This is a genomic window from Chelativorans sp. AA-79, from assembly GCF_029457495.1.
Taxonomy (GTDB): domain Bacteria; phylum Pseudomonadota; class Alphaproteobacteria; order Rhizobiales; family Rhizobiaceae; genus Chelativorans.
Genome location: NZ_CP120361.1, coordinates 4,142,291 through 4,199,080, shown reverse-complemented (window position 1 = coordinate 4,199,080; position 56,790 = coordinate 4,142,291). Strand labels below are relative to the sequence as shown.

52 protein-coding genes and 1 pseudogene (1 of these 53 running past the window's edge) are annotated in these 56,790 nt (G+C 64.9%); 39 read left to right on the top strand and 14 right to left on the bottom strand.

Annotated features, from left to right (window positions below; genetic code table 11):
- Both ileS and PVE73_RS20510 read left to right on the top strand, forming a co-directional pair.
- Positions 1–1,306, top strand: partial view of an isoleucine--tRNA ligase gene (ileS, locus tag PVE73_RS20515; protein WP_277364018.1) — the final stretch only. Its footprint begins 1,610 nt before the window's first position; the window shows 1,306 of its 2,916 coding nt (coding positions 1,611–2,916); its start codon lies off the left edge, out of view; it ends in the stop codon at positions 1,304–1,306.
- Positions 1,307–1,433: 127 nt separating this feature from the next.
- Positions 1,434–2,141 (top strand): hypothetical protein, encoded by a 708-nt coding sequence (locus tag PVE73_RS20510; protein ID WP_277364017.1) that lies wholly within the window; start codon positions 1,434–1,436, stop codon positions 2,139–2,141.
- Between the two features lie 23 nt (positions 2,142–2,164).
- Here the strand turns inward: PVE73_RS20510 and PVE73_RS20505 are convergent, their stop codons facing one another.
- Positions 2,165–2,596: a nucleoside deaminase gene (locus PVE73_RS20505; protein WP_277367531.1), complete on the bottom strand. Its 432-nt coding sequence runs from the start codon at positions 2,594–2,596 to the stop codon at positions 2,165–2,167.
- Between the two features lie 231 nt (positions 2,597–2,827).
- On the opposite strand from PVE73_RS20505, the pseudogene PVE73_RS20500 reads away from it, so the two are divergent.
- The 5 genes and pseudogenes from PVE73_RS20500 to PVE73_RS20480 all read left to right on the top strand — a co-directional run.
- A pseudogene (locus PVE73_RS20500) lies at positions 2,828–4,129 on the top strand (pseudouridine synthase); the annotation flags it as partial.
- A gap of 9 nt (positions 4,130–4,138) precedes the next feature.
- Positions 4,139–4,699 (top strand): 16S rRNA (guanine(966)-N(2))-methyltransferase RsmD, encoded by a 561-nt coding sequence (rsmD, locus tag PVE73_RS20495; RefSeq protein WP_277364016.1) that lies wholly within the window; start codon positions 4,139–4,141, stop codon positions 4,697–4,699.
- Positions 4,700–4,795: 96 nt separating this feature from the next.
- Positions 4,796–6,154, top strand: a complete 1,359-nt coding sequence (locus PVE73_RS20490) for a pitrilysin family protein (RefSeq protein WP_277364015.1) — start codon at positions 4,796–4,798, stop codon at positions 6,152–6,154.
- The gene (locus PVE73_RS20485; protein ID WP_277364014.1) at positions 6,151–7,506 is read left to right on the top strand and encodes a pitrilysin family protein; all 1,356 of its coding nucleotides are present in this window, start codon (positions 6,151–6,153) and stop codon (positions 7,504–7,506) included. Before PVE73_RS20490 ends, PVE73_RS20485 begins: the two co-directional genes overlap by 4 nt.
- 122 nt (positions 7,507–7,628) lie before the next feature.
- The gene (locus PVE73_RS20480; protein WP_277364013.1) at positions 7,629–8,510 is read left to right on the top strand and encodes a patatin-like phospholipase family protein; all 882 of its coding nucleotides are present in this window, start codon (positions 7,629–7,631) and stop codon (positions 8,508–8,510) included.
- A 29-nt stretch (positions 8,511–8,539) separates the two neighbouring features.
- Here PVE73_RS20480 and PVE73_RS20475 read toward each other — a convergent pair whose 3' ends face one another.
- A complete protein-coding gene (locus PVE73_RS20475; protein WP_277364012.1) occupies positions 8,540–10,339 on the bottom strand; it encodes a monovalent cation:proton antiporter-2 (CPA2) family protein in 1,800 nt (599 codons plus the stop codon).
- Between the two features lie 176 nt (positions 10,340–10,515).
- Between PVE73_RS20475 and PVE73_RS20470 the strand changes: the two genes are divergently transcribed.
- From PVE73_RS20470 to lpxK, 6 genes are all read left to right on the top strand, one after another.
- A complete protein-coding gene (locus PVE73_RS20470) occupies positions 10,516–11,853 on the top strand; it encodes a TldD/PmbA family protein (protein ID WP_277364011.1) in 1,338 nt (445 codons plus the stop codon).
- Positions 11,846–12,640 (top strand): 3'(2'),5'-bisphosphate nucleotidase CysQ, encoded by a 795-nt coding sequence (locus PVE73_RS20465; RefSeq protein WP_277364010.1) that lies wholly within the window; start codon positions 11,846–11,848, stop codon positions 12,638–12,640. Before PVE73_RS20470 ends, PVE73_RS20465 begins: the two co-directional genes overlap by 8 nt.
- 125 nt (positions 12,641–12,765) lie before the next feature.
- Entirely contained in the window at positions 12,766–13,017 is a 252-nt protein-coding gene (locus PVE73_RS20460) for a DUF4170 domain-containing protein (RefSeq protein ID WP_277364009.1), read from the top strand.
- A gap of 4 nt (positions 13,018–13,021) precedes the next feature.
- The gene (locus tag PVE73_RS20455) at positions 13,022–13,825 is read left to right on the top strand and encodes a lysophospholipid acyltransferase family protein (protein WP_277364008.1); all 804 of its coding nucleotides are present in this window, start codon (positions 13,022–13,024) and stop codon (positions 13,823–13,825) included.
- Positions 13,822–15,141, top strand: a complete 1,320-nt coding sequence (waaA, locus tag PVE73_RS20450) for a lipid IV(A) 3-deoxy-D-manno-octulosonic acid transferase (RefSeq protein ID WP_277364007.1) — start codon at positions 13,822–13,824, stop codon at positions 15,139–15,141. Before PVE73_RS20455 ends, waaA begins: the two co-directional genes overlap by 4 nt.
- A gap of 1 nt (position 15,142) precedes the next feature.
- Positions 15,143–16,174: a tetraacyldisaccharide 4'-kinase gene (gene lpxK / locus PVE73_RS20445; RefSeq protein ID WP_277364006.1), complete on the top strand. Its 1,032-nt coding sequence runs from the start codon at positions 15,143–15,145 to the stop codon at positions 16,172–16,174.
- Between the two features lie 28 nt (positions 16,175–16,202).
- Here the strand turns inward: lpxK and PVE73_RS20440 are convergent, their stop codons facing one another.
- From PVE73_RS20440 to queF, 4 genes are all read right to left on the bottom strand, one after another.
- A complete protein-coding gene (locus tag PVE73_RS20440) occupies positions 16,203–17,369 on the bottom strand; it encodes a GGDEF domain-containing protein (RefSeq protein WP_277364005.1) in 1,167 nt (388 codons plus the stop codon).
- A gap of 203 nt (positions 17,370–17,572) precedes the next feature.
- Positions 17,573–17,800, bottom strand: a complete 228-nt coding sequence (locus tag PVE73_RS20435; protein WP_277364004.1) for a DUF2093 domain-containing protein — start codon at positions 17,798–17,800, stop codon at positions 17,573–17,575.
- A gap of 65 nt (positions 17,801–17,865) precedes the next feature.
- Positions 17,866–19,737 carry a DNA mismatch repair endonuclease MutL gene (gene mutL / locus PVE73_RS20430; protein ID WP_277364003.1) on the bottom strand — a complete coding sequence of 624 codons (1,872 nt, stop codon included), beginning with the start codon at positions 19,735–19,737 and terminating at the stop codon, positions 17,866–17,868.
- 58 nt (positions 19,738–19,795) lie between these two features.
- Positions 19,796–20,257, bottom strand: a complete 462-nt coding sequence (gene queF / locus PVE73_RS20425; RefSeq protein ID WP_277364002.1) for a preQ(1) synthase — start codon at positions 20,255–20,257, stop codon at positions 19,796–19,798.
- A 170-nt stretch (positions 20,258–20,427) separates the two neighbouring features.
- Here queF and PVE73_RS20420 point away from each other — a divergent pair, with 170 nt between their 5' ends.
- Genes PVE73_RS20420 through PVE73_RS20410 form a run of 3 tightly spaced genes read left to right on the top strand, consistent with a single transcriptional unit; the run spans position 20,428 to position 23,238 of the window.
- Positions 20,428–21,615, top strand: a complete 1,188-nt coding sequence (locus PVE73_RS20420) for a glycine C-acetyltransferase (RefSeq protein ID WP_277364001.1) — start codon at positions 20,428–20,430, stop codon at positions 21,613–21,615.
- 20 nt (positions 21,616–21,635) lie between these two features.
- On the top strand, positions 21,636–22,670 hold the full coding sequence (gene tdh, locus PVE73_RS20415) for an L-threonine 3-dehydrogenase (protein ID WP_277364000.1): 1,035 nt from the start codon (positions 21,636–21,638) through the stop codon (positions 22,668–22,670).
- A gap of 22 nt (positions 22,671–22,692) precedes the next feature.
- A complete protein-coding gene (locus tag PVE73_RS20410) occupies positions 22,693–23,238 on the top strand; it encodes a DinB family protein (RefSeq protein ID WP_277363999.1) in 546 nt (181 codons plus the stop codon).
- A 2-nt stretch (positions 23,239–23,240) separates the two neighbouring features.
- Here the strand turns inward: PVE73_RS20410 and PVE73_RS20405 are convergent, their stop codons facing one another.
- Together PVE73_RS20405 and pcaD are read right to left on the bottom strand one after the other, a co-directional pair.
- Positions 23,241–23,576, bottom strand: a complete 336-nt coding sequence (locus PVE73_RS20405; RefSeq protein WP_277363998.1) for a TIGR01244 family sulfur transferase — start codon at positions 23,574–23,576, stop codon at positions 23,241–23,243.
- A gap of 42 nt (positions 23,577–23,618) precedes the next feature.
- Positions 23,619–24,407: a 3-oxoadipate enol-lactonase gene (gene pcaD, locus PVE73_RS20400; RefSeq protein ID WP_277363997.1), complete on the bottom strand. Its 789-nt coding sequence runs from the start codon at positions 24,405–24,407 to the stop codon at positions 23,619–23,621.
- Positions 24,408–24,735: 328 nt separating this feature from the next.
- Here pcaD and PVE73_RS20395 point away from each other — a divergent pair, with 328 nt between their 5' ends.
- From PVE73_RS20395 to PVE73_RS20345, 11 genes are all read left to right on the top strand, one after another.
- Positions 24,736–25,968 carry an ABC transporter substrate-binding protein gene (locus PVE73_RS20395; RefSeq protein WP_277363996.1) on the top strand — a complete coding sequence of 411 codons (1,233 nt, stop codon included), beginning with the start codon at positions 24,736–24,738 and terminating at the stop codon, positions 25,966–25,968.
- A gap of 83 nt (positions 25,969–26,051) precedes the next feature.
- Positions 26,052–26,948: a sugar ABC transporter permease gene (locus PVE73_RS20390; RefSeq protein WP_277363995.1), complete on the top strand. Its 897-nt coding sequence runs from the start codon at positions 26,052–26,054 to the stop codon at positions 26,946–26,948.
- A complete protein-coding gene (locus PVE73_RS20385) occupies positions 26,941–27,882 on the top strand; it encodes a carbohydrate ABC transporter permease (protein ID WP_277363994.1) in 942 nt (313 codons plus the stop codon). Before PVE73_RS20390 ends, PVE73_RS20385 begins: the two co-directional genes overlap by 8 nt.
- Before the next feature lie 3 nt (positions 27,883–27,885).
- Positions 27,886–28,974: an ABC transporter ATP-binding protein gene (locus PVE73_RS20380; protein WP_277363993.1), complete on the top strand. Its 1,089-nt coding sequence runs from the start codon at positions 27,886–27,888 to the stop codon at positions 28,972–28,974.
- Between the two features lie 107 nt (positions 28,975–29,081).
- Positions 29,082–29,831, top strand: coding sequence for a sugar phosphate isomerase/epimerase (locus PVE73_RS20375; RefSeq protein WP_277363992.1), 750 nt, complete (start codon positions 29,082–29,084; stop codon positions 29,829–29,831).
- Between the two features lie 10 nt (positions 29,832–29,841).
- Positions 29,842–30,990 (top strand): Gfo/Idh/MocA family oxidoreductase, encoded by a 1,149-nt coding sequence (locus PVE73_RS20370; RefSeq protein WP_277363991.1) that lies wholly within the window; start codon positions 29,842–29,844, stop codon positions 30,988–30,990.
- A complete protein-coding gene (mgrA, locus tag PVE73_RS20365) occupies positions 30,987–32,033 on the top strand; it encodes an L-glyceraldehyde 3-phosphate reductase (protein WP_277363990.1) in 1,047 nt (348 codons plus the stop codon). The genes PVE73_RS20370 and mgrA overlap by 4 nt, the downstream gene beginning before the upstream one ends.
- A complete protein-coding gene (locus PVE73_RS20360; protein ID WP_277363989.1) occupies positions 32,030–33,637 on the top strand; it encodes a glycoside hydrolase family 43 protein in 1,608 nt (535 codons plus the stop codon). Before mgrA ends, PVE73_RS20360 begins: the two co-directional genes overlap by 4 nt.
- A 131-nt stretch (positions 33,638–33,768) precedes the next feature.
- Entirely contained in the window at positions 33,769–34,827 is a 1,059-nt protein-coding gene (locus tag PVE73_RS20355) for a sugar phosphate isomerase/epimerase (protein ID WP_277363988.1), read from the top strand.
- Between the two features lie 10 nt (positions 34,828–34,837).
- Positions 34,838–36,028, top strand: a complete 1,191-nt coding sequence (locus PVE73_RS20350) for a Gfo/Idh/MocA family oxidoreductase (RefSeq protein ID WP_277363987.1) — start codon at positions 34,838–34,840, stop codon at positions 36,026–36,028.
- A 117-nt stretch (positions 36,029–36,145) separates the two neighbouring features.
- Positions 36,146–37,153 carry an aldose epimerase family protein gene (locus PVE73_RS20345; protein ID WP_277363986.1) on the top strand — a complete coding sequence of 336 codons (1,008 nt, stop codon included), beginning with the start codon at positions 36,146–36,148 and terminating at the stop codon, positions 37,151–37,153.
- 11 nt (positions 37,154–37,164) lie between these two features.
- On the opposite strand, the gene purU is transcribed toward PVE73_RS20345, so the two are convergent.
- From purU to PVE73_RS20320, 5 genes are read right to left on the bottom strand one after another with little or no spacing between them, the layout of a single operon-like run.
- On the bottom strand, positions 37,165–38,025 hold the full coding sequence (gene purU / locus PVE73_RS20340; RefSeq protein WP_277363985.1) for a formyltetrahydrofolate deformylase: 861 nt from the start codon (positions 38,023–38,025) through the stop codon (positions 37,165–37,167).
- Between the two features lie 60 nt (positions 38,026–38,085).
- Positions 38,086–38,898 (bottom strand): 3-methyl-2-oxobutanoate hydroxymethyltransferase, encoded by an 813-nt coding sequence (locus PVE73_RS20335; protein WP_277363984.1) that lies wholly within the window; start codon positions 38,896–38,898, stop codon positions 38,086–38,088.
- Entirely contained in the window at positions 38,895–40,100 is a 1,206-nt protein-coding gene (locus PVE73_RS20330; RefSeq protein ID WP_277363983.1) for an FAD-dependent oxidoreductase, read from the bottom strand. The genes PVE73_RS20335 and PVE73_RS20330 overlap by 4 nt, the downstream gene beginning before the upstream one ends.
- Positions 40,097–40,411 carry a MocE family 2Fe-2S type ferredoxin gene (locus PVE73_RS20325; RefSeq protein WP_277363982.1) on the bottom strand — a complete coding sequence of 105 codons (315 nt, stop codon included), beginning with the start codon at positions 40,409–40,411 and terminating at the stop codon, positions 40,097–40,099. Before PVE73_RS20325 ends, PVE73_RS20330 begins: the two co-directional genes overlap by 4 nt.
- A gap of 24 nt (positions 40,412–40,435) precedes the next feature.
- Complete coding sequence (locus tag PVE73_RS20320; RefSeq protein ID WP_277363981.1) at positions 40,436–41,521, bottom strand: fatty acid desaturase family protein; 1,086 nt, start codon at positions 41,519–41,521, stop codon at positions 40,436–40,438.
- Between the two features lie 134 nt (positions 41,522–41,655).
- Between PVE73_RS20320 and PVE73_RS20315 the strand changes: the two genes are divergently transcribed.
- The 6 genes from PVE73_RS20315 (at position 41,656) to iolG (ending at position 47,809) form a co-directional block, all read left to right on the top strand.
- Positions 41,656–42,687, top strand: coding sequence for a LacI family DNA-binding transcriptional regulator (locus tag PVE73_RS20315; RefSeq protein WP_277363980.1), 1,032 nt, complete (start codon positions 41,656–41,658; stop codon positions 42,685–42,687).
- 128 nt (positions 42,688–42,815) lie between these two features.
- Positions 42,816–43,649 carry a TIM barrel protein gene (locus PVE73_RS20310; protein ID WP_277363979.1) on the top strand — a complete coding sequence of 278 codons (834 nt, stop codon included), beginning with the start codon at positions 42,816–42,818 and terminating at the stop codon, positions 43,647–43,649.
- Positions 43,650–43,855: 206 nt separating this feature from the next.
- Entirely contained in the window at positions 43,856–44,794 is a 939-nt protein-coding gene (locus PVE73_RS20305; RefSeq protein ID WP_277363978.1) for a sugar ABC transporter substrate-binding protein, read from the top strand.
- 151 nt (positions 44,795–44,945) lie between these two features.
- Complete coding sequence (locus tag PVE73_RS20300) at positions 44,946–45,962, top strand: ABC transporter permease (protein WP_277363977.1); 1,017 nt, start codon at positions 44,946–44,948, stop codon at positions 45,960–45,962.
- Between the two features lie 16 nt (positions 45,963–45,978).
- Positions 45,979–46,761, top strand: a complete 783-nt coding sequence (locus tag PVE73_RS20295; RefSeq protein ID WP_277363976.1) for an ATP-binding cassette domain-containing protein — start codon at positions 45,979–45,981, stop codon at positions 46,759–46,761.
- 43 nt (positions 46,762–46,804) lie between these two features.
- The gene (gene iolG / locus PVE73_RS20290) at positions 46,805–47,809 is read left to right on the top strand and encodes an inositol 2-dehydrogenase (protein ID WP_277363975.1); all 1,005 of its coding nucleotides are present in this window, start codon (positions 46,805–46,807) and stop codon (positions 47,807–47,809) included.
- Between the two features lie 774 nt (positions 47,810–48,583).
- On the opposite strand, the gene PVE73_RS20285 is transcribed toward iolG, so the two are convergent.
- Complete coding sequence (locus PVE73_RS20285) at positions 48,584–49,705, bottom strand: Gfo/Idh/MocA family oxidoreductase (RefSeq protein ID WP_277363974.1); 1,122 nt, start codon at positions 49,703–49,705, stop codon at positions 48,584–48,586.
- A 91-nt stretch (positions 49,706–49,796) separates the two neighbouring features.
- Between PVE73_RS20285 and PVE73_RS20280 the strand changes: the two genes are divergently transcribed.
- The 6 genes from PVE73_RS20280 (at position 49,797) to iolB (ending at position 56,697) form a co-directional block, all read left to right on the top strand.
- Entirely contained in the window at positions 49,797–50,630 is an 834-nt protein-coding gene (locus PVE73_RS20280) for a MurR/RpiR family transcriptional regulator (RefSeq protein WP_277363973.1), read from the top strand.
- Positions 50,631–50,783: 153 nt separating this feature from the next.
- The gene (gene iolC, locus PVE73_RS20275) at positions 50,784–52,703 is read left to right on the top strand and encodes a 5-dehydro-2-deoxygluconokinase (protein ID WP_277363972.1); all 1,920 of its coding nucleotides are present in this window, start codon (positions 50,784–50,786) and stop codon (positions 52,701–52,703) included.
- Positions 52,700–54,523: a 3D-(3,5/4)-trihydroxycyclohexane-1,2-dione acylhydrolase (decyclizing) gene (gene iolD, locus PVE73_RS20270; protein WP_277363971.1), complete on the top strand. Its 1,824-nt coding sequence runs from the start codon at positions 52,700–52,702 to the stop codon at positions 54,521–54,523. Before iolC ends, iolD begins: the two co-directional genes overlap by 4 nt.
- Before the next feature lie 215 nt (positions 54,524–54,738).
- A complete protein-coding gene (iolE, locus tag PVE73_RS20265; protein ID WP_277363970.1) occupies positions 54,739–55,638 on the top strand; it encodes a myo-inosose-2 dehydratase in 900 nt (299 codons plus the stop codon).
- A gap of 29 nt (positions 55,639–55,667) precedes the next feature.
- Positions 55,668–55,871 carry a DUF3329 domain-containing protein gene (locus PVE73_RS20260; protein ID WP_277367530.1) on the top strand — a complete coding sequence of 68 codons (204 nt, stop codon included), beginning with the start codon at positions 55,668–55,670 and terminating at the stop codon, positions 55,869–55,871.
- A 10-nt stretch (positions 55,872–55,881) separates the two neighbouring features.
- Positions 55,882–56,697, top strand: a complete 816-nt coding sequence (gene iolB / locus PVE73_RS20255; RefSeq protein ID WP_277363969.1) for a 5-deoxy-glucuronate isomerase — start codon at positions 55,882–55,884, stop codon at positions 56,695–56,697.
- The last annotated feature ends 93 nt before the right edge of the window (positions 56,698–56,790 follow it).

Sequence of the window (56,790 nt, the reverse complement as noted above, 5' to 3'; positions counted from 1 at the left end):
GGCTTTCGAGCAGGAAGGAGCTGATGCGTGGTTCGCCGAGGGTGCCAGGGAGCGCTTCCTCGCCGGCCGCAACGACGCGGAACGCTGGACGCAGGTGAAGGACATCCTCGATGTCTGGTTCGATTCCGGCTCCACGCATGCCTTCACGCTGGAGGACCGGCCCGACCTGAAATGGCCCGCGGACGTTTATCTCGAAGGCTCGGACCAGCATCGGGGCTGGTTCCATTCCTCACTCATCGAAAGCTGCGGCACGCGCGGTCGTGCGCCCTACGATGCCGTCATCACCCATGGCTTCACCATGGACGAGGAAGGCCGCAAGATGTCGAAGTCGCTGGGCAACACGGTTGTGCCCCAGGACGTGATGGCGAAATCCGGCGCCGATATCCTGCGGCTCTGGGTGATGACGACCGACTACTGGGAGGACCAGCGGCTCGGGCAGAACATCCTGCAGACCAATATCGATGCCTACCGCAAACTCAGGAACACCATCCGCTGGATGCTGGGAACGCTCGCGCACGATAACGGCGAGACGGTGCCGCTTGCCGAGATGCCGGAACTGGAGCGGCTGATGCTCAACCGGCTTTTCGAGCTCGACCAGATCGTACGCAAGGGCTACGACAATTTCGACTTCAAACGCATCACGCGCGCGCTCATCGATTTCATGGTGGTGGAACTCTCTGCCTTCTATTTCGACGTGCGCAAGGACGCGCTCTACTGCGATGCACCCTCGAGCACCCGCCGAAAGGCCGCGCTCCAAGTGGTGCGCCAGCTTTTCGACTGTCTCGTGACCTGGCTCGCGCCGATGCTGCCCTTCACCACGGAGGAAGCCTGGCTGGAGCGCTATCCGGACGCCAAGTCCGTGCATCTGGCGCAGTTCCCGGACGTGCCGGCGGATTGGCGGGACGAGGCGCTGGCGGAGAAGTGGCGCAAGGTCCGCCAGGTGCGCCGTGTCGTCACCGGAGCGCTGGAGGTCGAGCGCAGGGAGAAGACCATCGGCTCCTCGCTGGAGGCCGCACCCGTGGCCTACATCACCGATCCCGAACTCAGGCAGGCCGTGTCGGATGTGGATATGGCGGAGGTGTGCATCACCAGCGGCATCGAGATCCGCAGCGACCAGGCCCCGGCCGACGCCTTCAGGCTCGATGAGGTGAAGGGCGTCGCCGTCGTCTTCAAGCGCGCGGGCGGGCTGAAATGCGCCCGTTCCTGGCGTTACACTGACGATGTGGGCTCGGATCCGGAGTTCCCGGATGTCTCCGCCCGCGATGCGGCGGCCCTGCGCGAGCTGAAGGCGCTGGGGCGCATTTAGCAGGTGACATTGCGTCACGGCTGGCCGTCCGCTAAAAGCGGCCAGTCGATGCGCCATCATCTCGTCGGATTTTACGGCGAAGAGGCAGGACTCGAAGGGGCGGCAACTGCGCCGAGGAGAGTTTGAGTTGAAGGATATTGACTGCGGCGCACGCCATTGTGGCGGAAAACGGGGCGCGGCCCAACGATTGGCCGGGGTGGCGGCGGCCGTTTCGGTCGCTTTGCTGTCGGCCTGCACGAGCCCGACCTATGGCACCGGCAAGCCGGCCGATCAGCAGCTTCTGGAAGATGTGACCGGTATCCTTTCCGTGGGGCCCAAGGACAAGCAGGCGATAGACTATGGCCCGCGGCCGGGCATCGTGAAACCGCCTTCCACCGCTGTGCTTCCGCCGCCCCAGGAGGATGTGGCGCAGAACAATCCGGCCTGGCCCGAATCGCCCGAGGAGCGCCTGGCGCGTATCCGCGCCGAGGCGACGGCCAATCAGGACAACCCGTTCTACCGCTCGAACGTGGTGCGCGATATGAGCGGGAACGATGGGTCCGGCCCGACGCTGGAGACGACGGGCACTCAGCTCACCCAGGGCGACCGGGTGAAGCCGGAGATCCTGTCTTCGAGGCAGATGCGTGAGCAGCGCCAAGCCTATCTGCAGCGCAGGCAGCAAACCCAGGGCAGCCCCACCACCCGGCGCTATCTGAGCGATCCGCCGGTCGACTATCGCCAGCCTGCGCCCACCGCGCCCGCCGACGAACTGGGTGTGGACGAGGAAAAGAAGGAACGCGCCGCCAAGCGCACGGGCGACGGGTCCGGCGGTCTCCGTAAGCTCTGGCCTTGGTGATATGGGGCAGCGACGGGGTTATGTCACTCCCGCTTCTCGGCAAAGAAGGCCTTGAGCAGTGCTGCCGCCTCGCGCTCGCCTAGCCCCTCGTAAATCTCCGGCGCGTGGTGGCATGTGGGCTGGCTGAAGAAGCGCCCGCCGTGGATCACGCCACCTCCCTTGGGATCGCTCGCTGCAAAATAGAGCCGGCGGATGCGGGCGAATGAGATCGCTCCGGCGCACATGGCACAAGGTTCCAATGTGACGTAGAGATCGGCGCCGGTCAGCCGCTCCGCGCGTCCGGCCTCGCAGGCGGCGCGAATGGCGAGCATCTCGGCATGCGCCGTGGGATCGTTGAGTTCACGCGTGCGGTTTCCCGCCCTGGCAAGAACCTTTCCATCCCGCGCGACCACCGCACCGACCGGCACCTCGCCGCGCGCGGCGGCCGCCCGCGCCTCCTCCAGGGCGGTGTCCATGAAACTCATACGATGCCTTGGCTGTTGCCGTTCCAATCTTTTTGCTCGCAACACGGAAGACGAATTGATACCTAGCCGCCCTGAAAGGCACAGGCCACCATGAACAATAAAAAAGACAAACCGGCACGCCCGCGTTCGGCTGCGCCGCGAGACAAAACGAGGGGCAAGACCCTAGCGAAGGCTGCGGTCCGCTCCGATGCGGGGAGCCGACCGATGGCCGCGCCGCGCGGGGAGGAAGCGGGTGGTGAGCGCATCGCCAAGCGGCTGGCGCGCGCGGGCCTCGCTTCGCGCCGCGATGCGGAGGCGATGGTCGCAGCGGGCCGAGTGAGGGTGAACGGCCGCGTTCTCACGTCTCCCGCAGTCAACGTGCATCCCTCCGACCGGATCGAGGTGGACGGGACGCCCATTCCCGAGGCGGAGCGCACGCGGCTCTTTCTCTTCCACAAGCCCGCGGGCGTTGTCACCACCACGCGCGACCCCGAGGGGCGCAGGACGATCTTCGACATCCTGCCGGAAGGCCTGCCGCGGCTCATCACCATCGGGCGTTTGGACATCAACACGGAAGGCCTCCTGCTCCTCACCAATGACGGCGGGCTCGCACGCGTCCTCGAACTGCCGTCCACCGGATGGCTGCGCCGCTATCGCGTGCGCGTGCACGGAAAGGTCGACCCGATGGCGCTGGCCGAGCTCGAGAACGGCATTGCCGTCGACGGGGTGTTCTACGGCGCCATCACCGCAACGCTCGACCGGCAGCAGGGGACGAACGCCTGGCTCACGCTCGGCCTGCGTGAGGGAAAGAACCGCGAGGTGAAGAACGTGCTGGGGGCGCTGGGGCTGAACGTCACGAGGCTCATCCGCATCTCCTACGGGCCGTTCCAGCTCGGCGAATTGCCCGAAGGCGCCGTCCAGGAGATCAAGGGCCGCATGCTGCGCGACCAACTCGGCGATCGGCTGATCGAAGAGGCCGGCGCCAATTTCGAGGCGCCGATCGCGCGGCCCTTCGCCAACAAGCCAGTGCGGGCGGAGCGGAAGAAGCCCGGCGAGGAGGACGCGCAGAAACCGGCCGAAAGGGCCGAACGACAGGAGCGGAAGCCCATCAACCGCAAGCGGGAGCGGGAGGAGCGGCGCGAAGAGGCGCGCGACCGGCTGCAGACGAAGCGCCCGGCGCGCTTCGAGGGCAAGACCGGCCCCGCCCGCCACGGGAAAGACGAACGGCCGGTGCGTTCGGGAAAGACGGCGCGGCCGGAAGGCTCTTCCAAACCCGAGCGCCCGTCGCGGGGGGCCAGGCTCGAGCGGTCCCCGCGCGATGCAAAACCGGAGCGCATGCCTCTGGAGCGGCGTTCGCGCGCTTCCAATGTCTGGATGGCGCCGGGTGCGCGGCCGGTGGGGAAGAAGCGGGCGGAGGAAATCGCCGGCGACGCCGGGAAGAAGTCGCGTCCCGCAAGGCCGGGCGGCGGCCGATCTGAAAAGCCGGCTGCCGGCGAGCGGCGGCCGCGGGATGGGAAACCCGGGCCGGGCAGGAAGAAGCGGTAAGGAGGCTCGATGCGCATCGTCGGCGGCACGCTGCGCGGCAGACGGCTCGCTTCACCGAAAAGTGATGCGATCCGCCCGACCACGGACCGGGCACGCGAATCGCTCTTCAATGTGCTGGAGCATTCCTATCCCGGATCGGTCGAGGGCGCGCGGGTGCTCGATCTCTTCTCAGGCAGCGGGGCGCTCGGTATCGAAGCCCTGTCGCACGGGGCGAGCCATTGCCTGTTCGTGGAAGAGGACGCATCCGCCCGCGCGCTGGTGCGCGAGAATATCGAAAGCCTTGGATTGCAAGGCCGCACACGCATCTTCCGGCGCGATGCGACGCATCTGGGACCCGTGGGCACGATGCAGCCCTTCGATCTCGTTTTCGCCGATCCGCCCTACGGCAAGGGGCTCGCGGAGAGGGCGATCGCATCGGCGCTGTCGGGCGGCTGGCTGACGCAGGATGCCCTCATCGTGGTGGAGGAGGCGGCCGCCACGCCGTTCCAGCCCCCGGAAGGCGTTGTTCTGCACGACCTGCGAACCTATTCTTCGAGCACGCTCGCTTTTTGCGGGATTGTCAGAGTTTAGCCACAGGATGCGTGGTACACCTCTGGCTCCAAGAGATGAGGCCGGCCGCCAGACCCGTTCCGGCCTTACGGTATTCAGGCTGGACAGGGTATTTGCATGAGATTGTTTTCCCTTTTCACCGCTTTCCTGTTTCTTGCCGCGGCAAGCCTTCAGGCATCGGCGCAGTCCGCTTCCGGCGCGTTCGAGGCGGAGACGTTTTCCCTGGAGAACGGGCTGCAGGTGGTTGTCATTCCGCAGCGTCGCGTGCCGGTGGTAACTCACGTGCTTTTCTATAAAGCGGGTGCGGCGGACGAGGAGCGTGGTCAGTCGGGCATTGCCCACTTCTTCGAGCACCTGATGTTCAAGGCCACCACGACCCATGAGAGCGGGGAGTTCGAGGCCGCCGTCAAGGCCGTGGGTGGAAGCATGAACGCCTTCACCACCAGCGACTTCACCGCCTATTTCGAGCAGGTTCCCCCGAGTGCGCTCGGCGAGATGATGGCCTTCGAGGCAGACCGCATGCGCAACCTCGTCCTGAGCGACGACGCGATCGAGACCGAACGGCGCGTGGTGATGGAGGAGCGCCTCATGCGGGTCGACAACAACCCTTCCGGCATGCTGCGTGAAGCAGTCGGAGCTTCGCTCTTCCACAACCACCCCTATGGCACGCCTGTGATCGGCTGGATGCACGAGATCAAGGACCTGACGAAGCAGCAGCTCCAGGCCTTCTATGACCGCTACTACCGGCCGAACAACGCCGTGCTCGTGGTCGCGGGCGACGTCGACACCGAGACCGTGCGCAAGCTTGCCGAGGAGACATATGGAAAGCTGGAGCGCGGGCCCGACCTGCCGCCGCGCGTGCGCCCGATGGAGCCGGAGCACAAGGTCGAGCAGGCGTCGATCCTGCGCGATGCGCGCGTCACGCTTCCTTCCTTCTCGCGCAACTGGTTCGGCCCCGCGCCGTTCGGCGAGGACCAGGAGGACGTGGATGCACTGCTCGTCCTGAGCACGATCCTGGGAGGAGGGGAGCGCAGCAGGCTCTACCAGGAACTCGTGGTGAAGAAGCAGATCGCTTCCGCCGCCGGAGCCTGGACCTCCACCAGCATGCGCGACTATTCGCAAATCGGCGTCTATGCCTCGCCCATTTCCCCCGACAAGCTGCGCGAGGTGGAGCAGGCGGTCGATGCGGAGATCAAGAAGATGGCGGTCGAGAACGTTTCCGACCACGAGCTCGAAACGGCCAAGAAGGTGCTGGCGAGCCAGCTCATTCTCGGTTGGGAGCGGCAGATGTCGCGTGCGCTGGAGGCGGGCACCACGCTGATGCTCGGCGGAACGCTCGAAGACGTCGCCTCGATCCGCGAGCGTATCGACGCGGTCACGGCGGACAATATCCGTGAAGTGGCGCAGCGTTATCTCTCGATACACCGCAGCGTCGCTGGCTACCTCCTGCCCATGGATGCGGAGGATCCGGCATGAGAAACGAAAGGATCATGATGGCGGTCGCCATGAAAGCGCCTCTCCGGGCCTGTCTGCGGGCTTTCTCGTTTGGCATCGTTCTCTTCGCGCTCGTCCTTCCCGCCCGCGCGAACCTCGACATCGCCGAGGTCACCTCGCCCAAGGGCATCAAGGCCTGGCTGGTGGAGGACCAGAGCGATCCGATCGTCGCCATCTCCTTCGCTTTCCTGGGCGGCAGCAACCAGGATCCCAAGGGCAAGGAAGGCCTGGTGGAACTGATGACCTCGCTGCTCGACAATGGTGCTGGCGATCTGGATTCCGACAGGTTCCAGCAGCGCCTCTACGAGACGGGGGCTGACCTTTCCTTTAGCACGGGGCCGGAATTGGTCTCGGGCCGGCTGCGAATGCTCGCCGGCGAAACGGAGGAACCGCTGGAGCTGCTCTCGCTGGCCGTCACCGCGCCGCGTTTCGACGAAGAGGAATTCACGCGCGAGCGTGCCCTCGCCATCTCCGACGTGAGATCCGACAGCAACGATCCGGACACCCGCGGCCGCAAGGCGCTCATGGCCACCCTCTATGGAGACCATCCGCTCGGCCGGCCTGTGGAGGAGGAAACCCTTGCCGCCGTGGCGCGCGAGGACCTGCCTGCCTTCCACCGGAAGCTATTCGCGCGGTCCAACCTGATCGTGGGTGTGGTGGGTGCGATCGATCCCGCCACGCTGGAGGGCATTCTCGACCAGGTCTTCGGTGACCTTCCGGAGCAGGCGGATTTGGCCGATATCCCGCCGCCGCAGCTCAATTTCGGCGAGGAGGTGCGCGAGGCTTACGATCGCCCGCAGACCTCCATCACGATGGTCTATCCCGGTGTCGCCGCGACGAGCCCTGACGTTTACCCCGCCACGCTGCTGGCGGAGATCCTGGGCGGGAGCGGACTTTCCTCGCGGCTCTTCACCGAACTGCGTGAGAAGCGTGGCCTCACTTACGGCGCGAGTGCGGATCTCGATGCCAATCCCGAGTGGGGCGATCTGGTTATGGACGTGGCCACCGGCAGCGACCGCGCCCAGGAGACGCTGAGCACCGCGCGCGACGTCATTCACCAGATCGTCGAGCAGGGTCCGACGCCGGAGGAACTCGCCAGCGCCAAGAAATACGCGATCGGTTCCTACGCGATCTCGCAGCTGAGCTCGACAAGCCAGATCGCAAGCACGCTGGTGGGCCTGCAGAGGCTCGGCAGGGGCAGGGACTATGTCGAGAAGCGCGTGGAGCTCTTCAACGAAGTCACGCTCGATGACGTGAAGGGAATGGCAGATCGGCTCCTGTCCGTGGAGCCGACGACCCTGATCGTCGGCCCGGGGCCGAGGGCTGAAAATTAGGCGTGGGCCAGCGGTCCGCTTCCCGCGGGCCGCGTTGCCCTGGCGGCATGCCCGGCAGGGATGCTATGTCGTTTTCGGGAACCCAAGAAGCGGAACATGGTTGGCCCGAAGAGGCAAGGGCAATGACTGAGCACAAACCCGCCAAACGGATTGTCGCGTCGCCGGCCCCATCCGGGCCGACATTCGCTGTCGCCTTCGGCGGCGGAGGCGCGCGGGGCCTTGCCCATATCCATGTGATCGAGGCGCTGGACGAGTTGGGCCTCCGCCCGGTCATGATCTCCGGCTCCTCCATCGGCGCGATCATGGGGGCGGGGATGGCGGCCGGCATGCCCGGCAAGGACATCCGCGCTTATGCCGGCCAGGTCCTCGCCCGTCGCTCCGAGGTGGCCGCCCGCATCTGGCGCGCCCGTCCGGCGAAATTCTCCGAGATGATGGAGACGGGCATACGCCTCGGCCAGTTCAATGCGGAGCGCATCCTGAAGGAGTTCCTGCCGCGGGAAATTCCCGACACGTTCGAGGAGCTGTCGATTCCGCTGCGGGTCACCGCAACCGACTATTACGGCCATCATCTCACGGTTTTCGAGGCCGGCGAACTCCGCTCGGCATTGGCCGCCTCGGCGGCGCTGCCGGCGGTCTTCCGCCCGGTCATGCGGGATGGGCGCATGCTCATCGACGGCGGCATCTACAATCCGGTTCCCTTCGATGTCCTGGAGGGTGCGGCCGACATCCTGATAGCGGTGGATGTGGTGGGCGTTCCTGCCGTGCGCTCGGCCAAGATCCCGAATACGATAGAGATGATGTTCGGAGCGACCCAGCTCATGATGCAGTCCATCATCGCCATGAAGCTGGAGAGGAAGCGGCCCGACATCCTGCTCAGACCCTCGATCTCGGGTTTCCGCGTGCTGGATTTCCTGAAGATGGACGCGATCATGGCCGAGACCGCTTCGATCAAGGACGAGCTGAAACGCGCCGTGGAAACGGTCCTCAAACGGAATGCGGCGTGAGCAGCATGCCGATCGGGCACTGACGATCCCTAACCCGGATTCTCCCCCGACACGACATCGAGCCGGCGGGATTCATGGGCGGGTTTGATGAGAGGCTCCGGCGTGACCGGCCGCACATGCATCTTGTCCCCGCCGGCCTGCAGACCTTCCACCGCCTGGATGGCGAGCCGCTCCTCATCGCGCCTCCTCACGTCGTTGACGATTGCCTGGGCAAGCTCCTCGCTCGCGCCGAGTCCTTGAAGGGACCGCTGCCCGAAGAGCAGGGCCGATTCGAATGTTTCGCGGATCTCGTAATCGACGCCCTGCGCCCGCAGCGCCAGCGTATGCGCGCGATCATAGGAGCGCACATAAAGCTTCACATGCGGAAACTCCGACCTGATCATGTTGACGATGGCATCCGTCGTCGTGCGGACATTGGTGCAGACGGCCACGATCTTCGCTTTTCGGATGCCCGCGGCTTCCAGCACTTCCTTGCGTCTTCCATCGCCGAAATAGATGCGGAAGCCGAACTTCTCGACCGCCCGCACGCGCGTGGCCGAATGGTCGATGATGGTCACGTCGCTGCCGCCGGCAAGCAGGATCTGGGAGGCAATCTGCCCGAAACGGGAGAAGCCGATCATGAGGATGTCCGAGCCGGCGCCGTCGAAGGACTCGTCCATCTCCTCACGCTCGTCCTCCCGCGTCAGATAACCGCCCAGGCGCACCGAAAGCGGCGTGAGCGCCATCGAGAGCGTCACCACGGCAATGAGAAGAGAGGCGGTCGAGGAAGAAAAGATCAGCGCGGAAGAGGCGGCCGTGAAGAGGACGAACCCGAACTCGCCGCCCTGCGGAAGAAGTGTGGCCACCCGCACCGCGGCATTGTGGTCGCAGCCGAAGACGCGGCAAACGCCATAGACGAGGATCGCCTTGGCGAGCATCATCAGGGGCACCAGCCCGGCGATCAACAGCCAGTTCTCCACGACCACCTCCAGGTCGAGCGAAAGACCGATGGCCATGAAGAACAGGCCGAGCAGGATGCCGCGGAACGGCTCTACGTCCGCCGTGAGCTCGTGCCGGTAGGAGGAGTCGGCCAGGAGCACGCCGGCGATGAAGGCGCCGAGGCCCATCGACAGGCCGGCGAATTGCAGCAGCGTGGCGGAGCCGAGCACCACCAGGAGGGCAGCGGCGATCATCGCCTCGTGCGCGCCGGTGCTCGCGATCAGCCGGAAGAGCGGATTGAGGAGATACCGGCCCGCCAGGATCAGAGCCGCGACGCAGGCAAGCGCCAGCACGAAACGGCCGAGCGTGATGTCGGCTGCTCCCTCGCCGCCGGGGGAGAGCAGGGGCACGAGGGCCAGCAACGGCGCGATCGCCAGATCCTGCAGGAGCAGGATGGAGATCGCGGTGCGTCCGTATGGCTGGTTGATCGTGCCCTCCGTTTCCATGATCTGCACGCCAAAGGCCGTCGAGGAGAGCGCGAGGCCAAAGCCGATCACGATCGCCGCCGCAGCCGACAGGCCGAACAGGAAGAAGGCGGCGAGCGCCAGCGCGATACCGGTGACCAGAACCTGGGCGAGGCCGAGGCCGAAGATCTCGCGCCGCATGGCCCATAGACGGGAGGGGTTGAGGTCGAGGCCGATGAGGAAGAGCAGGAAGACGACGCCCAGCTCAGCCACGTGCAGGAGCCCTTCCCCATCCACGACGAGCCGCGCGATGGGGCCGATCACGACGCCGGCGGCGAGGTAGCCAAGGATCGTGCCGAGCCCCAGCCGCATGAACAGCGGGGCCGCGATCACGGCTGCGCCGAGGAGGAGGAGTGGCTGATAATAAATTCCGGCGGCCGCTTCCATACATCCTACCTGTTTCTATCTGTTGAGAGGCACACGCGAGGCGTTGCCATTGCGCTGCCCGTTCGGGCACCATAAATGGTTCCTTATGTCCATGTCTTGCCCACTCTTTCACCTCCACCACATAGTCAAAGTGGCGCCGCGCGGCGGCCACGAGAAAACCCGGACCCGGAGCGACCATGTCTCTCGATGAGAAACCCCTGCTCGATCGCGTTGCCAGCCTGGTGGAGGCGGCAAAACGCGCCGGCGCCGACGCGGCGGATGCGGTCGTCATGCGTTCCCGCTCGAGCAGCGTCTCGGTGCGTCTCGGCAAGGTCGAAGGCACCGAATCGGCCGAAAGCGACGACATGTCTCTGCGCGTCTTCGTGGGCCGGCGGGTCGCGAGCGTTTCCGCCACGAGGAGCTCCGATCCGGCAGCACTCGCCGAGAGGGCCGTCGCGATGGCGAAGGTCTCCCCCGAGGATCCCTATCAGAGCCTCGCCGAGCCCGAGAGGCTCGCGCGCGACATCGCCGATCTCGACTTGATCGACAGCATGGAGGTGCCGGCCGAGCGTCTGACGGAGGATGCGCTCGCCGCCGAGGAAGCCGCCCTTGCCGTGCCCGGCGTCACGAACTCCTCCGGCGCCGGAGCGAGCGCGGGCTCCGGCGGCCTCGTGCTCGCCACCTCGCATGGCTTCGTCGGTCAGTATTCGGCAACGCGCTTCGGCCGTTCCGCGAGCGTCATCGCCGGGGAAGGCACGAAGATGGAGCGGGACTACGACTATTCCTCGCGTCTCCACTTCGCAGATCTCGAAACGCCGGAAAAAATCGGTCGCACGGCGGGCGAGCGGGCGGTGAAGCGGCTCAATCCGCGCCGGGTGAAGACCGGCGTCTTCCCGGTCGTCTACGATCCGCGCGTCGCGCGCGGCATCGCCGGCCACATCGCTTCGGCCGTCAACGGCGCCGCCGTCGCGCGCAAGACGAGCTTCCTGCGCGACATGATGGGCAAGCAGGTTGCCTCCTCCGGCGTCACGGTCACCGACGATCCCTTTCGCCGGCGCGGCCAGAATTCCCGCCCCTTCGACGGCGAGGGCGTGGCGGGCAAGCGACTGGCCCCGGTGGAAAAGGGAATTCTCACTGCCTGGTTCCTCTCCACCTCCACCGCGCGCGAACTGGGCCTGGAGACCAACGGGCGTGGCGTCCGCGCATCCTCCTCCGTCAACCCCTCGGCCACCAATTTTGCCATCGAGCCTGGGGAAACGCCGCCCGAGGACATGATCGCCTCGATCAAGAACGGCTTTTACGTGACAGAGCTCTTCGGCCACGGTGTGGATCTCGTGACCGGTGATTACAGCCGCGGCGCATCCGGCTTCTGGATCGAGAACGGCGTGATCGCTTATCCGGTGTCCGAGATCACCATCGCGTCGAACCTGAAGGACATGTTCCTGCGCATGACGCCCGCGAGCGATCTCGACCGGAACTACGGAATCGCCGCGCCGACACTGCTCATCGACGAAATGACGGTTGCCGGTGAGTGAGGCCCTCAACACCGCCGAGCAGGACCTTTCCCTGATCGCCGAGGCGGCGCGCGATGCCGGCCGGATCGCCATGCGGTATTTCCGCCAAGACCCGGAGGTCTGGTGGAAGGAGGGCAAGTCGCCGGTGAGCAAGGCCGATCTCGAGGTGGACAGGTTCCTGCGCGAAACCCTGCTCGCCATGCGGCCGGGTTATGGCTGGCTGTCGGAGGAAACGGCGGACAACAAGGACAGGCTCAACGCACCGCGCACCTTTGTGGTTGACCCGATCGACGGCACGCGCGCCTTCATCGACGGGCGCAGCTTCTGGTGCGTGAGCATCGCGGTGGTCGAGGGGGGGCGCGCCATCGCCGGCGTGCTGGACTGTCCGGCGCGGGGCGAGTTCTTCAGCGCCTTTTCCGGAGGTGGCGCGTTGCGGAATGGCGCCCCCATTGCGGTGAAGCGGCCCGGACACGAGTTTTCCCTCGCCGGCCCGAAGAACATGATGAGGGCGCTTCCGCCTGAAGTTTACGCTCGGGTAACCCCACATCCTTATGTTCCCTCTTTGGCCTATCGCGTCGCGCTGGTGGCGAGCGGCGGGCTGGATGCCACTTTCGTCAAGCCCGCGTCCCACGATTGGGACCTCGCAGCGGCCGATGTGATCCTTGCAGAAGCAGGCGGAAGTGTCGTCGACGACATGCTGCGGCGGCCGCACTATGCAGGTCCGGATCCAAGGCGCGGAGCACTGGCGGCTGGCAGCGGGCGCTTGCTGGAGATCATGGCCGGCGTGGTTGCCGATATCAGGGAGTGATCGGCGGAAACCTGCGGGTAACACATTCTGCATGCAAAGGTTTTCAAAGGATCGGATTTAATCTAGATCAGGCGACTGCTTCGCAGGCTTGCCACAAAAGCTCCCAAAAAAGGGAAGATGAGCCAATGGCTGAGGATCAGGAAAAAAAGCAGCTTCTTCATCTCGTCTTCGGTGGCGAGCTGAAGTCGCTCACAGGTACCGAGTTTCGCGATCTGGATGCGCTGGACATCGTCGGCATCTACGGGGATTACAAGACCGCCGAGACCGCCTGGCGGGCAAAGGCACAGCAAACCGTGGACAATGCCCATATGCGTTATTTCATCGTTCATCTGCACCGCCTGCTCGATCCGGATGCCGGCAGCGTCGAGCGGACGTGAGTTGATGGCGCAAAGGGCGGTCGCCCGGTCGATGGCGGTGAAGAAGAGGCGTCAGGAGCGGCCGTTGAAGTCGCTCTGGCGGCGTATCCGCAAACCGCTGGCCCAATCCCGTTTCGTCAAGAACATGTTGGCCTCGGGCATGGCCATTGCGCTCCGTATAGTGGAGCGCACCAACCCGCGCGTGGAAGGCTCCCAGGACGTGGATGCTAGGTTCGCCGAGATTGGCCCGGCCATCGTGGCGCTCTGGCACGGGCAGCATCTGCTCGCGCCCGCGATCAAGCCGCGCCGGCATCCGCTCGTCGCTCTTTTCTCGAAGAGCGCCGATGCCGAGCTCAACGCGCTCGTGGCAGAGAAGATGGATATCAAGGCCGTTCGCGGCTCCGGCGGGCGTGAAGGCAAGGCAAGGCTGAAGAAGGGGGGCGCCGCTGCGCTGATCCAGTTGAAGCGCGCCATCGAGGCCGGCAGCAACGTGGCGATGATCGCCGATATCCCTCACGGGACGCCGCGAGAGGCGGGGTTGGGGATCGTCACGCTCGCGCGGCTTTCGGGCCGCCCGGTGGTGCCGATGGCGATCGCCACCAGCCGGCGCAAGGTGCTGGAGCGGACCTGGGACAAGACGACGATCAACCTTCCCTTCGGGCGGTGCGCGGTCGTGATGGCCGATCCGATCCTCGTGGCAGCCGACGCCGACGACGAGGAGATGGAAGCGAAGCGCCGCCAGCTCACGGATGCGCTCAACCGCGTGACGCGCGACGCCTATCGGCTCGTCGACGGGCACCCCCCGTACCCTGATCGTGACGGTCGATGAGCGAACGCTGGGCACGCGCCATTCTCACCACTTATCGCTGGGCGGGGGCTGCGGCGTTCCCGCTCATCGGCGGCTATGTCGCCTGGCGCGTCAGCAAGGGTAAAGAGGACCGCAGTCGCCGGCACGAGCGTTACGGCAGGTCCGATATACCGCGTCCGGAAGGGCCGCTGATCTGGGTGCATGCGGCGAGCGTGGGCGAGACGATCGCCGTTTTGGGTGTCATCGATCATCTTCTGGCGAGCGGCATCCATGTGGTTCTCACCACTGGCACGGTGACGTCGGCCAACGTCGCGGCGGAACGCCTGGGCGACCGGGTCATCCACCAATATGTCCCGCTCGATCTCAAGCCCGCGGTGAGCCGCTTTCTCAACCATTGGAAACCGGATCTGGCTGTCATGGCCGAATCGGAGATCTGGCCTATGACGATCCTGGAATTGGGAGCCCGCCGCGTGCCCCAGGTGCTGGTCAACGGCCGCATGTCCGATCGCTCCTTCGCGCGCTGGCAGCGCAGGTCGTCGGTGGCCGAGGCGCTGCTCGAGAATCTCGCCCATGTCGTCGCCCAGTCGGAACTTGACGGCGAGCGCTTCCGCCAGCTCGGCGCGCGGCCGGTCACGGTTTCGGGCAATCTCAAGGTAGACACCCATGTGCCCCCGGTCGAGCAGGGCGCGCTGGCAGCACTGCAGCGCGCGATCAACGGGCGCAAGACCTGGGCAGCCATTTCCACCCATGAAGGCGAGGAGATGGTCGCGGCGGATGTGCACGTCCTGCTGAAGAGGCGGCACCCGGACGTGCTGACCATCGTCGTTCCGCGCCATCCCGAGCGTGCGGCGGACCTGAAGACAGAACTTGAAGCCCGCGGCCTGAAGGTCGCCTTGCGCAGCGGCGGTGAGCCGGTGACGGCCGCGACCGATATCCTGCTCGGCAACACGATTGGCGAGATGGGCCTCTATCTCCGCCTGACGGAGATCGCCTTTGTCGGCCGTTCCCTTACCGGGCAAGGCGGGCAGAACCCCCTGGAGCCGGCCATGCTGGGCACGGCAGTGCTTGCCGGCGTGAACGTGCAGAATTTCCGCGAATCCTACCGCAAGCTGATCGACTGCGGCGGCGCCAAGCTGGTGCGTGATGCGCAGATGCTGGCCGGCGCCGTCAACTTCCTCTTGAAGAACGATGAGATGCGGCGTGGCATGATCGCCGCCGGACGGGCGACCGTGCAGGAGATGTCGGGCGCGCTCCCGCGCACGCTGACCGCGCTCGAGCCCTTCATCCATCCGCTGATCGTCAAGGCCCGCCTCAACGGCGGCAACGGCTCGGGCTGACATGGCGACCGGGGACGCGCCGCCCTTCTGGTGGGAGAAGCCGGACTGGCGCGCCTGGGCGCTGTGGCCGGTGTCCTCCATCTACGGGTTTGCGGCGCGCACGCGCATGCGCACGGCCAGGCGCGAGAAAGTTGCGGCGGCTGTGCTCTGCATCGGCAATCTCACGGTTGGCGGCGAGGGAAAGACTCCGGTCGCCATCGCGCTCGCCAGGGAGGCGAAGGCGCGCAAACTGAAGGTGGGTTTCCTGAGCCGTGGCTATGGCGGCAGCTTTTCCGCGCCCCATCTGGTCAATCCGGAGGAGGATTCCGCCCGTGTCGTAGGGGACGAACCGCTGCTCCTCGCCCGCCACGCCTTGACCGTTGTGACGCCGGATCGCGCGGCGGGCGCACGGCGGCTCGTGCAGGCTGGCTGTGAACTGATCGTCATGGACGACGGTTTTCAGAGTGCGCGCATCCACATGGACTATGCCCTCATCGTCGTGGATGCGCGGCGCGGCCTGGGCAACGGCCATGTCATCCCCGGCGGGCCCCTGCGGGCGCCGCTCGTGGATCAGATGCGTTTCGCCGACGCAATCGTGACGATGGGCCAGGGAAGTGCTGCCGATGCCGTCGTGCGCAGCGCCTCGCGCGCGGGCCGGCCGGTCTTTGCGGCCCGCATCCGCCCGCGCGGCAGGAGCGGCATGAGGGGCAAGCGCGTGCTTGCCTTCGCGGGCATCGGCAACCCGCAGAAATTCTACGCCACGCTGCAGGAGGCCGGCGCGGAGGTCGTAGCGACGCGCTCTTTCCCCGACCACCATCCCTTCAGCGAGGAGGAGGTCGGTGAGCTGGCGTCCAGGGCTTCGGCGGATGGCCTGACGATGGTCACCACGGAAAAGGACCTCGTGCGGCTTCGCCACGCGCCGGGAAATGTGCGGGACTTCGCCGCCTCGGTGGTGGCGTTGCCGGTGGAAGCCGTGTTCGAGGAGCCCGGCGCACCGGACGCCATCCTTCGCGACACGATGGCGGCCTGGCGGGAGCGGATGATGAAAGGCTAGCGGGGCAAATGCTTGCCGTCAGGCGCAGTCACGGCTTGCGGGCCGCCATTGCTCCCGCCGGGTCTGCCTGCCACTCCGCGCGGGTTTGGTTCCGGCCCGCCCGCTTCGCCTGGTAGAGCGCCTTGTCGGCGCGTTTGAGACTGGCCCAGAGCGGTTCGCCGGGGCGGATGCGGGCGAGGCCGAAGCAGCAGGTTACCGGCTCGATCGCACTGACACCGATAAAGCGTGTCTTTTCCACGGCCTTGCGCACCCGTTCCGAAAAGCCAAAAGCCTGGTCTTGGCTGATGTCACGCAGAACCAATACGAATTCCTCGCCGCCCGTTCGCGCCACGATGTCCTGCTTGCGCACGTTCTGACGGATGATCTCCGCGAAGGCGGCGAGCACGGTGTCCCCCACATGGTGCCCATAGGTATCGTTGATCGCCTTGAAGCGATCGAGGTCGCACACCACGATCACGCTGGTGGAGCCCGCTTCCACCTTCTCCAATCGGCGCGATTGGCGTTCCAGTCCGCGCCGGTTCAACACGCCGGTGAGCGGATCGAGATCGCGTTCCTGTCTGAGCTTGGAAACGATGTCCACCACGAGGATCGCGAGCAGGCACAGGCCGCCCATTGCGCCGATGATAGACGTCGACAGCACCAACGCATGCCAGAAATCGGTCTCGCCGAACTGTCGCGGTGTGGTGGGCATCGTCACGGACCGGATCGTAAGGAGCGTGCGGGGAAAGAAATGCAGGCCGGATACGAGCAGCAGGAAAAGCAGCGCCTTGTCCGTCCAGGTGCCTGCGAACAGGAAGCGGGCGCGCCAGGCCGCATGCAGCAGGATGAGACCCATGCCGAAATTGAGGATGTAGATCCGGGCGATGAGGTTGCGGTCGATATAGAAGAAGTACCAGAGCCCGCCGGTAATCCCCGCCAGGTAGAGCGCGGCAAGCCAAGCGGGGAACCGCTTGCCGGAGCGCTGCAGGATGCCGTCGCCCACCAGCGCCATGCTTGCGGCGTACAGAAAGCCGGATATCACCGCGTTTTGCCCTATGTCGGGCGGAAGTCCCGCGAACTGGCTGAACATGGCGAGCGAGAGGACGCAGAAGCCTACCGCAAGCGTCATGGCGAAGCGCAGCTTCCGCTCCAGGGCCCAGAGACCGAACAGGGCGATTCCGAAGAGGAGGAATAGAACGGGCGGAACGAACTTCATGCGCCTGCCTGGCAAGAGCACGGGACGGATAGTGCCTTGCGAATCAATAGCACACGTGCATCTGCAACGGATTTTACTAACGGTTACAGTGTGACATGGCTAGGCCGAGTTCCCGGAAGCGGTAACAGGGTTAAGGAATGGCTTCCGCGAGAAGCGACGCTTAGCCGGCATTGAACGCGTGGTGACGTTCTGCGGCCCGTCGCTCAGTGCTGCCGGACGGGTGGGTTGAGCTCGAGTTCCCGCTGGAGCGACACTTCCGCGTTCATATAGGGCTCCTGGCGCGCGACGCTCCAATATTTCAGCTCTTCAAGCGGGATGGCCTCTCCGGTGACGGCACAGCGAACGAAAGCGCCGGGGGTCAGGACCTGAAAGTCCCCGTCGAGATAACGGATGCGTGCTTCCCGGGCACCCGGGCCCTCGAAACGGTTCATGCGAAACTGCCTCTGCTTACGCCTTCATGCGCCATATTTCGCCCGATCCGTCAAGCCGTCGGCATTCAGCGGCGCCCGAAGAGCCTCTCGATATCGGCGAGCTTGAGCTCGATATAGGTCGGACGGCCGTGATTGCACGTGCCTGAGCCGGGTGTGGCTTCCATCTGCCTTAGAAGCGCGTTCATTTCCTCGGGCTTGAGCCTCCGGCCGGAACGGACGGAGCCGTGGCAGGCCATCGTGGCGGCGATGTGGTCGATGCGTTCCCTGAGGCTGTTGGCGGTATCGTTGTCGGCGATCTCGTCGGCGAGGTCGCGCACCAGCGCGGCGGCGTCCACTTCGCCCAGCAACGAAGGCGTCTCACGCACCGCGACCGCCCCCGGCCCGAAGCGCTCGAGCCCCAGGCCGAGCCGGGCCAGGAAATCGGCATGGGCGGAGAGCCGCTCGGCATCCTCCTCCGGCAGGTCGACGATCTCGGGCATCAGCAGCATCTGCGAGGGAAGCGGGCGCGCGTGGATCGCCTGCTTCAGGGCCTCGTAGACGAGACGTTCGTGTGCCGCGTGCTGGTCCACGATGACAAGCGCATCCTCCGTCTGCGCGACGATATAATTCTGATGCACTTGCGCGCGGGCGGCACCGAGCGGATGGCGGGTGAGCTCGGCGGGTGCTTCGGCAACGCCTGCCCGCGCGTCGGCACTGACGGCAGGCCCCACTTCGAAGGCGGCCTGCCGTGCTTCGGCAAAACCGGTGGAAACCGCCGCGGGGCTGATCGTCTCTTCCAACGGGCGGCTGGGCGACTGCTCCACGTTCCATCCGCCGCGGGGGCGATCGGCGCCACCGAATGGCCCGCCGCGACCGAAGCCGTTCGCGCCACTGCCGGACGGGCGATTTTCGGGAACACGGAAGGCATCCATCATGGCGGCCGCGCCCGTTGTCGCGGAGCGTATGCCGGCGCCCTCGAGCGCCTGGCGGATGGCACCCACGATCAGCCCGCGCACGAGGCCCGGATCGCGAAACCGCACATCCGCTTTTGCCGGATGCACGTTGACGTCCACCAGTGCCGGATCGAGCGAGAGGAAAAGCGCCGTGACGGCGTGCCGGTCGCGCGGCAGCACGTCCATATAGGCGCCGCGGATGGCGCTGGCGATCAGTTTGTCGCGCACCGGCCGTCCGTTTACGTAGGCGAACTGGTTCAGCGCGTTGCCGCGCGTGAAGGACGGGATCGAGACATAACCTGTCAGGCCGACGCCGTTCCGCTCCGCATCGATGGGGAGCGCGTTCTCGGGGAATTCCTTTCCCATGATCTGGGCGAGCCGCCTCAGCAGCCCGTCGCCGTCCGCCGGCACCGACGGAAGCTCGACCGTGCTGCGGTCCGTGCCCGACAGCGTGAACCGGACGGCCGGAAAGGCAAGCGCGATGCGCTTCACCACATCCGTGATGGCGGATGTTTCCGCCCGCACGCCCTTCATGAATTTGAGCCGCGCCGGCGTGGCGAAGAAGAGGTCGCGCACTTCGACCGTGGTGCCTCGATTGGCGGCCACGGGCTTGACCGGCCCCAATCGTCCGCCGTCCACGATGATCTCCGCCCCGGCGTCGCCGCCTGGCGTGCGCGAGCGCAATGTGAGACGCGCCACCGAGCCGATCGAGGGCAGGGCCTCGCCCCGGAAACCGAGGGTGCGGATATCGTGGATGTCGTCGGAAAGCTTTGACGTGCAGTGGCGGGCGACCGCGAGCGGCAGCTCCTCGGCCGGGATGCCGCCGCCGTCGTCGATGACGCGGATGAGCGTCAGCCCGCCGCCCGCCGTGGCCACCTCGACACGGCTTGCGCCCGCATCGAGGGCGTTTTCCACCAGCTCCTTGACCACGCTCGCCGGCCGTTCGATCACCTCGCCGGCGGCGATCTGGTTGATAACGGTCTCGGAAAGGGCGCGGATCGGCATGCCGGTCTTATAGCCGGATTCGATAGCTGCGCGAACCCGCCGCGCCCCGCTGGAGGCTTTATCCCCGGCCTCTGTAGGGCGGCACACCGGTCTCGGGCACCCAGGCGTTTTCCGGCGGCGCGCCTGTCTGCCAGAAGACGTCGATGGGGATGCCGCCGCGTGGATACCAATAGCCACCGATCCTGAGCCAGAGCGGCTTGGCCGCTTCCGCCACGCGCCGGCCGATAAGGATGGTACATTCCTCGTGGAAGGCGCCGTGGTTGCGGAAGGAAGTAAGGAAGAGCTTCAGCGATTTCGATTCGACCAGAAGCTTGTCCGGCGCGTAGTCGATGACGATATGAGCGAAATCGGGCTGGCCCGTCACCGGGCAGAGCGAGGTGAATTCGGGGCAGGTGAAGCGGACGATTGCAGGCGGGCCGTCGCCCCGCGAGAAGGGCACGGTTTCGAGCACCGCCGCGTCGGGCGAGGCGGGTGTCTCCGCCGTTCCGCCAAGCTGCGTCAGGTTGCGTGTATCGGTCATGGGAAAGGTTCCCTTCTGTTGCTAAGATGGCGGCTTATAGGCTCTCCTTCCCTGCCGGGCGAAACGAAATTGGCAGCCGCGCTCGCCGCGATTTGACGAGGATCACGCGGCGGGTCTAAGGCGGGGCAAAGGCCGCCCGCATCGAATGGGCGATTTTCTGTGAGGCTCCCATGAAAGCATCCTACCTTGAGCATCTCTCCCGCGAGATCGACGGTCTGAAAGAGGCCGGTCTCTACAAGAACGAGCGCGTCATCACCTCCATGCAATCCGCCGCGATCACGAGCGGCGGGAAGAAGGTGCTCAATTTTTGCGCCAACAACTATCTGGGCCTCGCCGATAGCGAGGAGCTGCGCGAGGCGGCCAAGGCCGCGCTCGACCGGTACGGCTACGGCATGGCATCCGTCCGCTTCATTTGCGGCACGCAGGAGGAGCACAAGCAGCTCGAGGCGAAAATCTCCGCATTTCTGAGGATGGAGGACACGATCCTCTATTCCTCCTGCTTCGATGCCAATACCGGCCTGTTCGAGACGCTGCTCGGGCCAGAGGACGCGATCATCTCCGATGCGCTCAACCACGCCTCGATCATCGACGGCGTCAGGCTCTGCAAGGCGCGGCGCTACCGCTACGCCAACAACGACATGACGGAGTTGGAGGAGCGGCTGAAGGAGGCATCCGACGCCCGCTTCCGGTTGATCGCCACGGACGGCGTCTTCTCCATGGACGGCATCATAGCAAATCTCCGGACCATCTGTGATCTCGCGGAAAGATATGACGCGATGGTGATGGTGGACGACAGTCATGCGGTGGGTTTCGTCGGCGCCCACGGACGGGGGACGCCGGAAGCCTGCGGCGTCGAGGGCCGGGTGGATATCGTCACCGGCACGCTCGGCAAGGCGCTGGGCGGCGCCTCCGGCGGCTATACGAGCGCCAGGAGGGAAGTGGTCGAGTGGCTGAGGCAGCGCTCGCGCCCCTATCTCTTCTCTAACACGCTGGCACCGGTGATCGCGTCGGCATCGCTCAAGGTGTTCGACATCGTGGAGAATGGCGACGGCTTGCGCCGCAGACTCTATGACAACGCGGATCGCTTCCGCGACGAGATGACGAAGCTCGGCTTCAAGCTTGCCGGCAGCGGCCATCCCATCATCCCGGTGATGATCGGCGATGCCGCGTTGGCATCGAAGATGGCTGAACGGCTGCTCGATCACGGCATCTATGTGATCGGCTTCTCCTTTCCCGTGGTGCCCAAGGGCGAGGCCCGCATCCGCACGCAGATGTCGGCTGCCCATTCGACGGGGGATATCGACCGGGCGGTCGAGGCTTTCGGGGCGGTCGGGCGGGAGCTGGGCGTCATCTCCTGACGCCGGAGAAGGAAAAGACCATGTCCAACATGATGAAGGCACTGGTGAAGGCGAAGCCGGAGGAAGGGCTCTGGATGGAGCGCGTGCCGCTGCCGGAGATCGGCCCCAACGATGTGCTGATCAAGGTGAAGAAGACGGCGATCTGCGGCACCGACGTGCACATCTGGAACTGGGACGAGTGGGCGCGGAAGACCGTGCCGGTGCCTCTCGTCACCGGTCACGAATTCGTGGGCGAGGTGGCGGATGTGGGCGCCGCCGTCAGCGAATACCGCGTCGGCCAGCGCGTTTCCGGCGAGGGCCACATCGTGTGCGGCCACTGCCGCAACTGCCGCGCCGGCCGGGGGCATCTGTGCCGCAACACGCTGGGTGTGGGCGTGCAGCGCCCCGGCGCATTCGCCGAATATCTCGCCCTGCCGCAGCACAACGTGGTGGCGATCCCCGACGACGTGCCTGACGAGATCGCCGCGATCTTCGATCCGCTCGGCAACGCGGTGCACACCGCGCTCTCCTTCGATCTTGTGGGCGAGGACGTGCTGGTGACCGGGGCCGGGCCCATCGGCATCATGGGCGCGCTGGTGGCGCAATGCGTGGGCGCGCGCAAGGTGGTGATCACCGACATCAATCCGGGCCGGCTCGCGCTGGCCGAAAAGCTCGGCGTCCGCCACACGGTCAATGCCCGGGAGGAGAAGCTCGCCGATGTCATGACGCGCCTCGGCATGACCGAGGGCTTCGACGTGGGATTGGAAATGTCGGGCTCGGCTTCCGCCTTCCGCGACATGATCGACGCCATGAACAATGGCGGCAAGATCGCCATTCTCGGTATCGCGCCGACCGGCTTCGAGATCGACTGGAACAAGGTGATCTTCAAGATGCTGCACCTGAAGGGCATCTACGGCCGCGAGATGTTCGAGACCTGGTACAAGATGATCGCCTTGGTGCAGGGGCCGCTCGACGTCTCCGGCCTGATCACCCATCGCATAGCCGTCGACGATTTCCGCGAGGGCTTCGACGCCATGCGGACCGGCGTGGCGGGCAAGGTGGTGATGGATTGGTAAGAGTTTCAGGAGAGGTGCTTTTATGTCCGCCCTTGTCGATCATTTCTGCACGATGGCAGCGAACAACCGCTGGTCCAACGACCGGCTCTATCGCGCCGTGCTTTCGCTTCGTCCGGGTGAGTTTGAAGCCGCGCGCGTCAGCTTCTTTCCTTCGATCGCAGAAACGCTGAACCACATCCTGGTGATCGATCGCTACTATCTCGACGCGCTGGAGGAAGGAGGGGCGGGACTCGCCGTTTTCCAGGACTTCGCCCCCTTCGAGGAGCCTGCCGCGCTTACCGACGCCCAGCGCGAGGAGGACGAGCGGCTGATGGCGTTTTGCTCGGGTCTTTCCGAGGAGGACATGGCCCGGCGGGTCGCCACCGATCGGGGCGAGGAGGGCATTTTCCCCGAACGCATCGATGCGCTGCTCACGCATCTTTTCCTGCACCAGATCCACCATCGCGGTCAGGTGCACGCGATGCTGTCCGGCACCACGGTCAAACCGCCGCAGCTCGATGAATTCTTCCTGGATTTCGATATCCCGCTTCGGAAGGAAGAGGTCAGGAGGCTCCGGCTCCGCCGATAGGCTCAGCCCTTCATCTGCTGCACGAGGCCATAGAGATTGAGGCAGCGGGCGCCGCTGCGGCAATAGGCGAGCACGGGCCGGGGGAGCGTTTCGAGCACCGCCGCCATGTCGCGGACGTTCTGTTCCGTGATGGCGCCGGAGACGACCGGGATGAAGCGGAATTCGAGACCGGCCGCGCGTGCTGCCTCCTCCACCGCATCATGGGGAACCGCACCGTCTTCCGTATCCGGACGATTGCAGACGATGCTCTTGAAACCAGCCCCGGCGATGTCGGCAACCTGCACGGGCGCGATCTGGGCGGTGACCGCGAAATCCTCGTTGACGCTGCGAATGTCCATTCCGTTTCTTCCTTTCAAAGAACCGCTCGTGCTGCGGCCCGCCTATTCAACCTGCGTCACAAAGGACCGGATCAGCTCTGCCGTCCTTGCCGGCTGCTCTATGCAGGGCAGATGTCCCGCATCCTCGATGATCTCGAAGCGCGCGCCCTGGATGAGGTCCGCCATCTCGCGTACGAGGTCTGGCGGCGTGGATCCGTCCTGATCGCCGACCACGCACAATGTGGGCACCTTCAGCGCCCGGGTGGATTCGGTCAGGTCCGCATCGCGCAGTGCCGCGCATGTGCCGGCGTAGCCCTCCGGGCTCGTGCGTGTGAGCATTGCGAGATAGCCGATATAATCGGGATTCTCCGGCGTGCGGTAGGCGGGCGTGAACCAGCGCTGCATGATACCGTCCGCCATAGAGGCGATGCCGCTTTCGTTCGCCGTCTTGATGCGTCCGTTCCAGAGCTCCTCATTGCCGATCTTGTGGGCCGTGTCGCACAGCACCAGCGCGCGCACGAGATCCGGCCTGAGCGCCGCGAGCCCCTGGGCGATCATGCCCCCGACGGACAGGCCGACCATGGCGGCGGCCTTGATGCCGAGATGGTCGAGAAGAGCGGCGAGATCCTGCACGTGGTCGGTCATCGCGTAGGGCTGCGGCGTGGCCTCCGAAAGCCCGTGCCCGCGCTTGTCATAGAGGACGAGGCGGAAGTCGCCTTCGAGACGGAGAGCGACTTCGTTCCAGATGCGGAAGTCCGTGCCAAGCGAATTGGCGAAGGCGATGACCGGCCGTTCAGCCTGTCCCCGCACCTCGTAGTGCAGCACGACACCGTTTACGCGGGCAAATGCCATGTTCGATACCCCATGACCTCGACGAGGTGTCTACGGGAAAAGTTGCGTCCGCGTCAACGCGGCTGGAGGCCGTCGGGACCTGCTGGCGCCGATCCGCCCGCAACGCCGTGCCGTCCGGACTTCTTTCCGCGGTTTGCGTATTTCTTTCGAGTTGTGAAAAAAATTTGATCCCGCCGGGCGGAAATGGGTTGACACCCAGGGAACTCTAAATCAACTTGCTATGTAATCGATTGCAGGGCGCCGATCCAGGCGTATTAAATCGATTACATCGGTGGAGGCCGGTGTGGGTGGTTGGAGACTGCCAAGCGGACCCAAGGGAGGAAAAAAGATGAAATCTATCAAGGTATTCCTGACTGCGACGACGTTTCTGGCCGCCGCAACGGCCGCCAAGGCCGTCGATCTGGAAGTGACGCACTGGTGGACGTCCGGCGGCGAGGCTGCGGCCGTGGCCGAGTTCGCCAAGGCCTTCGACGCCACTGGAAACAAGTGGGTCGACGGCGCCATCGCCGGTGGCGGCAATACGGCGCGCCCCATTATGATCAGCCGCATCACCGGCGGCGACCCGATGGGTGCGACGCAGTTCAATCATGGCCAGCAGGCGGCGGAACTGGTCGAAGCCGGTTTCATGCGCGATCTGACCGACCTTGCCGAGCAGGAAGGCTGGCGCGACGTGGTTGAGCCGTCGTCGCTGCTCGACAGCTGTACGCTGGACGGCAGGATCTATTGCGTTCCCGTCAATATTCACTCCTGGGAATGGCTGTGGCTCTCCAACAAGGCTTTCGAGGATGCCGGCGTACCGGTCCCGGCGAACTGGGACGAGTTCGTCGCAGCCGCTCCGGCGTTGGAAAAGGCGGGCAAGATCCCGCTCGCCGTCGGCAGCCAGTCCTGGCAGATACATGGCGTATTCCGTGTGCTTCTGATTTCGCTCGCGGGGCCGGAGATCTATCAGAAGGTCTATGGCGACAAGGATGCCGAAGTGGCGGCCGGTCCGGAGGTCGCCAGGATATTCAAGGCCGCCGATGACGCGCGCAAGATGGCTGCCAAATCCAATGTGCAGGACTGGAACCAGGCGACCAATCTGGTGATCACGGACCAGGCCGGAGGCCAGATCATCGGCGACTGGGCCCAAGGCGATTTCCAGGTGGCGGGTGAAGTTGCGGGCGAGGACTATACCTGCCTCCCCGGGCTTGGCGTCGGCAAGGCTCTGGAAACCGGCGGCGATGCGTTCTACTTCCCGTTGGTGGACGATCCGGAGGTGTCCAAGGCGCAGGAGGAACTGGCCAGGGTCATGCTCGATCCCGAGGTGCAGGTCGCCTTCAACCTGAAGAAAGGGTCAGTGCCGGTCCGCGGCGACATCGATCAGAGTGCCGCCAACGACTGCATGAAGAAGGGTCTGGCAATTCTGGAGGGCGGTGGCGCCGTCCCCTCTCAGGAGCAGTTGATGTCGCCGGACGTCATCAACCAGATCAACGATCTGATGGCGGAATTCTTCAGCACGCCGTCGATGACGCCTGAGGATGCGCAGCAGCGTTTCGCCGATATCATCGGCAGCGCCGCCTGACCGCGTGACGATGATGCACCGGCCCTGCCGCAAGCGGGCCGGTGCATCATGACCCTCAAATTCGCCGGTCGGGAGATCATGCGATGCCGCAGCAACGCCGTCCGAACCAGCTTTTCCGCAATCTTCACGCGAAGATCGCCGCCATCCCGATGATCCTCACCGCCTCGGTGGTCTTCGCCGGCGGCACGATCTGGACCGTGATCTATTCCTTCACCGGCTCCGGCCTTCTGCCGAGGCTCAGGTTCGTCGGCCTGGCCCAGTATGACCGGTTGTGGTCGACTCCGCGATGGTTGGTCTCGATCGAGAACCTGTTCATCTACGGTATTGGCATGCTGGTGTTCTCGCTGGTCATCGGCTTCCTCCTCGCCGCGCTGCTCGATCAGAAGATCCGCTTCGAGAACACGTTTCGCACCATCTTCCTGTACCCCTTTGCGCTCTCCTTCATCGTCACCGGGCTCGTCTGGCAATGGATCCTGAACCCGGATTTCGGCATCCAGAACACGGTGCGGGAACTCGGCTGGGAGAGCTTCTCCTTTGATCCGCTCTACAATCCCGACATCGTGATCTACGGCATTCTGATCGCGGCCCTGTGGCAGAGCACGGGGCTTGTCATGTGCCTGATGCTGGCGGGCCTGCGCGGCATCGACGAGGAGATCTGGAAAGCGTCGCGGGTCGACGGCATACCGGCCTGGAAAACCTATCTCTTCATCGTTATCCCGATGATGCGGCCGGTCTTCATCACTGCGCTCGTCATCATCGCCACCGGCATCGTGAAGGTCTACGACCTGGTCGTCGCGCAGACGAGCGGCGGCCCGGGCATCTCCTCCGAGGTGCCCGCCAAATATGTCTATGACATGATGTTCTCGTCCCAGAATCTGGGCCAGGGCTTCGCCGCCTCGACCATGATGCTGCTATCGGTCCTCATCGTCGTCATCCCCTGGGCCTATCTCGAATATGGGGGAAAGAAGCGCCATGTCTAACGTCGGGACCCTCAACACCGCCGGCATCGCCGCGGCCGCAATCTCGGAGGAGCTCGTGGGGCCGCGCGGCGCCCGCCCCACCCGTGTGCTTTCGCGCGGCAACATCTTTCTTTACGGCACACTGTTCGTGGTGGCGGTCTACTACCTCCTGCCGCTCTATGTGATGGTCGTGACCTCGCTGAAGGGCATGCCCGAGATCCGCCTCGGCAACGTCTTCTCGCCGCCGATGGAGATCACCTTCGAGCCGTGGGTGAAGGCCTGGGCGACCGCCTGCACGGGGCTCAATTGCGATGGGCTCTCACGCGGCTTCTGGAATTCGGTGCAGATCACCGTGCCCTCCGTGATCCTGTCGATCGCCATTGCCTCGGTGAACGGCTACGCGCTCTCCCTCTGGCGCTTCAAGGGTGCCAACCTCTTCTTCACGATCCTGATCATCGGCGCCTTCATTCCGTATCAGGTGATGCTCTATCCGATCGTCATCATCCTGCGCGAGATCGGCCTCTACGGCAGCCTCTCCGGCCTTGTGCTCGTCCACTCCATCTTCGGCATGCCGATCCTGACGCTGCTCTTCCGCAACTACTTCAGTTCGGTGCCGGAGGAGTTGTTCAAGGCGGCACGCGTCGACGGCGCCGGCTTCTGGGGCATCTATTTCAAGATCATGCTGCCCATGAGCCTGCCGATCTTCGTGGTGGCGCTCATCCTTCAGGTCACCGGCATCTGGAACGACTTCCTGTTCGGCGTCGTCTACACGCGGCCGGAGACCTATCCCATGACCGTCCAGCTCAACAACATCGTCAATTCCGTCCAGGGGGTGAAGGAGTACAACGTGAACATGGCGGCCACGCTTCTGACCGGCCTCGTGCCGCTCATCGTCTACTTCGCCTCCGGAAAACTGTTCGTGCGCGGCATCGCCGCCGGCGCCGTGAAGGGTTGAGCCATGACCAGCGTCTCCATCAAGAAGCTCAGCTTGAGCTTCGGCGACATCGAGGTCCTGAAGGACCTCGATCTCGAGATCGACAAAGGCGAGTTCCTGGTCCTTCTCGGCTCCTCCGGCTGCGGCAAGTCCACGCTCTTGAACTGCATCGCCGGGCTCCTCGACATCACCGATGGCCAGATCTTCATCAACGATCGCAACGTGACCTGGGAGCAGCCGAAGGACCGCGGCATCGGCATGGTGTTCCAATCCTATGCGCTCTATCCGCAGATGACGGTGGCGGGGAATCTGGCCTTCGGTCTCAAGAACGCCGGCGTGCCGAAGGACGAGATAGAGCGGCGCATAGCGCGCGCGGCGGGGATTCTCCACATCGAGCCGCTTCTGAAGCGCAAGCCCGCCCAGCTTTCCGGCGGCCAACGCCAGCGCGTGGCGATCGGCCGGGCGCTGGTGCGCGACGTGGACGTGTTCCTGTTCGACGAGCCCCTGTCGAACCTCGACGCGAAGCTGCGTGCGGAGCTTCGGGTGGAGATCAAGCGGCTCCACCAGCAGCTCGAAAGCACCACGATGATCTATGTCACGCATGACCAGATCGAGGCGATGACGCTCGCCGACCGCATCGCCATCATGCGCGCGGGTGCGATCCAGCAGCTTGCCGATCCGGGCACGATCTACAACAGGCCGATCAACAAATATGTCGCCGGCTTCATCGGTTCGCCCAGCATCAACTTTATCGATGGCGTGCTGGAGCTGAACGGCAGTCCCGCCTTCCGCGCCGGCGATACGCGTATCGGGCTCGACCGCTACGCCTTTTCCGGAAACGGACCGAAGCCTGGACGCGTCGCTTTCGGCATCCGCCCGGAGCACATTTTCATGGACAGGGGCGCGGAGGATCAGCCCTTCAAGGCCGAGGTGGACGTTGATGTGGTGGAGCCGATGGGAGCCGATACGCTCGTGTGGTCCAGGCTCGACGGCCACGAGCTGCGCTTCCGGGTGGATGGGCAGGTCCCGGTCCGCAAGGGGGAACGGGTGCAGGTCGGCTTCGATCCCGTCCGCGCCTCCATCTTCGACGCGGAGACGGAGATGCGGCTCTAGAGCCAGGATTCAGACCGGGGTTGCCTGAGGGTTACCCGCTCAAACAGCAAGATGCTGGTTTCAGTGCAGCGCCCGCAAGGGAGCCAAATGTTGGAGAAACGAAATAAATGACCGAGTTTTCCTATCAGCTTTATTCTTCCCGTAATTTCCCGCCGCTCGCCGACACGCTGCGTATGCTGAAGAAGCTCGGCTATGCCCAGGTCGAGGGCTATGGCGGTGTCTATGGGGATCTTCCCGCCCTCAAGGCGGCGCTCGACGAGACGGGGCTTGCCATGACCTCCGGGCATTTCGGCATCGATGTGCTGGAGAACGAGCCGGAGAAGGTGATAGAGATCGCGAAGACCGTGGGCATGCAGGCGGTTTACTGTCCCTTTCTGGTGGCCGAGCAGCGTCCCACGGATGCGGCCGGCTATGCCCGCTTCGGCGAAAGGCTGCAGAAAGCGGGCGAGCCGCTGACCAGGGCAGGCCTCGTTTTCGGCTGGCACAATCACGATTTCGAGTTCCGCCGGCTTTCAGATGGCGCCATTCCCCAGGCCGAGATCTTCCACGGCGGCCCGGAGCTTTCCTGGGAGGCCGATATCGCCTGGATCGCGCGCGGCGGGGCCGACCCGATCGAGTGGATCGGGGAATATGCCGGCCGTGTGTCCGCGATCCACGTCAAGGACATCGCGCCCGAAGGCGAGGCCGCCGACGAGGACGGCTGGGCCGACGTCGGCACCGGCACGATGGACTGGAAGACGATTTTCGATACGGTGCGGGAGAAGACGAAGGCGCGCTTCTTCGTCATGGAGCACGACAAGCCGAACGACCATGAGCGCTTCGCGCGCCGTTCGATCGAGAACGCAAGGAATTTCTGAGAGGCATCGCATGATCAGGAAACTAGGGGTTGGAGTGATTGGCTGCGGCAATATCTCGGCGGCCTACATGCGGCTGGCACCGCTCTTCCGCGGGATCGAGATGCGCGCCTGCGCGGATGCGAGCCCCGCGGCGGCAAAGGCGCGCGCGGCGGAATTCAACCTGCGCGAGGAGACGGTGGACGGGCTGCTGGCCTCCGACGATATCGACGTGGTCGTCAATCTCACCATCCCCGCCGCCCATTACGAGATTTCCCGGCGGGCGATCGAGGCCGGCAAGCACGTCTACTCGGAGAAGCCCTTCGTGCTCTCTGTCGAGGAGGGTAAGGCCCTGGCCGAACTGGCGGAACGCAAAGGTGTGCGCGTGGGCTCGGCCCCCGACACTTTTCTCGGCGGCTCGCACCAGCTTGCACGCAGCGTCATCGACTCCGGGGCGATCGGCAAGATCGTCAGCGGCACCTGCCACGTGATGAGCCACGGCATGGAGCACTGGCACCCGAATCCGGATTTCTTCTTCAAGCCGGGCGCCGGGCCGGTGCTCGATATCGGTCCATATTACGTGACGAACCTTATCCAGCTCATCGGCCCCGTGAAACGGGTGGGCGCACTCGCTTCGATCCCCACCAGGGAGCGCGTCATTCTCTCCGAACTGCGCAAGGGCGAGAAGATCGTCGTAGAGACCCCCACCACGATCCACGCGGTGATGGAGTTCGCGAGCGGCGCCATCGTGACGCTCGGCGCGTCCTGGGATGTCTGGCACCACAAGCATGCGAATATGGAGCTCTATGGCGAGAAGGGTTCGCTGCACGTTCCTGACCCGAACTTCTTTGGCGGTGATCTCATCCTCACCGACCAGGAGAAGGTGGTCGACGCGCCGAAATGGGACCATCCGCTGGGCGTCTCCAACCAGGAATCGAAGGACGGCAAGGCGCTCGCCAATTACCGCGCGGCGGGTCTCGCCGATATGGCGATGGCGATTCTGGAGGGGCGGCCGCATCGCTGTTCGCTGGAGATGTCGCTGCACGCCATAGATGTGATGACATCCATCCTCAAATCCGGTGAACTGGGCAGGTTCGTCGACCTTTCCACCACCTGCGAGCGTCCGGCCGCTCTTGATATCGCTGCCGCGCGCGACCTTCTGGCGGAGAAGGAGTTCGCATGAGTTGGGAGCCTGCGGCAGATCGCTATGAGAAAATGCAATATCGCCGGTGCGGGCGTTCCGGCCTGAAGCTGCCGGTGGTCTCGCTCGGCCTTTGGCACAATTTCGGGGAGGACAGGCCGCATGAGCTGAAGCAGGCGATCTGCCGCAAGGCTTTCGATCTGGGCATCACCCATTTCGACCTCGCCAACAATTACGGTCCGCCGCCGGGCTCTGCCGAGGAGGCCTTCGGCGAAATCCTGCGAACGGATTTTTCCGGCCTGCGCGACGAACTCATCATCTCTTCCAAGGCGGGCTACCTGATGTGGCCCGGTCCCTATGGTGAGTGGGGCAGCCGCAAATACCTGATCGCAAGCTGCGACCAGAGCCTCAAGCGGATGGGGCTTGATTATGTCGACATCTTCTACTCCCACCGCTTCGACCCGGAAACGCCGCTGGAAGAGACGATGATGGCGCTCGACCACATCGTGCGCTCCGGCCGCGCGCTCTATGCGGGCATCTCCTCCTACAATTCCCGGCGCACGCAGGAGGCGGCCGCCATTCTCCGCGAACTGGGAACGCCCTGCCTCATCCATCAGCCCAGCTATTCGCTGATCAATCGCTGGGTGGAGGATGACGGGCTTCTCGACACGCTGGAGGAGCTTGGCATCGGCTCCATCGCCTTCTCGCCGCTGGCGCAGGGCATGCTCACGGACAAGTATCTCAAGGGCATTCCGGAAGAAAGCCGCGCGGCCCAGGGGAAATCGCTGAAGAAGGAATTCCTCAACGGGAAGACCATCGAGAACGTCCGCCTGCTGAACGAGCTTGCGAAGCGGCGCGGCCAGAGCCTCGCCCAGATGGCGGTCGCCTGGGTCCTGCGTGGCGGCCGGGTGACCTCCGCGCTTATCGGCGCAAGCCGGCCGGAGCAGGTGGAGGAGATCGCGGGTGCGCTCGACAACGCCGATTTTTCCGCCGAGGAGCTGGCGGAGATCGATCGCTATGCACGGGAGGCGGACATCAACCTCTGGGCCGCATCCGCCGAACGGAAAGGTCCGCAGCGGAAATGATCGTCAACCCCATTCTGCCCGGTTTCAACCCGGACCCCTCCATCTGCCGGGTGGGCGAGGACTATTACATCGCCACCTCGACCTTCGAGTGGTATCCGGGGGTGCAGATCCATCATTCGCGCGATCTGGTGAACTGGCGGCTGGTCAAGCGTCCTCTCGACCGGGCTAGCCAGCTGGACATGCGCGGCAACCCGGATTCCTGTGGCATCTGGGCGCCCTGCCTCTCCTATGCCGACGGCCTGTTCTGGCTCGTTTACACGGACGTCAAGCGCTACGACGGCAATTTCAAGGACACGCATAATTACATCGTCACCGCGCCGTCCATCGAGGGGCCCTGGTCCGATCCGGTTTACGTGAATTCGTCCGGCTTCGATCCCTCGCTGTTTCACGATGACGACGGGCGGAAATGGTTCCTCAACATGGTGTGGAACCACCGCTCCAGTTCCGTCGGCGGCAGCCCGAAGCACCCGGCCTTCGCCGGCATCCTGCTGCAGGTATATGATGCGGAGGCGGGAAAGCTGGTCGGCCCGGTCAAGAACGTCTTCAAGGGCAGCCCGCATGGGCTGGTGGAGGGTCCGCACCTCTTCAAGCGTAACGGCTGGTACTACATGACCGTGGCCGAAGGGGGCACCGGCTACGGCCACGCGGTCACCATGGCGCGCTCCCGGCAGATCGACGGGCCGTACGAACTGCACCCCGACATGCACCTCTTCACGTCGAAGGACGCGCCGGAGGCTCCGCTGCAGCGCGCCGGTCACGGCCAGATCGTGGAGACGCCGGACGGTGCCGTCTATCATACCCACCTCTGCTCGCGCCCGCTTCCCGGCACGCGGCGCTCGCCGCTCGGCCGCGAGACGGCGATCCAGAAATGTGTATGGAAGGAAGACGGCTGGCTCTATCCGGAAAGTGGAAGTCCCGTGCCGGAGATGCGAGTGCCGGCGCCTCTCGACGTGGAGCCCGCATCGCCACAGGATGTCGAGCATCTTTTTGACGGCACCGATCTGCCGGATGAATTTCAGTGGCTGCGTACGCCTTATCCGGAACGCATTTTCAGCTTCACCGGGTCTGCGCTCAGGCTGTACGGCCGCGAGTCGGTTGGAAGCTGGTTCGAGCAGGCGCTGGTGGCCCGCAGGCAGGAGCACCATCGCTATCGCGCCGAAACGGAAGTGATCTTCGAGCCGGTGACGTTCCAGCAGGCGGCGGGACTGACGGCCTATTACAACCGCCACAAATTCCATTTCCTGGCCGTGACCTGGCACGAGACGGCGGGCCGCTCGCTGACAATTCTGAGTTGTCCCGGCGAATGGCCGGACGGCAGGCTTTCCTTCCCGCTCGCCGAGCCTGTGCCCTTGTCGGGCGATGGGCCGGTCGGGCTGGCAATGGAGGTGAAGGGCACCAACCTGCAGTTCTTCTATCGTCCTGAGGGAGGGGACTGGCAGCCGGTCGGGCCAGTGCTCGACGCCAGCATGATCTCCGACGAGGGCGGGCGCGGCGAGCACGGCTCCTTTACAGGTGCATTCGTCGGTATGCTCTGCTTTGATACGAGTGGCAGCGCATTGCCGGCCGATTTCACGCGCTTCGCCTACATTCCGGACGTAGGGTGATGGCGAGCAGTGCGGACAGGCCGAAAGCGCATGTGACGAGACGGACGACGCGGCCTGCGGGAACGCCGATACCGGCACCTTCGCCTTCATCCGTCATTCGCGCAAAAAGCGGCAATTGAGGAGACAAGAAGATGGCCAAGACGATGAAGGGTCCCGGGATATTCCTGGCGCAGTTCGCGGGCGATGAAGCACCGTTCGACACCCTGCCGAACATCGCGCGCTGGGCCGCCGGCCACGGCTACAAGGGCATCCAGATCCCCACCTGGGACGGACGCCTGTTCGACCTGAAGAAGGCGTCGGAATCGCAAGCCTATTGCGACGAGGTGAAGGGCATCTGCAAGGATGCCGGCGTGGAGATCACGGAGCTTTCCACCCACCTGATCGGCCAGCTCGTTGCGGTCCACCCGGCCTATGACATGCCCTTCGACGGCTTTGCGCCAGCGAGCGTGCACGGCAACCCGAAGGCAAGGCAGGAATGGGCGGTGCAGAACATGCTCTATGCCGCCAAGGCCTCGCGCAATCTGGGGCTCGATGTGAGCGTATCCTTCTCCGGCGCGCTCGCCTTCCCCTATCTCTATCCGTGGCCGCAGCGGCCGGATGGGCTGATCGACGAGGCCTTCACGGAGCTTGCCCGCCGCTGGAAGCCTATCTTCGATGCCTATGAGGAATCCGGCGTGGACGTCGCGTTCGAACTCCATCCGGGGGAGGACCTCTTCGACGGCGCCACCTTCGAGATGTTCCTGGACAAGGTGGGCGGGCACAAGCGCTGCATGATCAATTATGATCCCTCGCACTTCCTCCTGCAGCAGCTCGATTACCTTGCTTTCATCGACATCTATCACGAGCGCATTTCGGCTTTCCACGTGAAGGATGCCGAGTTCAATCCGGACGGCCGCCAGGGCGTCTATTCGGGCTATCAGCCATGGGTGAAGCGCGCCGGCCGCTTCCGCTCGCTGGGCGACGGCCAGGTGGACTTCACCGGCATCTTCTCCAAGCTCGCCCAATATGATTATGACAGTTGGGCGGTGCTGGAATGGGAGTGCGCGCTGAAGCACCCGGAGCAGGGTGCGGCCGAAGGCGCGCCCTTCATCGAGCATCACATCATCCGCGTCACCGAGAAGGCGTTCGACGATTTCGCCGCCGGCACGACTGACCGCTCGAGCCTGCGCGCCATGCTCGGCATCGCATAAGGAGGGCAAAATGGTTTCCGCATCCGCGACAGCGTCCGCCGCAAGCCCCGTCCGCCTGGGCATGGTGGGCGGCGGGCAGGGCGCCTTCATCGGCGCCGTCCACCGCATGGCCGCCCGTCTCGACGGCCATTATATGCTGGTGGCTGGCGCGCTCTCCTCCGATCCGGAGCGTGCGCGCGCCTCCGCCGCCGAGTTGGGTCTCGACCCCGACCGCTCCTATGCCAGCTTCTACGAGATGGCCGAGAAGGAGGCTGCACGGCCGGACGGGATCGAGGCGGTGAGCATCGTCACCCCCAACCATATGCACTATCCGGCGGCGAAGGCCTTCCTGCAGGCAGGCATCCACGTGATCTGCGACAAGCCGCTGACCTCCAGCCTGGAGGATGCCCGTGGGCTGGTGGAGACGGTGAAGAAAAGCGGCAAGCTCTTCGTGCTCACCCACAACTATTCGGGCTATCCGATGATCCGCCAGGCGCGCCAGATGGTGCAGGAAGGAGCGCTGGGTGACATTATCCTGGCGCAGGCCGAATATCCGCAGGACTGGCTGGCCGAGCCGATCGAGCAGACCGGCCAGAAGCAGGCCTCCTGGCGCACCGACCCCAAGCGTTCCGGCGCTGGCGGGGCGACAGGCGATATCGGCACCCATGCCTACCAGCTCGTCACCTTCGTGACCGGGCTCCATGCCGAAAGCGTGGCGGCCGATCTCGACCGTTTCGTGCCGGGACGGCAGCTTGACGACAATGCGCACGTCATGATGCGCTTCGGCGAGCGCAACGGAAAGCGCGCCAAGGGCATGATCTGGGTGAGCCAGGTGGCGCCCGGCAACGAGAACGGGCTGAAGCTGCGGATCTACGGCACGAAGGGCGGGCTCGAATGGGTGCAGGCCGATCCCAATTATCTCTGGTTCACGCCGCTCGGCGAGCCGAAGCGGCTGCTGACCCGCGGCGGTGCCGGCGCCAGCGCGGCCGCGGCGGCAGTCACGCGCATTCCGAGCGGCCACCCGGAAGGCTATCTCGAAGCCTTCGCCACGCTCTACACGGAGGCGGCCGGCGCGATCCGCGCGCTCCGCTCCGGTGGCGCCGTGCCTGAGGATCTCGTGCTGCCCACCGTGGAGGACGGGCTGGAAGGCATGCGTTTCATACAGGCCTGTGTGAACTCCTCGCAGAACGACGCGGCATGGACACGGCTGGATGCGCTCTGAGCCCGACCAAGCCGGTCCTGTATCTGGACTTTGACGGCAGACCTGAGCAGGCCGCCATATATTGACGGCGGCCTGTTTCTCACTGATTGCTCTTCGGTTCGTAGAGCGGAGGAAAACATGGCGAATGGGCCCAGGAAGATCGCTAGCCACGATGGGCGTGACGTTCTCGAAACGACGCTCACCAGCGAGACGGGCGTTCTTATCTCGGTCATCAACTACGGCGCCATCATTCGTGATTGGAAAGTGCCGGTTGCGGGCAGCCTGCGCAGCGTGGTGCTGGGTTTCGACCGGTTCGAGGATTATCTCGAACACAACTCCTATTTCGGCGCCATAGCCGGCCGCGTCGCCAACCGCATCGCCGGTGCGCGCTTCACGCTCGACGGCAAGGAGTACCGGCTCCAGGCGAATGAAGGAATGAACCAGCTCCATGGCGGTGAAAGAGGCCTGAGCAGGCAGGTCTGGGAGATGGAGATGCTCTCTGGCGATGCCGTTCGCCTGACACTGACAAGCCCTGACGGCGAAATGGGATATCCCGGCCGGCTCGATGTCTCCGTCACCTACCGGCTCGCGGGCAACGCGCTCACCATGGACATCGCCGCCGAGACCGATGCGCCGACCCCTGTCAACATCACCCAGCACAACTACTTCAACCTGATGGGCGAGGGCGACATCCGCAACCACACCCTGTGGCTTGCGGCGAATGCCTATACCGTGCGGGACGCGGATCTCATTCCCACCGGCAGGATCGAACCGGTGGCGGGCTCACATTTCGATTTCCGCAGGCCGCGGCCGCTATGCGACACGCAGGGCGAGCCGATCGCTTACGACAACAATCTCGTGCTCGACACCGGCCGTCACCGTTCCGCGCCGGTGGCCGTTCTCACTGCCCAGGATGAATCGCTGAAACTCATGCTGAAGACCGACCAGCCTGGCCTCCAGCTCTATACGGGCAGCAAGCTCAATCTCTCCGTGCCCGGGCTCGGCGGGCGGCACTATCCGCGCTTCGGCGGGCTATGCCTGGAAGACCAGAACTTCCCCGATGCGATCAACCAGCCGCATTTCCCCTCCTGCGTCGTCATGCCCGGGCAGCCCTACAGCCACTGGTGCGAGATCGAGATCGGGTGAGGGTAGATCCCTCACCCCTTGGAGAACACCACGGTCTTGAGTCCGTTGAGCATCACGCGGCTTTCAAGATGCAGCTTGACGGCCCGCGCAAGCACCCGGCTTTCGATATCACGGCCCGCCGCCACGAAATCGTCGGCGCTCATCGCGTGGCTGACGCGCTCCGTCTCCTGCTCGATGATCGGCCCCTCGTCGAGGTCCGGCGTCACATAATGTGCCGTGGCGCCGATGAGCTTCACGCCGCGCTCATGCGCCTGATGATAGGGCTTGGCGCCCTTGAAGCTCGGCAGGAACGAGTGATGGATATTGATGACCTTGCCGTAGAGCCGCTTTGAAAGCTGGTCCGACAGCACCTGCATGTAGCGCGCCAGGATGACGAGGTCGGCGCCGGTCTCGCGAAAGAGCGCCAGCAGCTTTTCCTCCTGCTCGGCCTTGTTCTCCCTCGTGACCGGCCAGCAGTGGTAGGGGATACCCTCGGCTTCCGCCGTCTTCCGCGAATCCTCGTGGTTCGAAACGATGGCGGCGACTTCCGCATCGAGCCAGCCGACGCGGATCTGGTAGAGGAGGTGGAGCAGCGCGTGGTCGAACTTCGAGACCATGATGATGATCTTGGGCCGGCGCGAACGGTCCGCGAGCGCGGTCTTCATGTCGAAGCGGGCGACGGCCGGCTCCAGCGCGCGGGTGATGGCGTCACGGTCGACCTCGTCGGGTACGGCAAAGGAGATCCGCATGAAGAAGCGGTTGGTCTGCCGGTCCCAGAACTGGTTGGACTCCGCGATGTTGGCGCCGAGCGCGGCGAGCTCCGTCGTCACCGCGGCAACGATCCCCGGCCGGTCCTCGCAGGAAAGATTGATGTCGAAGGTCTTCTCGGTCATGGTCGGTTTCCAGCTGTCCTCGGGCCACCATCGGGGTGAATGCATCCAACAGGCCAGAGTTCATACAGCCTGCTGATCGTCAAGCCAATGGCGGAACTGCGAAAGCAGCTGTTCGCCCGCGGCTACGCCGTGGCGGGCTTCCGGATAGGCTCCCCTGCGGACATCTTCGGCAAATTCGCGATACGCGCCGATGCGTTCCTCCTGGAGACGGGCATACTCGGCAGCGAAGTTGCGATAGGTCTTGGCGTGGCGCGGTATATGGCCGGTGTTCGCCCCCAACACGTCCTCCGAAAAGAGATATTGCGCGTCGCAGCCCGCGCCAGAGCCCATGGAGATCATGAAGAGGGACGTGCGGCGGGATATCTCGGTCGCGATCCCCTCCGGAACCACCTCGATCTCCGCCGCGAAGGCGCCGGCCTCCTCCAGTTTCCTCACCTGCCGCCAGACGAGCTGGGCCGTCTCCAGCGTCTTGCCGACAGCCCTGAAGCCGCCGGTCCATGTGGCCTTGGCGGGGATAAGCCCTGCATGGCCGCAGACGGGAATACCCTCGTCCGCCAGCCGGCGGATGGTGTGAAGGCTCGCCGAGCAGTAGACCGCGTCCGCGCCGGCCTTGTAGAGCCCGAAGGCCCAGCGGACGAAATCCTCCGTGGTGCCGATCTCGAAGAAATCGGCGCCGGGAATGGCGAACACCGAAGGGGCGGCATCACGGAAGGCGGGTTTGAGCATTAGGTGGGGCGGAACGGAGACCATGTGGATGCCTGCGCGCTCGGCGGCCTCTGCTTCCTCCAGTGTCTCCACGCGCAGCATGGCAAGCTGCCGCTTGCCCCTGAGTTCCAGGAGATCCGCCACCGTCATCCTGCCCGTCTTCTTCATGCCGTTGCCACTCCCTTGAGCACCGCCTTCAGATTGACCGCCGGATCACTGAGTTCCTCGGGGCGCGGTCGCAGACCCCTTTCGATCATCATCTCAGCCAGCCTGATGTCCTTTGCCACGGCATTGCCCGGCCCGATCCCGCTCGCGGAGACGAGCCTGCCGGTTTCATCGATCTGAAAGAGGATGAAGGTGCGGTCACCGACATTACGGCGGATGGCGGGCAGCATCGGCCTCGGCAGACCCGCCACCTGGAGCGTGAGATCATATTGATCCGACCAGAACCATGGCACACGGGCGTAGGGCGCCGTTTCCCCCAGCATCGCGCGGGCGGCATGCGCACCCTGATCCTGCGCTGCGCGCCAGCTCTCGAGGCGCACCAGCGATCCATCATAGGGAAAGGAGCAGCAGTCGCCGGCGGCGAAAATGTCGGGATCGCCGGTTGCGAACCGCTCGTCGACGATGATGCCGTCGGCCGTTGCAAGCCCTGCCGACGCCGCAAGCCGCGTCTCCGGCTCCGCGCCCACCCCGGCCACGACGAGATCGCCCTCCATGAGCCGGCCATCGGCGAGGCGCACCGTCCTTTCGGTCACGCTGGCGACCGGCACGCCCAGGATGGCTTCCACGCCCTCCGCCTGGTGCCGCTCCGCCACGGCGGCTGCGATCTCCGCTGGCATGATACGCGCCATCATGCGATCCGCCGCCTCGATCACGATCACCTCCGCGCCGATCCTGCGCGCGGTGGCGGCAAGCTCCAGGCCGATGAAGCCGCCGCCGATGACGGTGAGCCGGATGCCGGGCTGCAGCAAGCCGAGGATGGCGTGAGCATCGTCTACACTGCGCAAGGTGAGGGCCGCTTCCATCCCCGGAAAGCGGCGTGCGCGGGCGCCGGTCGCGATCAGGAGCTTGTCATAGGCAAGCTGCTCCCCATCAGACAGGCGCACGGTTCTTGTCGCGCGGTCGATGTTTTCGGCCTGTCGCCCGCGCAGAAGCTCGATGCCGGACTCGGCAAAGCGCGATTCCTCGGCGATCGGCTTCGCGCAGACCGGGCTGTTCTTGGAAAGGGGCGGGCGCTCATAGGGCAGATGCGGCTCCTCACCCACCAGGACGATGCCGCCGTCGAAACTTGCTTCGCGAAGGGTGAAAGCCGCACGCACGCCACACTCGCCCGCGCCGATGATGACGATGTCGCCTGCGGTCGTCATTCGACGGCGATAAGGACCCGGCCGTCCTCAACCTTGACCGGATAGGTCTTCAGATTGACGCAGGCCGGCGCGCCCTTGGCCTCGCCGGTGCGGTAGTCGAAGCGGCCATTGTGCTTGGGGCATTCGATGATGTGGTCCATCACCAGACCGTCGGCCAGATGCACATGCTCGTGCGTGCAAAGCCCGTCCGTTGCGTAGAACTCGTCGTCCGGGCTGCGGTAGATGGCGAAAGTCCGGCCGCTGTGATCGAAGCGGATCAGGTCCTCTTCCTCCACGTCGTCAACGGCGCATGCGTCCACCCATTGGGGCATGGAAACCTCCCTGGAATCCCTGTTCTATTCCGCCGCCGCCGCGACCGGCGCGGCCAGGTCGTGAAACTCGGCGCGGTATGGCTTGGCCGTCGACGGCAGTTCGCGCTTGAGGAAGTAGTCCTCGTAACGGAGCTGCCGCAGGAACGCCGGGACCATCTCTCGGTAGCCATCGAGAATGGACCGGTTCGGCGCCGGCAGGTCGTGCTTGATCATCTCGTGCAGCCTCGGCAGCGCGTGATAAGGCACCATCGGAAACATGTGATGCTCCACATGGTAGTTCATGTTCCAGTAAATGAAGCGGCTGACGGGGTTCATATAGACCGTCCGGCTGTTGAGCCGGTGGTCGGTCACGTTGTCGGCCAGCCCGCCATGCTGCAGCAGGCCCGTCATCACATGGTGCCAGGCACCGTAGAGGCGCGGGCCTCCGATCAGCAGTAACGGCAGGACCGAGCCCATATAGATCGCAGCGGCGGTGGTGGCGGCATAGATCGCCACCCAGATGCGGGCGACACGCACGACTTTCGGCTGCTCCTGCTCGGGAATAAAGGTCTTCTCCTCGGCGCTGAGGACGCCGGCGGCATTGCGGGCCATGTCGATGATCGCGTGCCAGACGTCGATGATGCCGAAAAAATTGAGCACCAGGCGCGTGAGGTCCGGCGGCCGCATCACTGCGATCTCGGGGTCCCGCCCGACGATGATCGTGTCCGTGTGGTGCCGAGCGTGGCTCCACCGCCAGGTCACCGGATTGCGCATCATCATGAAGGAGGCGACCTGGTAGACGGCGTCGTTCATCCAGCGTGTCTTGAACGCGGTGCCGTGGCCGCACTCGTGCCAGCGCGAATCTCCCGCTGATCCGTAGAGGACGCCATAGGCGAGGAAGAAGGGGATGGACCAGGCGGACGGCCACAGCCAAACGGCGGCGCCGGCGAGCACCACCATCGCGCCCAGCCAGATGGCGGTGTCCCGGATGGCAGGCCCGTCACTGCGCTGCATCAGTGCCTTCATCTCCTTGCGGGAGATGTCCGTGTGGTACCATTCGGCCGAGGCGAGGCCGGTTTCCACCGCGCGCCGTGCGTCGGGTCCGACCAGGCTGTAGTCGCGCTTGCCCATACGTCTCCTCCTGCGATTGCGCGGGAGTTTATGTCGTGGCGTGAGCGATGCTCAAGCGGGATGCAATTTTTTCTATCATTCCATATCAGAATATGATTTGAAGATATGAAAGTATTCTCTCAAGGAGGGGTCGGATGGGCAGGCGACCGACCATCGCCGATCTGGCGCGAAAAGCGGGCGTGAGCGTCGCCACCGTCGATCGCGTGCTGAACGGCCGTCATCCCGTGCGCGAGGAGACCGCGCGGCGCGTCTACCAGGCGGCGAGCGAGATCGGCTACCATGCGGCTGCCCTGATCCACCAGCGCATCACCGCCGACCTGCCGAAGATGGATTTGGCCTTCCTTCTGCAGAAGGAGGGGCAGCCCTTCTATCAGGCCTTCGCCAAGGCCATCAGGGAAGCGGCGGACGCGACCGCCGGCGTGCGCGTGCGCGCCGAGATCGAATTCGTGAAGACGCAATCTCCCGCTGAGGTGGCGGAGCGGCTTCAGTCGCTTGCTCGCAGGGCGCAGGCCGTCGCCGCCACCAGCCTCGACCACCACATGGTGACCCAGGTGGTTCAGGATCTGAAGGTCGAGGGCAAGCCGGTCTTCTCCCTGCTCTCCGATTTCGCCCAAGGCGTGCGCGAAAGCTATCTCGGCCTCAACAATTTGAAAGTAGGGCGCACCGCCGCCTGGCTCATCTCGCGCACGGCACCGCGCCCCGGCAAGGTAGCGATTTTCGTGGGCAGCCACCGCTGGCACGGGCACGAATTGCGGGAAACCGGCTTCCGCAGCTATTTCCGCGAATATGCGCCACGGTTCGAGATCCTGGAGACCCTGGTCAACCTCGAGACGCGGCAGGTCACCCACGAGGCGACGCTGAACCTGCTCGACCGGCATCCCGACATCGCCGGCTTCTATGTGGCGGGAGGCGGCATGGAAGGCGCGATCACCGCCCTCAGGGAGGAACGGCCCGTTCCTCTGCCTTCGGTCGTGGTCAACGAACTGACTCCCGATTCCAGCGCGGCACTGCAGGACCACATCATCACGGCTACCATCGTCACGCCGCTGCCCTCCCTCTGCCGCGCCCTCATCGACCTCATGGTCGGCACCGTCCGGGCGGGGCCGTCCGAGACCCCGGGCCAACTCTTTCTGCCTCTCTCGCTCCATGTGCCGGAGAGCCTTTAGCTTGATGGGACATGAGAGGTCGGTTGAACGAATCTATCAACAATGATGGATTTCCTCGCAGGAACGCGTTGACCGGCCTCGGCCCCCTGTCCATCCTCTTCCGGTTCGATCATCAAATGGAGTGGGCCATGACGGCAGTCGCCCCGGAATTCGCGCTCAACCACATGTGCGCGCCCGGCTTGTCTGTTTCCGAGTTTTTCGATCTCGCCCGCGCGCTCGGCGTTTCCGGGGTGGAGATCCGCAACGATCTCGCCGGCAACGCGATCGCGGATGGCACGCCGCCTGCGGCGAGCGCACGCGCGGCCGGCGAACGCGGCCTGCGCATCCTCTCCATTAACGCTCTGCAGCGTTTCAACGATTGGAACGCGGCGCGGGAGGAGGAAGCGCGCGCGCTGATCGCCTATGCGCGCGATTGCGGCGCAGAAGCCCTCGTGCTCGTGCCAACCAATGACGGCTCCGGCCGCGCCAACGGCGAACGCCAGGCAAACCTGCGCATCGCGCTGAAGGGCCTGCGCCCCATCCTGGAGCAAGCGGGTATCCTGGGCCTGGTCGAGCCGCTCGGGTTCGAGACCTGCTCGCTGCGTCTTAAATCCGAAGCCGTGGAGGCGATCGAGGCGCTGGACATGAAGGGCACCTTCAGGGTCGTTCACGATACCTTCCACCATTGCCTGGCCGGCGAGGCGAGCCTCTACCCGCAACACACCGGTCTCGTGCACATCTCCGGCGTCACGGAGGCCGCGATGGGCATTGCCGAAATGCGGGACGCGCACCGGGTGCTGGTGGACGAACAGGACCGGCTCGACAACATCGGTCAGATTGCAGCCCTTCTGGAGGCAGGCTATTGCGGGCCGCTTTCCTTCGAGCCCTTCTCCGAGACCGTCCACCGCCTGCCCGATATCGGCTCGGCGCTGGCGCGCAGCATGGCGTACATCACCGAACGCAGCCGCCGCCACGCGGCATGAACGAGGAAATGGAATAGCCTTGACGACGCGGAAGAAAATGGAATAGATATTTCATATTGGACTTTGAATGGTGGCTGCATTCCATTTTGGAGTGACGCCATATGGGGCGATCGGGAGCGGCGCCGGCAGGTCCAACGAATTCCCTAGCGGGATTTCCGGTCAAAAAAGGGTGCAGCCGGACACCCACCCTGTGGAGGAGCAATCGGATGAAAAAGCTTGTTCTGGGCGCAGCCCTTTCGGTGCTGATGTCGACGTCGGCATTCGCGCAGACCGTCGGCGTCACCATGTCGGAGCTCGACAACTTCCTGACCGTTCTGCGCAACGGCATCGCCGACTACGCCAAGGAGCAGGGCGTCGAAGTGCAGATCGAGGTGGCGGAGAAGGACCCCAACCGGCAGCTGAGCCAGATCCAGAACTTCATTGCCTCGGGCGTGGATGCGATCATCGTCAACCCGGTCGACACCGACGCCACCGCCGCCCAGTCGCAGTTGGCAGCGGAAGCGGGCATCCCGCTGGTCTATGTCAATCGCATGCCGTCCAATCTCGACAGCCTGCCCGAAAACCAGACCTTCGTCGGCTCGAACGAGGTCGATTCCGGCACGCTCGAGACCAAGGAGGTCTGCCGGCTGTTGAAGGAGCAGGGCAAGGGCGACGGCGCCGATATCGTCGTGCTCATGGGCCAGCTCAACAATCAGGCCGCCCGCCAGCGCACGCAGGACATCCACGACGTGATCGCCACGGAGGAATGCTCCTTCATGAACATCGTCGAGGAGCAGACCGCCAACTGGTATCGCACCGAGGCAACCGATCTCATGAACAACTGGCTGTCGGCTGGCGTGGAGTTCGACGCGGTCATCTCCAACAATGACGAGATGGCGCTGGGCGCCATCCAGGCCATGAAGGCCGCCGGCATGTCCATGGACGAGGTGATCGTCGGCGGCGTGGACGCCACCGCCGATGCGCTCGCGGCCATGAAGGCGGGCGATCTCGACGTCACCGTGTTCCAGAACGCCGCGGCGCAGGGGAGCGGGGCCGTGGACGCGGCGCTGAAACTCGCCGAGGGCGAAAAGCTCGGCAACGCCGTCTGGGTGCCCTTCGAACTCGTGACGCCGGAGAACATCGACCAGTATATGGGCCAGAACTGACCTGGCGGTTCGGCGGGGCGCCTGCCGCCCCGTCTCCTCGGCTCGCGAGCAGAGAAAGTCCCGCGCTTCGCCGGATGCGGTGCGGGGGAGAGCGATGTCGCCCGGGGACAGGCTTGCCCCGGCAGGAACGGACGTGCTCTGGGAGGCATGAATGACGACGACAACGACGACCACCATGGCGGGGGAAACCAGGCGCCGGGCGCTCCCGCCCGAGTTCAACGTGTTCATCGGCCTCGTCATCATCGCGGCCGTCTTCGAACTGCTCGGCTGGTTCGTGCGCGGCGACAGTTTTCTGTTCAACCTGCAGCGCATCAACATCATCATCCTGCAGGTCTCGGTCGTCGGCATCATCGCCATCGGCGTCACGCAGGTGATCATCACCGGCGGCATCGACCTTTCGTCGGGCTCGGTGCTGGCGATGACGGCCTTCATCGCCATGAGCTTCGCGCAGGTTTCCTCCAACACCCGCGCCGTCTACCCTTCGCTTACCGATCTTCCGGTCGTCGTGCCGGTGGCGATCGGCCTGGGCGTCGGGCTCCTGGCCGGGCTCACGAACGGCTTGCTGATAGCCCTGACAAAGATACCGCCTTTCATCGCCACGCTCGGCATGATGGTGACGGCGCGCGGCATCGCCAATTGGTATACGCGCGGCCAGCCCGTCTCCTTCCCGACGGAAAGCTATGCGGCGATCGGCCAAGGCATGATGCCGGTCTTCATCTTCATCGGCGTGGCCATCCTCTTCCACGTGCTCCTCAACTACACGCTCTATGGCCGACGCACCTATGCCATCGGCTCCAACGAGCAGGCCGCCCGCGTCTCCGGCATCAATGTCGAGCGGCACCTGATGCTGGTCTATGCCATTGCGGGCGGTCTTGCCGGGCTTGCCGGCATCGTGCTGTCCGCCCGCGGCCAGACGGCGCAGGGCGGCATGGGCTTCATGTATGAATTGCAGGCCATCGCCATGACGGTCATCGGCGGCACGTCGCTCACCGGCGGTCGCGGCTCCATCATCGGCACCACGCTCGGCATGGTCATTTTCGGCCTGATCATCTCCGGCTTCACCTTTATCCGGGTGAGCGCCTATTATCAGGAGATCATCATGGGCATCATCATCGTCACCGCCGTCGTGCTGGACGTCTATCGCCAGCGCGCCCGCGGCCGGCTCTGAAGGCGAGGAGGAGGCAATGGCAGCGAGCGAGAAGATCATCCTGCGCACCGAAGGGCTGACCAAGCGCTATGGCGGCGTGCATGCGCTGGAGGACGCGAATTTCGAGCTGCGCGAGGGAGAGCACATCGCCATCGTCGGCGACAATGGTGCCGGAAAATCCACCTTCGTGCGCCAGATCACCGGCGTGGAGCAGCCTTCCGCCGGCAGGGTCTTCTTCGACGGCCACGAGGTGCATTTCAGGAGCCCGATCGAGGCGCGCGACGCCGGCATCGAGACGGTGTTCCAGAACCTGGCGCTGGCCGACGATCTCGACGTGCCGGCCAATCTCTTCCTCGGGCGCGAGGAGATCCTCTTCAATCTCGGTCCCTTCAGCTTCCTGAACGAGCGAAAGATGCTGGAGCGCACCCAGGAGGCGCTGCGGGCCACGGGCGTGAAGATCCCCGATCTGCGCAACAAGATCCAGAACATGTCCGGCGGCCAGCGCCAGTGCGTGGCGATCTCGCGCTCGGCGAGCTTCGCCTCCAAGCTCATCATCATGGACGAGCCGACCGCCGCACTTGGCGTGCAGGAGACCGCGCAGGTGGAAAACATCATCCGGGGTCTGAAGGAACGCGGCGTGCCGCTGATCCTCGTCAGCCACAATCTGCGCCAGGTCTTCGACCTCGTGGACCGCATCTGGGTCTTCCGCCGGGGCCGCATCGTCGGCGCGGTCGACCGTGACAAGACCGACGGCAACGAGATCGTCTCGCTGATCACCGGCGTGAAAACGGGGATGGAAGGCGAGGCGGCATTCGTGTGATATCCGCCGCCATACCAAAGAACCTGCTCTCAACGAGGCAAGCATGACAATACACTTCGGCCTTCTCGGCGCCGGGCGCATCGGCAAGGTCCACGCCAGGGCGATCACCTCCAACCCCGACGCGAAGCTTGTCGCCGTGGCCGACGCCGTCGAGGCCGCGGCCACCGATATCGCCGGTAAATATGGCTGTGAGGTCCGCACGATCGACGAGATCGAGAAGGCCGGCGATATCGACGCCGTGGTGATCTGCACGCCCACCGACACCCACGCCGATCTCATCGAGCGCTTCGCGCGCGCCGGCAAGGCGATCTTCTGCGAGAAGCCCATCGACCTGGATCTGTCCCGCGTGAGATCCTGCCTGAAGGTGGTGCGGGACACGGGCGCCGCGTTGATGGTGGGCTTCAATCGCCGCTTCGATCCGCATTTCGCCGCCGTGCGTGCGGCGATCGACGAGGGCAGGATCGGCGACGTGGAGATGGTGCAGATCATCTCGCGCGATCCGGGCGCGCCGCCGGTGAGCTACATCCGCTCCTCGGGCGGCATCCTGCGCGACATGACGATCCACGACTTCGACATGGCGCGGTACCTGTTGGGCGAGGAGCCGGACACGGTGTTTGCCACGGCTTCCGTGCTGGTCGATCCCGAGATCGGCGCTGCCGGCGACCACGACAGCGTGTCGGTGGTGCTGACCACATCCTCCGGCAAGCACTGCTCCATCTCCAACTCGCGCCGCGCCACCTATGGCTACGATCAACGCATCGAGGTGCATGGCTCCAAGGGCGCGGTTTCGGCAGAAAACCAGCGGCCGGTCTCGATCGAGATCGCCAATGCCGAAGGCTATACGAAGCCGCCGCTGCACGATTTCTTCATGACGCGCTACACGGAAGCCTACGCCGCCGAGATCGCCGCTTTCATCGCAGCACTCGCCGGCGGCAAGCCCGCGATGCCTTCGGGCGAGGACGGGCTCAAGGCGCTGGCTCTCGCCGAGGCTGCCTACCGCTCGATCGCCGACGGCAGGGCGGTGAAGGTGGCGGAGGTGCTGGGTTAGGGCGCTAAGGTGCGGTGGGGGTGACTATCCTTGGTGCTTCGCCCGACAGCCGGGAAAGTAGAGCCGTGCCTCACCGTCGCCACGCCCGCTTTCGCGTCTGGCCATTGATTGGTTTGGGAAGCGGGGCGCACCGTTCACGCCACAAAATTAAAAAAGGCGCTCCCAACGCGCCCCGCCGGAGTCTGTCCCGACCTCGGCCGATCACTCGGACCCTTCTCCTTCCCGGCTGCACCCAATGAAGGGGGTGGTCTCTGCCGGGCCGAAGGAGAACCCTAGCGGCTTCTCCGCGGTTTCCGCGATGCCGTCTCTCACCCAGCATCCGTTTTTCCGGAAACGGCGTCTCACACCCACCGCCCCGGCACCGCCGGCCTGTCGCGGGCCCTCGGATCCCCGGGTTCCGATCCTGGGGAGGGAGGTTTCCGCCGCTCTCCCGAACACCCGGTGCGCATCCGGTTCCCGCGAGAGCGATGGGGAAAGAATAAACCGGGCGGAGGAAGTGGGGAGAAAAAGGCTAACAGAAAAACAGAGCATGGCAGGTAAATAGCTGTTTTTGCATCGAAATAATTTTCGTGTGCCCGGAAAGCCGCAAATTTTGTTCCCCTTCGCTACTCGATTGCCAAGCATCCAGCCGGCAGTCGGCGAAATTCAAGAGCCGTTCGAGCGAAATACGGTCAGATCATTTCAGCGTTTCCTGGAAACGCTGAAATGATCTAAGTTTTTGATTTTACGCAATTCCGGACGGAAAACCGGTTTCCATTTTTGCTGGGAATTGCTCTAGACGGCCACCACCCGCCGCCCCTCCCGCGCCGAGGCGGCCATGGCGTGGATGACCTTTTCGAACTCCAGCGCTTCGGAAAAATCCGGCGAGGATTTCTCGCCGCCGCCGATCCAGCGCAGGAAGGCGCCGGCTTCGAGCACCTTGAGGTCGTTGAAGCCGAGCTGATGGCCGGGCGCGGGGCAGAAGAGGCCGTAGGGAGGATGCGCGGGGCCAGTAAGAATGGTCTTGAAGCCCTGCAGCGCCTTTTCGCCATCGTTCCGGTAGAGCTGCAATTCGTTCATGCGTTCCTGGTCGAAGACGAGCATGCCTTTCGTGCCGTGCACTTCGAAGCCGAGCTTGTTCTTGCGGCCCCAGGCCGTGCGCGAGGTGGAAAGCGAGCCCTGAGCGCCGTTCCGGAAGCGCACCAAGGCGGTGGCGACATCCTCGTTCTCGACCGGCTTGCGCTCGCCGCCATCGGGCAGGGCGCGTGTCTCGTGCACGGTCTGCATGTCCGCGACGAGGCTTTCGATCGGCCCCATGAGGCCGTGGGCCATGGAAACGAGATGGCAGCCGAGGTCACCCAGCGCGCCGAGGCCGGCTTCCTTAAGCCGTGCCCGCCACGTCCAGGGCAGGTCGGGATCGGCCTGGTAATCCTCGTCCACCCAGCCGCGGAAATGGATCGGCCGGCCAATGGCGCCGTCGCGCAGGAGCCGGCAGGCATGCTGGAAGGCAGGGTTCCTGATGTAGTTGTAGCCGACGATGGTCTTCACGCCCGCCCTTGCGGCGGCAGCGGCCATCGCTTGAGCCTCGCCCAGCGTCAGCCCCATGGGCTTCTCGCAATGGACGTGTTTGCCCGCCGCGATCGCCGCAAGCGCCATCTCGCGATGCATGCGGTTGGGCGTGGTGACGGAGACGATGTCGACGCGTGGATCGGAAACGAGCGCCCGCCAGTCTTCGGTGGCGCGCGCGAAGCCGAACTGCGCGGCCATTTCCTGTGCCTTGTCCAACGGCGTATCGCAAAGAAGTTCCAGCCGCGCCTCGGGCACATCACCCAGCACCGCCTTCGCCGCGCGATAGGCGAGCGCATGCGCTTTCCCCATGAAACCGGTACCGATGAGTCCAATTCCGACGTTGCGCATGGTAGGCCTCCCTGAACGACTGCATTGGAATTTTTATTCCAATGCGGTTAGGATTGGGACAGCTGTTTTGTCAAGCTGAGAAAGACGCTCCATGGATGCAGTCACCGCCCCGGCCAATGTCGAGGAACTGCTCGACCGTATCCACGAGCTGTCCGGCGACCTGCCGAAGCGGCTCAAGCAATGCGCCGACCATTTGGCCGCCAATCCGGACCGCGTGGCGGTTTCCACCGTGGCCGAGATGGCCGAAGGTGCGGGCGTCCAGCCTTCCGCCTTCATGCGCTTCTGCCAGGTGCTGGGCTTTTCCGGCTATTCGCAGATGCAGCGCCTGTTCCGCGAATCCTATGCGCAGAACTGGCCGGACTATGCCACCCGGCTGGAGAAACTGCGCGAGAGCGGTGCCGGCAGCCCCTCCGCGCTTCTGGCCGAATTCATCGAGGCAGGGCGGCTTTCGCTGGAGAACCTTGCCAAGACCGTTGATCCACGCGCGTTGGACGCCGCCATCAAGACGCTTTCGGAAGCCAATATGGTGCACATCGTCGGTCTGCGCCGGGCCTTTTCCGTGGCCTCCTACCTGGCCTATGCTTTCGACAAGATGGACGTGCCCACCATGCTGCACAATGGCGTGGGCAAGCTCGACAGCCGCCATGCGATCCGCTCCGGCGACGCGGTCATCGCCATCACCTTTGCCCCATATACGCCCGAGACGGTGGAGCTTGCGGAGGCGGGCCGCCGCGCCGGGGCCAAGGTCGTGGCCATCACCGATTCCCACGCGAGCCCGCTCAGAACCGTGACGCCGCTGCTCCTGACGGTCTCGGAGGCCGATTTCGGCGATTTCCGCTCCCTTTCGGCGACATTGTCGCTCGCCGTCGCATTGGTCGTGGCCGTGGGCACGGCGACCCGCACGAAGAGAAATGGAATTTCCTGATTGAAATTGCGATAAAAATGGAACATATCTTCCATATCCTGTGAAGATCAGGAAGGGCATACGGCGCCCGCGTGAGAGGCTTGCCCGCGGGGACCCCGGACCGGCATCGCCTTTCAAGGCGAGCAGGATGCGCATCGATCTGGGAGGAGTGATGTGACGAAACCGCTGGACGTCATCACCATTGGCCGCTCGTCGGTCGACCTTTACGGCGCGCAGGTCGGCGGCCGGCTGGAGGACATGGCCTCCTTCAACAAATATCTCGGCGGTTCCCCCACCAACATCGCCGCCGGTGCCGCGCGCCTCGGTTTGAAATCGGCACTCATCACCCGCGTGGGCGACGAGCATATGGGCCGCTTCATCCGCGAGGAGTTGAGCCGCGAAGGTGTCGACGTGCGCGGGGTCAAGACCGACGCGGAGCGGCTGACGGCATTGGTGCTCCTCGGTATCCGCGACCAGAACCAATTCCCGCTGATCTTCTATCGCGAGAACTGCGCCGACATGGCGCTGTCGGAGGAGGATATCGACCCCGCCTTCATCGCCGAGGCCGGCTGCGTGTGCGCGACGGGCACCCATCTCTCCCATCCGCGCACCGAAGCCGCGGTTCTGAAGGCGCTGCGGCTCGCACGCGAGAACGGCGCGAAAACTGCGCTCGACATCGACTACCGCCCCAACCTGTGGGGGCTTGCCGGCCACGGAGCCGGCGAAAGCCGCTTCGTCGAATCCGAGCGCGTGACGGCCAAGCTGCAGAAAACCCTGCCGCTCTTCGATTTGATCGTGGGAACGGAGGAGGAGTTCCACATCGCCGGCGGCTCGACGAATACGATCGTGGCGCTGAAGACGGTGCGGCGGCTGACCGACGCGGTGCTCGTGTGCAAGCGCGGGCCCATGGGGGCCTCCGCCTTCGCAGGCGAAATCCCGGACACGCTCGACGAGGGCGAGGCAGGCGAGGGCTTTCCCATAGAGGTCTTCAACGTGCTGGGTGCGGGCGACGGCTTCATGGCCGGTTTGCTGAAGGGCTGGCTCACCGGTGAGGATTGGCCGACCGCACTGAAATACGCGAACGCCTGCGGCGCCTTTGCCGTCTCCCGCCACGGCTGCACGCCGGCCTATCCCTCCTGGGAAGAGCTGCAATATTTCTTCCGCACCGGCATCAGGAACCGCGCGCTGCGCAAGGATGCGGCCCTGGAACAGGTGCACTGGTCGACCAACCGCAAGGGCGACTGGCCGGAAATGCGCGTCTTCGCCTTCGACCACCGGATGCAACTGGAGGAAATGGCGGACGCCGCCGGCGCGCCGCGCGAGCGCATTGGCGATTTCAAGGTGCTCTGCCTTGAAGCGGCGCGCGAGGTGGAGGGCGGCAGGCAGGGCTACGGCATACTCTGCGATGGACGGTTCGGACGCGAAGCGCTCTACCGCGCCGCCGGCAGCGGATTGTGGATCGGCCGGCCGGTGGAGTGGCCTGGCTCTCGCCCGCTCGAGCTGGAGCCCGACCTCGGTCCGGATTTCGGCGGCCTCGTCGAGTGGCCGCTGGAGCACGTGGTGAAGGTGCTCTGCTTCTACCATCCGGACGACGACGCGGATATGAAGGCGCGGCAGGAGGACGTGGTGCAGAGGCTTTTTGCCGCCTGCCGCCGCAACCGGCTGGAGATGCTCCTGGAGATCATCCCGTCCAAGGTGCGCCCCGCCGACGACATGGCCACCGCCGCCGTCATCGAGCGCTTCTACGAGATCGGCGTCTATCCCGACTGGTGGAAGCTGGAGCCCATGACCTCGAACGCGGCATGGAAAAATGCCTGCGAGGCGATCATGCGGAACGACCCCCGCACGCGCGGCATTGTCGTATTGGGGCTCGACGCGCCATTGCAAGAGCTCGAGGAGAGCTTTTCCATTGCCGCGGGTTTCGATCTGGTGAAAGGCTTCGCCGTCGGCCGCACCATTTTCGCCGATGCCGCCCGGCGCTGGCTCGCCGGTGAGGCGAGCGACGAGGAGGCCACAGCCGACATCGCGCAAAGATACCAGTCCCTGTGCGCGATCTGGGACCGCGCACGGACCGGGAAAGGGAGGTCCGCATGAAGACGATCCGACTGACCGCAGCCCAGGCCGCCACCCGCTACATCGCGGCGCAGATGAACGAGGACGGCGAACCGTTCATTGCCGGCGTGTGGGCGATCTTCGGCCACGGCAATGTGGCCGCCCTCGGCGAGGCGCTCCATGCGGTGCGCGAGACGCTGCCCACCTATCGCGGCCACAACGAGCAATCCATGGCCCATGCGGCCATCGCCTATGCCAAGCAGCTCGGCCGCAGGCGGGCAATGGCGGTGACCTCCTCCATCGGCCCCGGCGCCACCAATATGGTGACGGCGGCGGCACTCGCCCATGTGAACCGACTGCCGGTGCTGTTCCTGCCGGGCGACGTCTTCGCGGGTCGCGGGCCTGACCCGGTGCTGCAGCAGGTCGAGGATTTCGGCGACGGCACAATCACCGTCAACGACTGCTTCCGCCCCGTCTCCCGCTATTTCGACCGCATCACCCGGCCCGAGCAGCTTCTGACCGCGCTGCCGCGCGCCTTCCGCATCATGACGGACCCCGCCGATTGCGGGCCGGTGACGCTCGCCTTCTGCCAGGACGTGCAGGCCGAAGCCCATGACTGGCCCGAAAGCTTCTTCGAACCGAGGGTGTGGCGCATGCGGCGCGTGCAGCCCGACCCGGTGGAGGTCGAGGAAGCGGCGAAGATCATCGCGGCCGCGAAGACGCCTGTCATTGTCGCGGGCGGCGGCGTCCACTATTCGCATGCCTATGAGGCGTTCCGGTTCTTCGTCGAGGCGCACCGGATCCCGGTGGTGGAGACGCAGGCGGGCAAGTCGTCGCTGCCATGGGACCATCCGCTCAATCTCGGGCCCGTCGGCGTCACCGGCTCGTCCAGCGCCAATAGACGCTGCGCCGAGGCCGACGTGATCATCGGCGTCGGCACAAGGTTCCAGGATTTCACAACCGGTTCGTGGTCATTGTTCTCGCGGCCCGGGCGCAAGCTTATAAGCCTGAACGTCAACGCCTATGACGCGGTGAAGCACGGCGCGGTGCCGGTCTGCGCGGATGCCTGCGTGGGGGTGGAGGCGCTGTGGCGCGCGCTGGGCGACAAGCGCTTCGAGCCGCCGCCCGCGTCGCTGAAGGAGGAGTGGTTCGCCGCCGCCGACGCGGTGACCGCGGCGCCGGAAGACACCAACGCGCTGCCCACCGACATGCAGGTGATCGGCGCGGTGCAGCGCGCCGCAAGGGAAGACACGGTGGTGATGTGCGCGGCCGGCACCATGCCGGGCGAGCTGCACAAGCTCTGGAAGGCGGGGCGGCCGATGTCCTACCACATGGAATACGGCTATTCCTGCATGGGCTACGAGATCGCCGGCGGGATGGGCATCAAGATGGCCGAGCCCGACCGCGACGTGGTCGTGATGGTGGGCGACGGCTCCTACATGATGATGAACTCGGAGCTTGCCACCGCGGTGATGATGGGCATCAAGATCACGGTCGTCATCACCGACAACCGAGGCTACGGCTGCATCAACCGGCTGCAGATGTCCACCGGCGGGGCCGAGTTCAACAACCTGTTGGACGATGCGCGCCACGTGAATCCTTCACATATCGACTTCGTGGCGCATGCGGCCTCCATGGGAGCGCATGCGGAGAAGGCGGGCTCGATCGCCGAGCTGGAGGACGCGCTCGAGCGGGCGCGGGAGGCCGACAGGCCCTTCGTGGTGGTCATCGACACCGATCCCTATCCCTCGACGGAGGCCGGCGGCCACTGGTGGGACGTGGCCGTGCCCGAGGTGTCGGAACGCGAGCAGGTGAGAAAAGCGCGCGAGAAGTACGAAGCCGCGCTGAGGGAGCGAGCTTGAATGAAGGAAATGGTCGGCCGCAGGTGGTGTGGCGATGGTCGGGCATGGATCCTCGGGCCGAGCCCGAGGATGACGAATGCATTGAGCGTTTCAGCCGGTCACCTGCGTAGGAGAATTGCGGCGAGCATCTCAACGTCGTCATCCTCGGGCTCGGCCCGAGGATCCATGCCTGGACGTCGAAGCCTCCCCGGCCGTTGCCCACAGGAGGCTGACCGATGATCCGCTACGGTACCAACCCCATCGCCTGGTCGAACGACGACGACCGGTCGATCGGCGCGTATATCCCGCTGGAGCAGTGCCTGCGGGAAGCCGCCGAGATCGGCTTCGAGGGGATAGAGAAGGGGCACAAGATGCCCTCCGACGGCAGGGAGCTGAAGGCGGTGCTGGGACAGCACGGGCTCATATTCGTCTCCGGCTGGCATTCGCTGAACCTGCTTACCAACGACATCGAGACGGAGAAGCGGGCGATCCAGCCGCATCTCGACATGCTGAAGGCGAACGACTGCAAGGTTTGCATCGTCTGCGAAACGTCGAATGCGATCCATGGCAACGACGCGGTGGCGCTGAAGGACAAGCCGGTGCTGGAGGATCATCGCTGGCCTGCCTTCTGTGCCGGCGTGGAGGCGATCGCGGAACATTGCGGCAGTCAGGGCATCGATCTCGTCTACCACCATCACATGGGCACGATCGTCGAGAGGCGCGAGGAGATCGACCGGCTGATGGCGGGCACCGGCCCGGCGACGAAGCTTCTGCTCGACACGGGCCACGCCTGGTTCGGCGGCTCGGATCCGGTGGAGCTCGCCCGCGCCTACATGCCGCGCGTGCGCCATTTCCATGCCAAGAACGTGCGCCCGGCGATCCGCCGACAAGTGGAGGAGGAGGGGCTTTCCTTCCTCGAAGGTGTGCGGCGCGGCGTCTTCACCGTGCCGGGTGATCCGGAAGGCGGGATCGAATTCGAGCCGGTGCTGAAGGTCGCCGCCGAGCACGGCTACGAGGGCTGGCTGGTGATCGAAGCCGAGCAGGACCCGCGCAAGGCCGACCCGGTGACCTATCAGTCGATGGGGCTGGAGGCGCTCAAAGAGGCGGCCAGAGCTGCCGGGCTGGACCGCGGCTGAGCGCGGTCTATATTCACCAAATGCAAAAGCTGTTCGATCTCGACCACCCCTTCTTCCGGCCGCTTTGGCGGCGGCTGGCCATCATCGCGCTCTGCCTCGGCTGGGGGCTGTTCGAATTCATCATGGGCAACCCCTTCTGGGGCACGCTCTTTGCCGGCCTCGGCGTCTACTGCGTCTGGGGATTCCTGATCGACTACAAGCCCGAGGCGGGCACCGAAAACAAGACGGAGTAAGGAGAAGACGATGCCGCAACTCCTCGTCAAGCCCGCAGGCACCGCCGGCAAGGTGCACGACGTCACCCCGCGCTCGGCCGGCTGGAGCTATGTGGGCTTCGGCCTCTACCGCCTGAAGGCGGGCGAGACGGCGCAGGAGGAGACCGGCGACCGCGAGGTGATCCTGGTGCTGGTGGAAGGCAAGGCGGAGATCGCCGCCGACGGGAAGGATTTCGGCGAGCTTGGCGACCGCATGGATGTCTTCGAGCGCCGCCCGCCGCATGCGGCCTATATCCCGAACGGTTCCCACTGGTCGGCTAAGGCCACCACGGACTGCACGCTCGCGGTCTGCTCGGCGCCGGGCGAGGGCGGGCATGATGCGCAGGTGATCGGCCCCGCCGGCATTGCGCTCACCGAGCGCGGCAAGGGGGCGAACACCCGCTACATCAACAACATTGCCATGGAGGATCGCGACGTTGCCGGCAGCCTGCTGGTGACGGAGGTCTTTACGCCGCAGGGCAACTGGTCGTCCTACCCGCCGCACCGGCACGATGAGGACGACTTCCCGAACATGACCTATCTGGAGGAGAGTTATTACCACCGGCTGAACCCGGCGCAGGGCTTCGGCTTCCAGCGGGTTTTCACGGAGGACGGCAGCCTGGACGAGACCATGGCCGTCTCGAACCACGACGTGGTGCTCGTCCCGCGCGGACATCATCCCTGCGCCGCGCCCTACGGCTATGAGATGTACTATCTCAACGTCATGGCCGGGCCGCGCCGCGCCTGGCGCTTCAAGAACCACCCCGACCACGACTGGATCTTCCAGCGGGACGCGAAGGTGGAGTGAGATGATCCCGGCGGCGTCGGCATGGCACAGCCAGCGCCCTTCGCACCCCCCTCTGGCCTGCCGCCCATCTCCCCCTCAAGGGGGGAGATCAGC

Bases quoted from the DNA above. Each gene is read 5' to 3' on its own strand.
- PVE73_RS20505 (WP_277367531.1), bottom strand. From the start codon at position 2,596: ATGGACACCGCCCTGGAGGAGGCGCGGGCGGCCGCCGCGCGCGGCGAG.
- PVE73_RS20435 (WP_277364004.1), bottom strand. From the start codon at position 17,800: ATGAACCGTTTCGAGGGCCCGGGTGCCCGGGAAGCACGCATCCGTTAT.
- PVE73_RS20485 (WP_277364014.1), top strand. From the start codon at position 6,151: ATGAGAAACGAAAGGATCATGATGGCGGTCGCCATGAAAGCGCCTCTC.
- waaA (WP_277364007.1), top strand. From the start codon at position 13,822: ATGAGCGAACGCTGGGCACGCGCCATTCTCACCACTTATCGCTGGGCG.
- PVE73_RS20385 (WP_277363994.1), top strand. From the start codon at position 26,941: ATGTCTAACGTCGGGACCCTCAACACCGCCGGCATCGCCGCGGCCGCA.
- iolD (WP_277363971.1), top strand. From the start codon at position 52,700: ATGAAGACGATCCGACTGACCGCAGCCCAGGCCGCCACCCGCTACATC.
- PVE73_RS20305 (WP_277363978.1), top strand. From the start codon at position 43,856: ATGAAAAAGCTTGTTCTGGGCGCAGCCCTTTCGGTGCTGATGTCGACG.
- PVE73_RS20370 (WP_277363991.1), top strand. From the start codon at position 29,842: ATGATCAGGAAACTAGGGGTTGGAGTGATTGGCTGCGGCAATATCTCG.
- PVE73_RS20420 (WP_277364001.1), top strand. From the start codon at position 20,428: ATGAAAGCATCCTACCTTGAGCATCTCTCCCGCGAGATCGACGGTCTG.
- iolB (WP_277363969.1), top strand. From the start codon at position 55,882: ATGCCGCAACTCCTCGTCAAGCCCGCAGGCACCGCCGGCAAGGTGCAC.
- PVE73_RS20470 (WP_277364011.1), top strand. From the start codon at position 10,516: ATGTCTCTCGATGAGAAACCCCTGCTCGATCGCGTTGCCAGCCTGGTG.
- PVE73_RS20395 (WP_277363996.1), top strand. From the start codon at position 24,736: ATGAAATCTATCAAGGTATTCCTGACTGCGACGACGTTTCTGGCCGCC.
- lpxK (WP_277364006.1), top strand. From the start codon at position 15,143: ATGGCGACCGGGGACGCGCCGCCCTTCTGGTGGGAGAAGCCGGACTGG.
- PVE73_RS20330 (WP_277363983.1), bottom strand. From the start codon at position 40,100: ATGACGACCGCAGGCGACATCGTCATCATCGGCGCGGGCGAGTGTGGC.
- mutL (WP_277364003.1), bottom strand. From the start codon at position 19,737: ATGCCGATCCGCGCCCTTTCCGAGACCGTTATCAACCAGATCGCCGCC.
- rsmD (WP_277364016.1), top strand. From the start codon at position 4,139: ATGCGCATCGTCGGCGGCACGCTGCGCGGCAGACGGCTCGCTTCACCG.
- purU (WP_277363985.1), bottom strand. From the start codon at position 38,025: ATGACCGAGAAGACCTTCGACATCAATCTTTCCTGCGAGGACCGGCCG.
- tdh (WP_277364000.1), top strand. From the start codon at position 21,636: ATGTCCAACATGATGAAGGCACTGGTGAAGGCGAAGCCGGAGGAAGGG.
- PVE73_RS20280 (WP_277363973.1), top strand. From the start codon at position 49,797: ATGGATGCAGTCACCGCCCCGGCCAATGTCGAGGAACTGCTCGACCGT.
- PVE73_RS20390 (WP_277363995.1), top strand. From the start codon at position 26,052: ATGCCGCAGCAACGCCGTCCGAACCAGCTTTTCCGCAATCTTCACGCG.
- PVE73_RS20345 (WP_277363986.1), top strand. From the start codon at position 36,146: ATGGCGAATGGGCCCAGGAAGATCGCTAGCCACGATGGGCGTGACGTT.
- PVE73_RS20295 (WP_277363976.1), top strand. From the start codon at position 45,979: ATGGCAGCGAGCGAGAAGATCATCCTGCGCACCGAAGGGCTGACCAAG.
- mgrA (WP_277363990.1), top strand. From the start codon at position 30,987: ATGAGTTGGGAGCCTGCGGCAGATCGCTATGAGAAAATGCAATATCGC.
- PVE73_RS20380 (WP_277363993.1), top strand. From the start codon at position 27,886: ATGACCAGCGTCTCCATCAAGAAGCTCAGCTTGAGCTTCGGCGACATC.
- PVE73_RS20355 (WP_277363988.1), top strand. From the start codon at position 33,769: ATGGCCAAGACGATGAAGGGTCCCGGGATATTCCTGGCGCAGTTCGCG.
- PVE73_RS20335 (WP_277363984.1), bottom strand. From the start codon at position 38,898: ATGAAGAAGACGGGCAGGATGACGGTGGCGGATCTCCTGGAACTCAGG.
- queF (WP_277364002.1), bottom strand. From the start codon at position 20,257: ATGACCGATACACGCAACCTGACGCAGCTTGGCGGAACGGCGGAGACA.
- PVE73_RS20350 (WP_277363987.1), top strand. From the start codon at position 34,838: ATGGTTTCCGCATCCGCGACAGCGTCCGCCGCAAGCCCCGTCCGCCTG.
- PVE73_RS20325 (WP_277363982.1), bottom strand. From the start codon at position 40,411: ATGCCCCAATGGGTGGACGCATGCGCCGTTGACGACGTGGAGGAAGAG.
- PVE73_RS20410 (WP_277363999.1), top strand. From the start codon at position 22,693: ATGTCCGCCCTTGTCGATCATTTCTGCACGATGGCAGCGAACAACCGC.
- PVE73_RS20480 (WP_277364013.1), top strand. From the start codon at position 7,629: ATGACTGAGCACAAACCCGCCAAACGGATTGTCGCGTCGCCGGCCCCA.
- PVE73_RS20315 (WP_277363980.1), top strand. From the start codon at position 41,656: ATGGGCAGGCGACCGACCATCGCCGATCTGGCGCGAAAAGCGGGCGTG.
- PVE73_RS20405 (WP_277363998.1), bottom strand. From the start codon at position 23,576: ATGGACATTCGCAGCGTCAACGAGGATTTCGCGGTCACCGCCCAGATC.
- PVE73_RS20310 (WP_277363979.1), top strand. From the start codon at position 42,816: ATGACGGCAGTCGCCCCGGAATTCGCGCTCAACCACATGTGCGCGCCC.
- PVE73_RS20455 (WP_277364008.1), top strand. From the start codon at position 13,022: ATGGCGCAAAGGGCGGTCGCCCGGTCGATGGCGGTGAAGAAGAGGCGT.
- PVE73_RS20490 (WP_277364015.1), top strand. From the start codon at position 4,796: ATGAGATTGTTTTCCCTTTTCACCGCTTTCCTGTTTCTTGCCGCGGCA.
- PVE73_RS20460 (WP_277364009.1), top strand. From the start codon at position 12,766: ATGGCTGAGGATCAGGAAAAAAAGCAGCTTCTTCATCTCGTCTTCGGT.
- PVE73_RS20285 (WP_277363974.1), bottom strand. From the start codon at position 49,705: ATGCGCAACGTCGGAATTGGACTCATCGGTACCGGTTTCATGGGGAAA.
- iolE (WP_277363970.1), top strand. From the start codon at position 54,739: ATGATCCGCTACGGTACCAACCCCATCGCCTGGTCGAACGACGACGAC.
- PVE73_RS20360 (WP_277363989.1), top strand. From the start codon at position 32,030: ATGATCGTCAACCCCATTCTGCCCGGTTTCAACCCGGACCCCTCCATC.
- pcaD (WP_277363997.1), bottom strand. From the start codon at position 24,407: ATGGCATTTGCCCGCGTAAACGGTGTCGTGCTGCACTACGAGGTGCGG.
- PVE73_RS20300 (WP_277363977.1), top strand. From the start codon at position 44,946: ATGACGACGACAACGACGACCACCATGGCGGGGGAAACCAGGCGCCGG.
- PVE73_RS20440 (WP_277364005.1), bottom strand. From the start codon at position 17,369: ATGAAGTTCGTTCCGCCCGTTCTATTCCTCCTCTTCGGAATCGCCCTG.
- PVE73_RS20475 (WP_277364012.1), bottom strand. From the start codon at position 10,339: ATGGAAGCGGCCGCCGGAATTTATTATCAGCCACTCCTCCTCCTCGGC.
- PVE73_RS20375 (WP_277363992.1), top strand. From the start codon at position 29,082: ATGACCGAGTTTTCCTATCAGCTTTATTCTTCCCGTAATTTCCCGCCG.
- PVE73_RS20320 (WP_277363981.1), bottom strand. From the start codon at position 41,521: ATGGGCAAGCGCGACTACAGCCTGGTCGGACCCGACGCACGGCGCGCG.
- iolG (WP_277363975.1), top strand. From the start codon at position 46,805: ATGACAATACACTTCGGCCTTCTCGGCGCCGGGCGCATCGGCAAGGTC.